At 61.8% G+C, this 57,671-nt stretch carries 46 protein-coding genes (1 of these 46 running past the window's edge); 15 read left to right on the top strand and 31 right to left on the bottom strand.

Features of this window, described 5'->3' with window-relative positions:
* A protein-coding gene (locus K8U03_24715) for a VTT domain-containing protein (GenBank protein ID MCE9608102.1) crosses the window boundary here: on the top strand, positions 1-631 show its 3' portion. 86 nt of this gene lie to the left of the window's left edge; the window shows 631 of its 717 coding nt (coding positions 87-717); its start codon lies off the left edge, out of view; the stop codon is at positions 629-631.
* Positions 632-652: 21 nt separating this feature from the next.
* Here K8U03_24715 and K8U03_24710 read toward each other — a convergent pair whose 3' ends face one another.
* Positions 653-1,897, bottom strand: coding sequence for an MFS transporter (locus K8U03_24710; GenBank protein MCE9608101.1), 1,245 nt, complete (start codon positions 1,895-1,897; stop codon positions 653-655).
* Positions 1,898-2,105: 208 nt separating this feature from the next.
* Here K8U03_24710 and K8U03_24705 point away from each other — a divergent pair, with 208 nt between their 5' ends.
* Both K8U03_24705 and K8U03_24700 read left to right on the top strand, forming a co-directional pair.
* Positions 2,106-2,843, top strand: coding sequence for a polyprenol monophosphomannose synthase (locus tag K8U03_24705; GenBank protein ID MCE9608100.1), 738 nt, complete (start codon positions 2,106-2,108; stop codon positions 2,841-2,843).
* A 40-nt stretch (positions 2,844-2,883) separates the two neighbouring features.
* Complete coding sequence (locus K8U03_24700) at positions 2,884-3,876, top strand: GDP-mannose 4,6-dehydratase (protein MCE9608099.1); 993 nt, start codon at positions 2,884-2,886, stop codon at positions 3,874-3,876.
* Between the two features lie 46 nt (positions 3,877-3,922).
* Here K8U03_24700 and K8U03_24695 read toward each other — a convergent pair whose 3' ends face one another.
* The gene (locus K8U03_24695; protein ID MCE9608098.1) at positions 3,923-4,516 is read right to left on the bottom strand and encodes a hypothetical protein; all 594 of its coding nucleotides are present in this window, start codon (positions 4,514-4,516) and stop codon (positions 3,923-3,925) included.
* 331 nt (positions 4,517-4,847) lie between these two features.
* Positions 4,848-6,716: a hypothetical protein gene (locus tag K8U03_24690; GenBank protein MCE9608097.1), complete on the bottom strand. Its 1,869-nt coding sequence runs from the start codon at positions 6,714-6,716 to the stop codon at positions 4,848-4,850.
* 419 nt (positions 6,717-7,135) lie between these two features.
* Between K8U03_24690 and argB the strand changes: the two genes are divergently transcribed.
* From argB to K8U03_24665, 5 genes are all read left to right on the top strand, one after another.
* Positions 7,136-8,017, top strand: coding sequence for an acetylglutamate kinase (gene argB, locus K8U03_24685; protein ID MCE9608096.1), 882 nt, complete (start codon positions 7,136-7,138; stop codon positions 8,015-8,017).
* Positions 8,018-8,150: 133 nt separating this feature from the next.
* Positions 8,151-9,332 carry an aspartate aminotransferase family protein gene (locus tag K8U03_24680; GenBank protein ID MCE9608095.1) on the top strand — a complete coding sequence of 394 codons (1,182 nt, stop codon included), beginning with the start codon at positions 8,151-8,153 and terminating at the stop codon, positions 9,330-9,332.
* A gap of 83 nt (positions 9,333-9,415) precedes the next feature.
* Positions 9,416-10,333, top strand: coding sequence for an ornithine carbamoyltransferase (gene argF / locus K8U03_24675; protein MCE9608094.1), 918 nt, complete (start codon positions 9,416-9,418; stop codon positions 10,331-10,333).
* 115 nt (positions 10,334-10,448) lie between these two features.
* Positions 10,449-11,171: a ribonuclease PH gene (gene rph / locus K8U03_24670; protein ID MCE9608093.1), complete on the top strand. Its 723-nt coding sequence runs from the start codon at positions 10,449-10,451 to the stop codon at positions 11,169-11,171.
* A gap of 50 nt (positions 11,172-11,221) precedes the next feature.
* Positions 11,222-11,446, top strand: a complete 225-nt coding sequence (locus tag K8U03_24665) for a hypothetical protein (protein MCE9608092.1) — start codon at positions 11,222-11,224, stop codon at positions 11,444-11,446.
* Here K8U03_24665 and K8U03_24660 read toward each other — a convergent pair.
* From K8U03_24660 to K8U03_24630, 7 genes are all read right to left on the bottom strand, one after another.
* Positions 11,417-12,565: a GNAT family N-acetyltransferase gene (locus tag K8U03_24660; protein MCE9608091.1), complete on the bottom strand. Its 1,149-nt coding sequence runs from the start codon at positions 12,563-12,565 to the stop codon at positions 11,417-11,419. The two genes, K8U03_24665 and K8U03_24660, sit on opposite strands and share 30 nt — an antisense overlap.
* Before the next feature lie 160 nt (positions 12,566-12,725).
* Complete coding sequence (locus tag K8U03_24655; GenBank protein ID MCE9608090.1) at positions 12,726-13,154, bottom strand: YraN family protein; 429 nt, start codon at positions 13,152-13,154, stop codon at positions 12,726-12,728.
* Positions 13,155-13,283: 129 nt separating this feature from the next.
* Positions 13,284-13,664, bottom strand: a complete 381-nt coding sequence (gene rplS / locus K8U03_24650) for a 50S ribosomal protein L19 (GenBank protein MCE9608089.1) — start codon at positions 13,662-13,664, stop codon at positions 13,284-13,286.
* A gap of 90 nt (positions 13,665-13,754) precedes the next feature.
* The gene (gene trmD / locus K8U03_24645; GenBank protein ID MCE9608088.1) at positions 13,755-14,510 is read right to left on the bottom strand and encodes a tRNA (guanosine(37)-N1)-methyltransferase TrmD; all 756 of its coding nucleotides are present in this window, start codon (positions 14,508-14,510) and stop codon (positions 13,755-13,757) included.
* Positions 14,511-14,569: 59 nt separating this feature from the next.
* Positions 14,570-14,962, bottom strand: a complete 393-nt coding sequence (gene rpsP / locus K8U03_24640) for a 30S ribosomal protein S16 (protein ID MCE9608087.1) — start codon at positions 14,960-14,962, stop codon at positions 14,570-14,572.
* A 108-nt stretch (positions 14,963-15,070) separates the two neighbouring features.
* Positions 15,071-16,546: a signal recognition particle protein gene (gene ffh, locus K8U03_24635; protein MCE9608086.1), complete on the bottom strand. Its 1,476-nt coding sequence runs from the start codon at positions 16,544-16,546 to the stop codon at positions 15,071-15,073.
* A 424-nt stretch (positions 16,547-16,970) separates the two neighbouring features.
* Positions 16,971-18,776 carry a hypothetical protein gene (locus K8U03_24630; protein ID MCE9608085.1) on the bottom strand — a complete coding sequence of 602 codons (1,806 nt, stop codon included), beginning with the start codon at positions 18,774-18,776 and terminating at the stop codon, positions 16,971-16,973.
* Positions 18,777-19,258: 482 nt separating this feature from the next.
* On the opposite strand from K8U03_24630, the gene K8U03_24625 reads away from it, so the two are divergent.
* Complete coding sequence (locus K8U03_24625; GenBank protein ID MCE9608084.1) at positions 19,259-20,278, top strand: DUF1573 domain-containing protein; 1,020 nt, start codon at positions 19,259-19,261, stop codon at positions 20,276-20,278.
* A 15-nt stretch (positions 20,279-20,293) separates the two neighbouring features.
* Here K8U03_24625 and K8U03_24620 read toward each other — a convergent pair whose 3' ends face one another.
* From K8U03_24620 to K8U03_24585, 8 genes are all read right to left on the bottom strand, one after another.
* Positions 20,294-22,570, bottom strand: coding sequence for a TonB-dependent receptor plug domain-containing protein (locus K8U03_24620; GenBank protein MCE9608083.1), 2,277 nt, complete (start codon positions 22,568-22,570; stop codon positions 20,294-20,296).
* Between the two features lie 78 nt (positions 22,571-22,648).
* Entirely contained in the window at positions 22,649-22,900 is a 252-nt protein-coding gene (locus K8U03_24615; protein MCE9608082.1) for a FeoB-associated Cys-rich membrane protein, read from the bottom strand.
* A gap of 35 nt (positions 22,901-22,935) precedes the next feature.
* Complete coding sequence (feoB, locus tag K8U03_24610; GenBank protein ID MCE9608081.1) at positions 22,936-25,173, bottom strand: ferrous iron transport protein B; 2,238 nt, start codon at positions 25,171-25,173, stop codon at positions 22,936-22,938.
* A 7-nt stretch (positions 25,174-25,180) separates the two neighbouring features.
* Positions 25,181-25,408: a ferrous iron transport protein A gene (locus tag K8U03_24605; GenBank protein ID MCE9608080.1), complete on the bottom strand. Its 228-nt coding sequence runs from the start codon at positions 25,406-25,408 to the stop codon at positions 25,181-25,183.
* Positions 25,405-25,641: a FeoA domain-containing protein gene (locus K8U03_24600; GenBank protein ID MCE9608079.1), complete on the bottom strand. Its 237-nt coding sequence runs from the start codon at positions 25,639-25,641 to the stop codon at positions 25,405-25,407. Before K8U03_24600 ends, K8U03_24605 begins: the two co-directional genes overlap by 4 nt.
* 266 nt (positions 25,642-25,907) lie before the next feature.
* Positions 25,908-27,539 (bottom strand): amidase, encoded by a 1,632-nt coding sequence (locus K8U03_24595; protein ID MCE9608078.1) that lies wholly within the window; start codon positions 27,537-27,539, stop codon positions 25,908-25,910.
* 60 nt (positions 27,540-27,599) lie between these two features.
* Positions 27,600-29,678, bottom strand: coding sequence for a carboxypeptidase M32 (locus tag K8U03_24590; GenBank protein ID MCE9608077.1), 2,079 nt, complete (start codon positions 29,676-29,678; stop codon positions 27,600-27,602).
* A gap of 968 nt (positions 29,679-30,646) precedes the next feature.
* On the bottom strand, positions 30,647-30,805 hold the full coding sequence (locus K8U03_24585) for a hypothetical protein (GenBank protein ID MCE9608076.1): 159 nt from the start codon (positions 30,803-30,805) through the stop codon (positions 30,647-30,649).
* 239 nt (positions 30,806-31,044) lie between these two features.
* On the opposite strand from K8U03_24585, the gene bshB1 reads away from it, so the two are divergent.
* The 4 genes from bshB1 to xerC all read left to right on the top strand — a co-directional run bounded on the left by bshB1 (position 31,045) and on the right by xerC (position 34,388).
* Positions 31,045-31,734: a bacillithiol biosynthesis deacetylase BshB1 gene (gene bshB1 / locus K8U03_24580; protein MCE9608075.1), complete on the top strand. Its 690-nt coding sequence runs from the start codon at positions 31,045-31,047 to the stop codon at positions 31,732-31,734.
* Positions 31,735-32,009: 275 nt separating this feature from the next.
* Positions 32,010-33,002 (top strand): hypothetical protein, encoded by a 993-nt coding sequence (locus K8U03_24575; GenBank protein MCE9608074.1) that lies wholly within the window; start codon positions 32,010-32,012, stop codon positions 33,000-33,002.
* A 114-nt stretch (positions 33,003-33,116) separates the two neighbouring features.
* The gene (locus tag K8U03_24570; GenBank protein ID MCE9608073.1) at positions 33,117-33,365 is read left to right on the top strand and encodes a hypothetical protein; all 249 of its coding nucleotides are present in this window, start codon (positions 33,117-33,119) and stop codon (positions 33,363-33,365) included.
* Positions 33,366-33,491: 126 nt separating this feature from the next.
* The gene (xerC, locus tag K8U03_24565) at positions 33,492-34,388 is read left to right on the top strand and encodes a tyrosine recombinase XerC (protein MCE9608072.1); all 897 of its coding nucleotides are present in this window, start codon (positions 33,492-33,494) and stop codon (positions 34,386-34,388) included.
* 140 nt (positions 34,389-34,528) lie between these two features.
* Here the strand turns inward: xerC and K8U03_24560 are convergent, their stop codons facing one another.
* Positions 34,529-35,161: a response regulator transcription factor gene (locus K8U03_24560; GenBank protein MCE9608071.1), complete on the bottom strand. Its 633-nt coding sequence runs from the start codon at positions 35,159-35,161 to the stop codon at positions 34,529-34,531.
* A 471-nt stretch (positions 35,162-35,632) separates the two neighbouring features.
* On the opposite strand from K8U03_24560, the gene K8U03_24555 reads away from it, so the two are divergent.
* A complete protein-coding gene (locus K8U03_24555; protein ID MCE9608070.1) occupies positions 35,633-37,009 on the top strand; it encodes a sigma-54 dependent transcriptional regulator in 1,377 nt (458 codons plus the stop codon).
* A gap of 187 nt (positions 37,010-37,196) precedes the next feature.
* Here the strand turns inward: K8U03_24555 and K8U03_24550 are convergent, their stop codons facing one another.
* The 12 genes from K8U03_24550 to K8U03_24495 form a co-directional block, all read right to left on the bottom strand.
* Positions 37,197-38,144 (bottom strand): sugar phosphate isomerase/epimerase, encoded by a 948-nt coding sequence (locus tag K8U03_24550; GenBank protein MCE9608069.1) that lies wholly within the window; start codon positions 38,142-38,144, stop codon positions 37,197-37,199.
* 92 nt (positions 38,145-38,236) lie between these two features.
* Entirely contained in the window at positions 38,237-39,247 is a 1,011-nt protein-coding gene (locus K8U03_24545) for a hypothetical protein (protein ID MCE9608068.1), read from the bottom strand.
* A complete protein-coding gene (locus tag K8U03_24540; GenBank protein ID MCE9608067.1) occupies positions 39,244-40,017 on the bottom strand; it encodes a hypothetical protein in 774 nt (257 codons plus the stop codon). Before K8U03_24540 ends, K8U03_24545 begins: the two co-directional genes overlap by 4 nt.
* A 1,126-nt stretch (positions 40,018-41,143) precedes the next feature.
* Positions 41,144-42,013, bottom strand: a complete 870-nt coding sequence (locus K8U03_24535; GenBank protein MCE9608066.1) for a hypothetical protein — start codon at positions 42,011-42,013, stop codon at positions 41,144-41,146.
* A gap of 288 nt (positions 42,014-42,301) precedes the next feature.
* The gene (locus tag K8U03_24530) at positions 42,302-43,798 is read right to left on the bottom strand and encodes an ATP-binding protein (protein MCE9608065.1); all 1,497 of its coding nucleotides are present in this window, start codon (positions 43,796-43,798) and stop codon (positions 42,302-42,304) included.
* A gap of 188 nt (positions 43,799-43,986) precedes the next feature.
* Positions 43,987-45,528, bottom strand: a complete 1,542-nt coding sequence (locus K8U03_24525; GenBank protein MCE9608064.1) for a putative Ig domain-containing protein — start codon at positions 45,526-45,528, stop codon at positions 43,987-43,989.
* Between the two features lie 134 nt (positions 45,529-45,662).
* A complete protein-coding gene (locus K8U03_24520; protein MCE9608063.1) occupies positions 45,663-46,226 on the bottom strand; it encodes a hypothetical protein in 564 nt (187 codons plus the stop codon).
* A 117-nt stretch (positions 46,227-46,343) separates the two neighbouring features.
* Positions 46,344-47,294, bottom strand: a complete 951-nt coding sequence (locus K8U03_24515; protein MCE9608062.1) for a hypothetical protein — start codon at positions 47,292-47,294, stop codon at positions 46,344-46,346.
* Between the two features lie 127 nt (positions 47,295-47,421).
* The gene (locus tag K8U03_24510) at positions 47,422-48,249 is read right to left on the bottom strand and encodes an ROK family protein (GenBank protein MCE9608061.1); all 828 of its coding nucleotides are present in this window, start codon (positions 48,247-48,249) and stop codon (positions 47,422-47,424) included.
* Between the two features lie 181 nt (positions 48,250-48,430).
* Positions 48,431-51,418, bottom strand: coding sequence for a hypothetical protein (locus tag K8U03_24505; GenBank protein MCE9608060.1), 2,988 nt, complete (start codon positions 51,416-51,418; stop codon positions 48,431-48,433).
* Between the two features lie 60 nt (positions 51,419-51,478).
* The gene (locus tag K8U03_24500; GenBank protein MCE9608059.1) at positions 51,479-53,920 is read right to left on the bottom strand and encodes a DUF1549 and DUF1553 domain-containing protein; all 2,442 of its coding nucleotides are present in this window, start codon (positions 53,918-53,920) and stop codon (positions 51,479-51,481) included.
* A gap of 22 nt (positions 53,921-53,942) precedes the next feature.
* Positions 53,943-56,405, bottom strand: a complete 2,463-nt coding sequence (locus K8U03_24495) for a hypothetical protein (protein MCE9608058.1) — start codon at positions 56,403-56,405, stop codon at positions 53,943-53,945.
* Positions 56,406-56,646: 241 nt separating this feature from the next.
* On the opposite strand from K8U03_24495, the gene K8U03_24490 reads away from it, so the two are divergent.
* Positions 56,647-57,671 (top strand): DUF1501 domain-containing protein (locus tag K8U03_24490; GenBank protein ID MCE9608057.1); only part of this gene is annotated, 1,025 nt, incomplete at its 3' end.

Raw genomic sequence — 57,671 nt, 5'->3', positions numbered from 1 at the left:
AGCGCTCAAGCAGCCGGGCGTGATGTGGGCCGCGTTCGTCGCGGTGAACCTGATCGTCTTCACCGAGACCGGTTTGTTGATCGGTTTCTTGTTGCCGGGCGATTCGCTACTCGTCGTGACGGGCCTCGTCGCGCGGAGCGCCGATTGGCCGATCTTGCCCCTCACGGCTTCGCTGTGCGCGTCGGCCATCATCGGCGACACGATCGGCTATGCGATCGGAGCCAAAGCCGGGCCCGCGATCTTCAACCGGCCTTCGAGCCGGTTTTTCAAACGAGACCATTTGCTGGCCGCCAAGGCCTACTACGAACGGCACGGCGGCAAGACGATTATCATCGCCCGCTTCATTCCGCTCATCCGTACGTTCGTGCCGGTCGTGGCCGGAGCGGCGAAGATGGAGTACCGCACGTTTCTCTTTTTCAACGTGCTCGGCGGCATCGGCTGGATCATGAGCATGCTGATGGTCGGATATATGCTCGACCCGCTCTTGCGGCAAATCTTCGGGCCGCAATTCGAGATCGCGAAGCACGTCGACAAGGTCGTGATCGTCGTCGTGTTTCTGTCGATCTTGCCGTTGCTCATCAAAGGCTTCAAGCATTGGCGCAGCGGACGGAGCTTGGCGATCAACGCGTAAAGTCGAATCGTGCAACCGCGGTCAAGTTCGTCGCGTCAGCTTCGCTTTCGAGAACGTAAAGTATACGAGGCCCGCCGTGGCGAGCAGCGCGCTCATCGTCGGTAGCAAAGTGCCGTAGTTCGGCCAGCCGCTGCGCGCGGCGATCGTCAGGATTCCGCCTGCCAGCGGTGCTCCGATAAGCGTGCCGACGTCGAACATCGCGAGCACCAAGGTCGTGCCTGTGCCGCGCCACCGGCCGGGAAACGCCCCGCTTCCGCCGGCGACGACGGCCGGAAAGAGGCAAGCATGCGCGAGCCCCATGAACAGCGCAGGAAGAAGCAAGTGCCATTCTCTTTGCACGATCAGCAGCGTCATCAGGCCGATCACGAGCGAGACGATTCCGATCGCCAGCATCGGGCGAATGCCGAGCCGGTCGGGCACGCGCCGCAGCAGCATCCGAGCGATGAACGCGATCGGCGGATAGGTGTTGAAGAAAAACATCAAGCCGCCGCCGAGATGAAGTTGCTCCATGTAGGGTTGCAGAAACACGGTCGGCAAGTTCAAGCCGATGCCGGTCGCCACGCTCATCACTAAGATGAGTCCCGGGTTGTACCGCCGCAGGAGCCACCACAGCGGCGGGCCGCGTCGCGTCGGTGTCTTCACCACGGTGCCGCGCGTCGCAAGTTGCGCGAAGAACAATGCCAGTCCGGAAAATGCGGCGGCCGAAAGAAAGAGGCGCTCGAACTCCAAGCGGTCGGCAAAGCCATCGCCGACGATGAACCGGCAAAGCGCCGTGCCGCACATCATGCCGATGAAACCGGAAGTGCCGAGCGTGCCGATGGCCTCGGCCATGCGCGCCACGGCGGTTCGCCCGGAGACGTAAGTGATCGATGCGCCGAAGATGCCCGCGATGCTCGATTGATACACGATGCGCAGCAGATAGATCCACGGCGTGTCGACGTTGCGCATCGCCAAATGTCCGCAGCAACTGACGATGTAGAGAAACGTCGACATCAGCCAAATGCGTCGCGGTCCGAAGCGATCGATGCCGACTCCTTGCGCGAATCTCATCACGATACTGCCGACCATGCCGATGCCGACGATCAGCCCGAGATCCCACGGGCTGCCCCCGAGCAGCGTCACGAAATCGGCGTAGACGAACAGCAGGCTCACCCCCACCATCTGTGAGAAGTTAGAGGCGTAGCTGAACCAAAACGGTCGCCCGAAAGTAGAAGATTCCGGCTCGCGACGTTCCAGCGCCGTAGAGACGTCGTCGGGCGATGGCATGGGGACCGCGGCGGGGCAAGGAGAAGGAAACCGACAGTATAGCCCTTTGCGCGAGCCCCACCAGTCGACGCTACTGGACGAGCCGCGCAGCTATCGCAAGGGCGGCAAGCCGGGTTTACGATTCACAGCGGTTCGACTAGAGTTTCGCTTTCGCCGCTCCGCCGAAATGCTGCGCAGATCGCCTTCAACTCACCCCGTACGTTTGCCGATGTCGAACGCCGATAAGACCCTGATCATCACCGCGACGTATAACGAAATCGAAAACCTGCCGACGCTGGTCGAGGAGATCTTTCGCTACGCGCCCGAGGCGCACTTGCTGGTGATCGACGACAACTCGCCGGACGGAACCGGTCGCTGGGTCGACGAACTTGCTGCCCGCGACCCACGCGTGCATGCCTTGCATCGCTCGGGCAAGTTGGGGCTGGGAACGGCCGTGATCGCGGGAATGAAATATGCGATCGAGCAGGGGTATCGCTACGTGCTCAACATGGATGCCGACTTTAGTCATCATCCGCGCTACTTGCCGGAGTTGATTCGCGCAATGGAGCCGCCGGGGGCTCCCCAAGTCGATACGGCGATCGGCTCCCGTTATATTCCGGGCGGCGGAGTCGAAAACTGGCCGCTGAAGCGGCGCTTGATGAGCCACGGGGTCAACCTTTATGCACGCTGGCTGTTGTGGCTTAAGCCTCGCGATACGAGCGGAGGATATCGTTGTTATCGGGTTTCGAAGTTGGCGCTGATCGATTTCGATCGCTTCTATTCGACCGGATATTCTTTTCAAGAAGAGATGCTCTGGCGTCTCAAGCAACTCGGGTGTCGCTTCGTCGAGACGCCGATCATGTTCGTCGATCGCGTGCGAGGTCAAAGCAAGATCCACATGGGCGAAGCCTATCGAGCCGTCTGGATCATCGCTCGCTTGTCGGTGAAAAACTGGCTCGGCATCTAATCATCTCTTCGCTCGCGACGTGCGGAAGGAGCGACTCGGCATGAACGTTCTCATCACCGGCGGTGCCGGTTTCATCGGCAGTCGGCTCATCGAACGACTGTTGCGCCGGCCGGAAGCGCGCCTGATCTGCCTCGACGACTACAACGACTACTACGAGCCGGCGCTGAAGCGCACGAACACCTTGGGCTTCGCCGCCGAGCCGCGCGTGCGGATGGTCGAGACTTCGTTTTGCGATGCCCCGAGGATGGAGCGCTTGTTCGCCGAGGAGCAGGTGGAGTTCGTCGTGCATCTCGGCGCGTATGCCGGCGTACGCTATAGCTTGGCGAATCCGTTTCCTTATCAGCAGCACAACGTCGGCGGCACGCTCGCTCTTTTGGAGGCGGCACGCAAACATCCGGTGCGGCGGTTCGTGCTCGCGTCGTCGTCGACGGTTTACGGCCGAAACGCCGTGGCGCCGTTTCAGGAAGACGCCCCGCTCGGAGTGCCGCTGAGCCCCTACGGCGCAAGCAAACGGGCCGCGGAAACGTTCGGCCTCACCTATCACGACTTGTATCAAGTGCCGGTCGTCATCGTGCGGCCGTTCAGCGTGTATGGGCCGCGCTTGCGACCCGACCTGGCGCTGTCGATCTTCACCGAGGCGATTCTGCACGATCGGCCGGTGCCGCTGTTCGGCGACGGTTCGATTCGTCGCGACTTCACCTACATCGACGATCTCTGCGACGGCCTGGAAGCGATACTCACCGCCGACGGCTGCCTTGGCGAAGCGATCAACCTCGGCCACGACGAGCCGATCGCGATGCGCGAAGTGATCGCGACGCTGGAACGAACGCTCGGCCGCGCGGCCGCGATTCATCGCCTGCCGGCGAAAGAGGGAGAAATGCCGGTCACGCACGCCGACTTATCGAAGGCCAAACGTTTGTTGAACTACGCGCCGAAGACCTCGTTCGACGACGGCGTACGTGCGTTCTGCGATTGGTATCGCAAGCATGGCTCGGCCGACTTGTCGGGCCAATGGAACGCGAGCCGCACGTAGGGCGTGTTCGGATTCGCTCTCTGTCGCGAATTAGAGCGTTCGAGAATCAGGCCGTTGCGGCCCGTCGTCGCCGTGCGGGGGCGTGCAGCTTGAGAACCCGTTGCCAAAGTTCGCGCGTGAACGGCGTGCGACGGCTGAGCAACTTGAGCGCTCGGGCCGTGCGTTGCAGCCCAGTCGACGACGCCGACGGATGAATCGGTTCGGCGGTCGAAGTTGTAGAGTTGGGGAGTGCAGAATCAGTGAGCAGATCGCGCCGCCAAGTCGGGACTTCCGAATCGCGCGGCGAAGTCGAATCGACGACGATCCATTCGCCGGCTTCGACCCCCGCGGCTCGCAATGCGGCGGCGGAAGCGTGGTCCCAGGCGATCGCGAGATCGATCACGCCGGCATCGGCTGCGTGCGTCGCATCGCCGTAAGAGACGAGTTGCAAGACGCCGACTTTCGCCGGGGTCGACGAAGCAATCGCCGTCGACGAGTGAGCGAGGTGCGTGAAGTTGCGGCGGCGAGCAACCGTGCGGTGGCTCAAGCGCGCAACGTCGGCCAGGATATCGGCGGCAATGCCGACGCCGGATCCCAGCGGTCCTGCGAAGAGGATCGTCGCAGCCGGCCACACTTTCGGCGCAAGCCGAGATGCGGGCAAACCCGATCGTACCATGAGTGCGCACCCTGATCGCAGTCGTGTCGGGCAGTGCGCGCAAGCACGCTGCCGAATCGAACTCTGCGAAGTGAAACAGTTCCCAAGCTTCTACAACCAGAACGGCAAGGCCTACCCAGCGCTCGCCGCTCTATCGCCGCAGCGCGATCCCGCCGGCTTGGTCGAATCCGACCGAGCCCACACGGCATCGCACCTGCGCCAGTCGATTTTGCGTCTACCCAACGAAAAATCGAACGACTGCGTTATTACAACCATCCGGCGGATTTACGTCAAACCGAATTCGGCCCTAGACGAGACGAAATTGCCGCGAGATACGCTAGGGGGCGACTTTTCTTTCGGCTTCTTTCGTCTGCAACCACCATTTCTTCACGTCGGCGCGGCCTTCCGGCTTGCTAAAGCGAAAACCAGGGTTCTCCAGGTCGATCAACTCGGCGAACATTTGCCGCTCTAGCCCGAATTCCGACGGGGTTCGGCCATGTCGCTGCACGAGTAAGGCGGCGGCACTCGCGCCGACATCGGCAACCGACGGCTCGCGGATGCTGATCGCGTCGGTGCGATCGAGCTGCGCGACGAGCCAATCGTCGAGGCCCGGCCAGCCGACGCGCTCGCCCAATACGAACAAGCAGATCCAATCCATCCGATAGGGTGTCGCGGTGGTCGGCTCTAAGACGCGGCGCTTCTCGATGGCCCCGATGAGTGCCGGGCCCGCCTCGGCCGTGCCGATCAGGGAGAGCTTATAGCAGAGGTTGCCATGCGCGCTGCCGTTGCCGAACGCCGTCGGCGAACCGTTTTCCAAGCGACGATCGGGCACCCCTTGCAAATAAGGGCCGACGAATCGCGAGACCTCGTCGGGATCGAGTTGCTCCAACATGTCGACCTCACGATCCGTGAGTTCGCGCTTCGCTTCGACCCAGTGGGCGCAAGTCCGTCGCGAGATTTGCTTACGTCGGGCGGTGTCGATCGTGAGTTGCTTCTCGCGCGACATGGCCGTGGGCACCTCGTATTCGTACGCCAAGCGACGGCGCGGGGTCGGCAAGTTCTTTAAGTGGAACTGCGCGTCTCCCTGCATCGCGGACGGATGCGGAAAGAAGATGCCGACGGGCCAGTCGCCGGGCGACAGCGAGTTGCCGCTGACGCAATGGGCGAATTTCTCATCGCACCGATCGAACAAGCTCGCATTGAGCGCGCCTGCCGGCTGGTTGGGGACGCCGATCAGCAAATGCTGCATCGACTTCTGTTCTCCCATCTGCCAATACTCGGCCACCATCGCCGGCCGGCTCCAATCGAAAACCCGCTGCAAACGATCGAACGCCTCGGGACCCAAACCTTGCGCCGCCGCTTGTTTCAAGCGTTGTTCCAACGCGGCGCAGACGCGCGGCGACACATCTTCGCGAGCCAGATAATACAGCAGCTCGCGCTCGGCCGCGGCAGAGGGGGCCAATAGCGGATGGGCCGTCGGCTGGTTCGGCGGCGAAGAGACGATGAGGCGATCGACCTGCTCTGTAATTTGCTTATCAGTAATCTTGTCAGCGATCTGCTTGTCCGTGATTTGCATCGGGGCGGTTCCCAGCGCCTCCCCGGCCGGCGCTTTCGCCGTCGTCTCCGTGGCAGACAGGAGCCAAGTCCCCCAGGAGTCCGACCACAAGGGCGCCAAGCGACGAACCGATTCCAAGTCCAGCGAAGGGTTGTCGAACCGTTTCTTGATTCGCAGCATGACGAGGCCGCATGTCGCCGGATGCACGGCGGCCGGCTTCAAACGTTCGGCCGCTTGCTCGCGATCGGCGAACCGATTCGATTCCAAATCTTGAAAGATCGCGTCGATCGCCTCGGGCGTGGCAAGGTCGTTTGGTTTCACAGCTTGAGCGGCTTCCGGCAGCCGGCGGCGCACGCTTTCCAACAATGCACGAGCTTCCCAATCGACCGGCTTCGCAGCCAGCCGGCCTTCGATCGCACGCCGAACTTGAGCGGACGAGGCACGGTCTGCCGCGAGGGCTTCGAGCTTGCGGAGCGCTTCGTTACGGACCGAGAAATCGTCGCTGGAAAGCTTCGCGACGAGCGCCTCGATGCGCGACTGGAGCTCAGGGCGCGGCTGCTGCTCGGGCGCTTCGGCCGCGCCGGCGATGTTCGGCGCAAGCGCCAGGACCGCCGCGAAGGCGAACGCCGAAAAGCTGCGGAAATCGCACATGAAAAAAGCCGAAGGTTTTGTGGTGGCATCGGCTCGCCGGCCCGCCGCCGATCGATCGTCCGCCACGGACATCATAAGGCAAACGCTCGGCAGCGGCCACGCTCGGCCGATCCGGAGCGCCGTCCGCTCACGCGATCATCGTGACAAGGAACCGGCTCCGCTTGCGGGGCAGAGTGCTTAATTCGCGCTCACACGGCGCTAACGTCTCGCCGGAGGGGGGCCGATCCGTGGTCGAGCCGGCGTTGACACCCCCCCGGGGCATCGTAAAATACTCGGTTTCCTTCATCGTTGCCTCGCTCGCTGAGTCGGTCTCGGTCGGGATTCGACGTCAGTCGGGTTCGCCCATTGATCCGCGGCGACTTGAGGCACGAACCGATCGAATTTCAAAGGCCTGTTTCGAAGTTTTTGGGAGCGCGCTGTTGGACACTGCCGTACAGAAGGCCGACGTCCTGATCGAAGCTTGTGAGTGGATTCGCAAGTTTCGCGATAAGGTCACCGTGATCAAGCTCGGCGGGAGCGTCATGGAAGACATCAACGCGCTGCGGCATCTGCTGCTCGATATTCTCTTCATGGAAACGGTCGGCATGCGGCCGGTCATCGTCCACGGCGGCGGCGCTTCCATCAGCCGCGAGATGGAAAAGGCCGGCCTCACCCCGCGCTGGGTGCAAGGCCGACGCTACACCGACGCAGCCGTGCTCGAGATCGTCGAGCGCTCGCTCGCGATCGATACCAGCGAGTCGATCGCCAAGCGGATGGAAGAACTCGGCGGCCGGGCAGCACCGCTCAACTTTCGCCGCGCGATGAACGTTCTCTACGGACGCAAGCTCTCATTGCCGGGGCCCGACGGCAAGCCGCTCGACCTCGGCTTCGTCGGCGAAGTGACGAGCGTCGATCGTTCGACGATCGAAAACTTCTGCGTCGGCCGAATCTTGCCCGTGATTCCGTCGATGTGCATCGACGAGCTCGGCCAGAAATACAACGTCAATGCCGACACCGCGGCGACCGCCGTCGCCGTGGCGATGGGGGCCGAAAAGCTTGTCTTTCTCAGCGATATCAACGGCGTCCGCCTAGACAAGAACGACCCGAACACGGTCATTCGCTCGCTCACGGTCGGCGAAGCGCAAAAGCTGATCGACACGGGGGTCGTCGATGCCGGCATGATTCCGAAATTGCAGGCCTGCATCGAGCCGATCGAAAAAGGGATTCGCAAGGTTCACATCATCGATGGTCGAGAGCGGCATTCGTTGCTCTTGGAAATCTTTACGAGTCGCGGAGTCGGGACCGAAATCTATCCGGGGTGAACCCGCTGAGGTGCGGGGGTATCGTAACGGTTTGCGAGTTTTTCGCCGAGCCCGTTTGCGAACCCGAGTTGGTTGCCGCGTGGGGCGCCGTTCGCATGTTTTTGCTAAGGAGAAGGCCGTGAGCACAGCCGTGATGGGGTCCGCCGAGACCGTCGAACTGTTCAAGCAATACGTGGTGCCGAACTACGGCCGCTACCCCGTCTGCCTCGTGCGCGGCGAAGGCTCCTATGTGTGGGACGCCGAAGGCAACAAGTATCTCGATCTGTTTCCGGGCTGGGGCTGCAACCTCCTCGGGCACTGCCCAGAGCCGATCGTGCGCGCCGTGCAGGAACAAGTCGCCACGCTGATCCACGTGCCTAACACTTGGTATACCGAGGCGCAAGGCCTGTGGGCCAAAGCATTGAGCGACCGGAGCTTCGGCGGACAGGCCTTCTTTTGCAACTCCGGGGCCGAAGCCAACGAGGCCGCGATCAAGCTCGCCCGGCTGCACGGCAAGGGACGCTACAAGATCATCACCTTCGAAAACGGCTTCCACGGCCGGACGATGGGTTCCGTCTCCGCGACGGCTCAGCCGAAATACCACGATGGGCTCGGCCCGATACTGGCGGGCTTCACCTACGCTCCGTTCGGCGACTTGGAAGCGGTCGCGAAGCTCGTCGACAACGAAACGATCGCGATCATGATCGAGCCGGTGCAAGGGGAAGGGGGAATCAACATTCCGCCCCCCGGCTTCTTGAAAGGCCTGCGGGAGCTTTGTAACAAACACGACCTTCTGCTCATCTTCGACGAAGTGCAGTCGGGCTGCGGACGAACCGGGCACTGGTTCGCGTATCAGCATTTCAACGTCGTGCCCGACGTGATGACGCTCGCTAAGGCCCTCTGCGGCGGGATCGCCGGCGGCGCGCTGATGACGACGAAAGAAATCGCTCCGAGCCTCCGACCGGGAATGCACGCCGCGACCTACGGCGGCAACCCGATCGCGGCCCGAGCCGGCATCGCGGCGCTGGAGATGATCGAACAAGAGAATCTTTTGGAAGCCGCGAAGAAAGTCGGCGAAGTGTTCAAGCGCCGCATGACCGCTTTGCAGGCCGAATGCGAGCTTATCAAGGAAGTGCGAGTGCTCGGCGTGATGATCGGCATCGAGTTGATGATCGAAGGAGCACCGCTCGTGAAGGCCTGCATGGAGCGAAAACTGCTCATCAACTGCACGCACGGCACGGTGATCCGCTTATTGCCGGCGATGAACTTGTCGCTCGCGCAGGCCGAGGAAGCGTGCGACGTTCTGTGCGACGTGATTAAGGAACATGCTCGCTGACGACGCGGCTGCCGCGCTTCGGCGGCGGGTGACGATGCGAGCTCTCTGAGGATTCATTTCTTTTCGTGATCGGTAATTTTGAGATGCGACATCTTTTCACCCTGCATGATTTGACGAGCGCCGAGATCGAGCGGATCTTCGCGATCACGGAAGACTTGAAAACGAAGTTCGAACGCGGCATCCGCGAGCCGCTGCTGCCGGGCCGCGTGATGGCGCTGCTGTTTCAAAAGCCGTCGTTGCGGACCCGCGTCAGTTTCGAAGCCGGCATGACGCACCTCGGCGGCGGCAGCTTGTTTCTCGGCGAAGAGGTCGGGTGGGGCTCGCGCGAATCGATCGGCGATTTCGGCCGCGTGCTCAGCGAGTTCGTCGATGTGATCGTCGTCCGGGCGAAGACGCACCAGAAGGTGCTCGATCTCGCGGCGCATAGCAGTTGCCCCGTCATCAACGGCCTCACCGACCTCTCGCATCCGTGCCAGGCCTTGGCCGATCTGTATACGGTGCGCGAGCATTTCGGCAAGCTCAAGGGGCTCAAGGTCGCTTACGTCGGCGATGCGAATAACGTGGCGAGCAGCTTGGCCGAAGGGTGCGGCAAGCTCGGCCTCACGTTCGCTTGCGCGGCACCGAAGGGGTATCAGTTCACCGAAGCGGACGTGAAGCGGTTGAAAGACGAAACCCCGACGCTCGACTTGCAGCTCACCGACGATCCCAAGGCCGCCGTGAAAGGGGCCGCCGCGGTTTATACCGATGTCTGGACGAGCATGGGCCAAGAAGCCGAACGGGAGCAGCGGAAGACGGCGTTCGCCGCCTATCAAGTAAACGGCGCGCTCATGAAGCTCGCGCCGATAGACGCCCTCTTCATGCACTGTCTCCCCGCCAATCGGGGCGAAGAAGTCACCGATGAAGTGATGGATGCGAAGTCGAGCGTCGTCGTGCAGCAGGCCGGCAACCGGATGCACGTGCAAAAGGGTGTCTTGGCCTGGTTGCTCGCCTCGCAAGCTTGACATCAGCCGGAACGCGTTAGCGTCCGGTTTCCGAATACGCACGCCTCGCAATCGATCCCGCTCTCGAACCGGGGGCTAACGCCCTCCGGCTGATTTACTGAAGGACGACAGCATCATGCGCCACGACGGTCGGAAGCCCACGCAATTGCGTGAATTGAAAATCAAGCGTCGCTACACCCGATCCGCGGCCGGCAGCGTGCTCATTATGGCCGGCCGGACGACCGTGCTCTGCACGGCGAGCGTCGAGCAATCGGTGCCGCCGTGGATGAAGGGGCAGGGGAAAGGTTGGGTCACGGCCGAATATAACATGCTGCCGGGCAGCACGACGCCGCGCAAGCAGCGTGAGCGCGGCGGCAAGGTCGACGGGCGTACGACCGAGATTCAGCGCTTGATCGGCCGCGCATTGCGGGCCGTCGTCGATATGACGGCTCTCGGCGAACGGACCATCGCGCTCGATTGCGACGTGCTCGAAGCCGACGGCGGCACGCGCACCGCAAGCATCACCGGCGCGTTCGTCGCGCTGGTCGACGCCGTGCGTAGCTTCGCCGATGCCGAAACGGTGCGGCGCGTGCTCAAGGATTCGGTCGCGGCGGCGAGCGTCGGCATCGTCGTCGGCGCGCCGGTGCTCGATCTCGATTACGTCGAAGATTCGCAAGCCGACGTGGACATGAACGTCGTCATGACCGGTGCCGGAAAGTTCGTCGAAGTACAAGGAACCGGCGAACACGCCGTGTTCGACGAACAGGAGCTTTCGGCAATGCTCAAGCTCGCCCGAACGGGAATGAAAGAACTGACGCAGTTGCAGAAAGACGCCCTAGGAAAGAGCTGGCCCTTCTAACGACAAAGCCTAAATCCTTCTCCCGACGGGAGAAGGTGGCCGAAGGCCGGATGAGGGGCGCGCCTCACGAAGCAAGCGACGACGGCGAAAAGATGATTCTTAAATGCGAATGCGGCGGCAACGTCAACTCGGAAGCGAAGCAGTGTCCGCATTGCGGTAAGCCGGGTCCGTTTACGCCGCCGCCGAAGCCTGCTCCGTCGCTGCTGCCGCAATTGATTTTGGCGATCGTGTTGTCGCTGGTCGGCTTAGCGGCGCTCGTGAAGCTGATGAATTGACGTAGCCGCGCCGGGACTCTGCAGCACATTCTTCGCGCGCCAGGCGAGCCCGCGCAACGAAAACGGATTCGCATACGGGTGCCGGTAGATCGGTTCGGTGCGCATGAGGAGCGGCCGTTTCGCTTCGAGCGAGCCCGGGCCCAAGTCGATGAGGCGATCGCCGCGGCGAATCGCATCTTCGATCAGCTGCATGTAGACGACGTACCCGACGCCGTCGGCTGCGAGCCTCGCGTCGAAGCCGGTGCGGAGGCAGAACATGCTGCCGCGGTAATGGTAGCCGTAGAGAAACGCGAGCGGTGCGGCGTCGAGGTAAAGGAGCGTGAGGTCGGCCGCGCCGGCGCGACAAGCCGTGGCGTGCATCTCGCGGAGGTACGGGCGAATCGGGGCGTGCGTGAGCGTGGTGCCGTCGGTCGAGCTTCCTTGCCAACTGCGCCGAGCGAGCTCTTCGCACGTATCGTAGAGATCCCAGCGCGGGCCGTCGTCGGCGAACGTTTCCCCTTGCGGACGATAGCGCACGCAACGGAGGTCGCCGAGTTTCGCGAGGTTGCGAAACATCCGGCGATAGTTCGCCTGCCATTTCTTCGTGCGGCCGGCGAAGTAGGTGTCGAACGAGTCCGGGAGATCGATGAACGAAGTTCGGTCGACGAGCGACGGGCTCGCGCGAAAGCCCGAGCGGGCCATCGTCGCCGAGGTGCGGGCCGGGTCGTCGCCGGCGTCGGGTGCGAAGCGCAGATCGAGCAGATCCCAATCGCGCCGAGTTCGGCCGACGTGCGCCAACGCGGCGGCGAGGCATTTTTCCGGCTGCGGCCCGATCGGCCCGTAATGCGAACCCCAATAAGCGGCCGGATAAGTCAGGATGCGCAACGGGCCGAGCTTCGAGGGCTCGGTGAGCACGGTCAGCGGCACGATGCCGATCGGCCCGGCATCGGCAGGAGTGGTGTCGTCGCGAACGACGAGCAGCCGCAAGCGTTGCCCTGCACCGAAGTGCCGCAGATAGGTTTCGAGCCAATCGTAGGAACGAAAGAAGTCCGCCCGCGGAGTCCGGCTCAGCAACTCGTTCCACACGGCGCGCAGCGACGGCATGGCCTTGAGCTCGGAGAATTCTTCGACGCGCAACATGCTTGAGCCTGCCCCTGAAACCGGAAAGCGAAGCGGCTTGGAAATCCGCTCGCAGGCAAACTTAGCTCATGCGCCGAGAGCCGCTCGCGCGAACGTAGCGATGATGCCGCTTATAGCGAGCCGCTTAAGGCAACTTCTGCCGAAGCCGAAGCCGGCCCGGCTAAGAGAACATGCCGTGCGAGCCTGCGGCGGAGAAGGCGGCCCGATAGTGCTTGATCTCCGGCTCCGCGGTATCGGCCGACCAGAGGATCGCGACGACGTCGAACCGCGTGCGACGATCGAGCAATTGCCGGCTTTTGAGATAGGTGAGCGCGGCCAGCGTCGTGCGCGACTGCTTCTTCCGGTCAATCGCGTCGGCCGGCAAGCCGCGCTGCTTCGAGCTGCGCGTCTTCACTTCGACGAACACGATCGCCTCGCCGTCGAGAGCGACGAGATCCAACTCGCCGCACGGATAGCGGAGGCTCCGTTCGAGGATCTTCCAGCCTGCCGCTCGCAAGTACTGCGCAGCGGCGTCCTCGCCGCGGCGGCCAAGCGTATGCCGCGGACGCCAAAGTCGCGTAAGCCGTTCCCACCAAGATCGCCAGAACACGGAGAGTCGCCTCCCGAATCCGTCGACCTCGTCGAATCGAGGCCGGGGATCTTTCGTCGCGGCTTGGTATCCGACGGACGTGCCTTACGACACGCCCGCCGCTTCGCTTAAGACTAGCTTGGCCGAAGACTACTTCTTCTCGCCGCCCGTGATGTCGACGAAGCGTTCGCGGAGGCGGGTCGACTTGCCGACCCGATCGCGGAGGTAGTAGAGCTTGGCGCGGCGGGTGATGCCGGAGCGCTTCACTTCGACCTTGGCGATCTTCGGCGAGTGCAAAGGAAACTTCCGTTCGACCCCTTCGCCTTGCACGATGCGGCGAACGGTGAAGTTGGCGCCTGGGCCGCGGCCGGCCGTGGCGATGACCAAACCGTTGAAGATTTGGATCCGTTCCTTATCGCCTTCGAGAATGCGCGTGTGGACGTCGACGGTGTCGCCGACCTCGAACTGCGGAATGTCTTTCGTTTCCTTGAGGCTGCTCTTTTCGACCAGCGCGATAATTTTTTGCGACATGATTCGTTTTCCTTTCAAAGCGGAGTTCGCCGGCGGTTCGTCGGCGGCGGAACTATCTAGAACAAATTGTATGTTTCGAGCGCGGACTAATTAAGGCCTTCGTAGTTCATCGTCGGCCTGATGCTCGTCGGCGTCGCGAAGCGGTTCGTCGCTTGGCGGGCGGTCGTCGAGTAAGTCGGCGCGTCGTTGTCGTGTACGTTCGAGGCTTCCTTCTCTTCGCCAGCGAGCAATCGCCTCGTGATTACCGCTGAGCAGCACCTCGGGCACCGCGAGGCCGCGAAACTCTCGCGGTCTCGTGTATTGTGCGAATTCCAGCAGTCGGTTGCCTGAGGAAAACGAGTCGTCGGCGCTGCTTCTCTCGTCTCCGAGCACTTCCGGAATCAAGCGAATACAAGCGTCGATGATCACCATCGCCGCGACTTCGCCCCCGTTGAGGACGAAGTCGCCGACCGAGATTTCATCGGGCTTGAGGACCAGCTTGATTCGTTCGTCGAACCCTTCGTAGCGACCGCAAAGCAGGATGACCCGCTTCTTCGTCGCCAATTCTTCGGCCGTTCGTTGGGTAAACTTGCGACCTTGCGGCGAAAGCATCACGAGATGGCCCGGTTCGGCATCGCCGCTCCGCACCGCCTCGACGCAGTCGACCACCGGCTTCGGCATGAGCACCATTCCGGGCCCGCCGCCGAACGGCCGATCGTCGACATGCTTATGTTTTCCTTCCGCCCACACTCGTATGTCGTGCGTTCTGACATCCACCAAGCCGCGGTCGATCGCCGCCTTCAACAAGCTCTGACCGACGTAGCCCGAGAAGATCTCGGGGAACAAAGTCAGGATGTCGAAACGCATGACGACGACTCGCTAGGCACCGGCGAACGTCCCGCCCGTATCGCTACGAGCGGTTGGAATTAACCGGCGGCTTCCGAGGCTTCGGCCGGCGCATCCGCCGAACCTTCTTCCGCCGGAGCAGCTTCGGCCTTCTTCGGGATGATGATCGCTTCGGGAGCCGGCGGGACGATCTTCGGCATGGCTAGCCGAGCGCGAGCGTCTTCCTGTTCCTTGAGGCGAATCCCCTTCGGACCGTACTTCTTGATGAACACGGCGACGTGTTCGCTCGGCTTGGCGCCGACGCCGAGCCAATACGTCAGACGCTCTTGGTTCATCACCACGCGGGCATCGACGTCCGGCACTTTCGGATCGTAGGTGCCGAGCTCTTCGATGACCTTACCGTCGCGCGGGCTGCGCGAATCGACGGCACAAATACGGAAGAAAGGACGGTGTTTGCGTCCGATCTTTTTCATGCGAATCCTAACTGCCACGAAATCGTCTCCTTCGAACTAGCGGTTCACATCACTTGGTTTCGTCTTCGAAGCGTGTCGAAACGGGAATCGGCATCCGAGTGCGGATGCTTATTTTTCCGATTCGCGTTTGCGCTTGCGGAATTCTTTCTCACGCTGTTTCTGCAACTTCTTACGTTCTTCGGCGGTCAGGCGCTTGCCCGTCCCTGCCTTTTCCTTCGCCAGGGCTGCGCCGGGGTTCATCATGCCCCCTTGTTGCAGTTGGCTGATCTTGCTCATGCGCTCGCGCATGCCCATCGACGCCATCGACGTCATGAGCTGCGCCATGCCGTCGAACTGCTTGATCAAGCCGCTGACTTCCGACGCCTCGACTCCGGCACCTGCCGCGATGCGGCGGCGACGGCTCATGTCGATCGTCTTCGTCGGGTTGCGGCGTTCGTCGGGAGTCATCGAGTTGATGATGCCGCCGATGCGGCGCATATCTCCTTCGGCGTCGGCATCGCCCATCATGTCTTTGATTTGGCCCATGCCCGGAATCATGCCGAGCAACTTGCTGAACGAGCCCATCTTCTTCGTTTGCTCGAGCATCTTGCGGAAGTCTTCGAGCGTGAACTTCCCTTGGCGCAAGCGTTCTTCTTGCTTCGCCATCTCGTCTTGGTCGACTTTTTGCTGCGCCGTTTCGATGAGCGTCAGCATGTCGCCCATGCCGAGAATGCGGCCGGCCATCCGATCGGGATGGAACTCTTCGAGCGCGTCGAGTTGCTCGCCGGTGCCCATGAACTTGAGCGGCACGCCGGTCACGGCTTTCACGGACAACGCCGCACCGCCGCGCGCGTCGCCGTCGAGCTTCGTCATGATGACGCCGTCGAGCTCGAGCGCTTCGTTAAACGCTTTCGCGCTGTTCACGGCATCTTGGCCGGTCATGCCGTCGACGACGAGATAAACCTGATCCGGCTCGCAGCGGCGATCGATCCGCTTGAGCTGCTCCATCAACTCATCGTCGATGTGCAGCCGACCGGCGGTGTCGAGAATCAGAACTTGCGCGCCGAGCTGCTTCGCTTGCTTCACGCCGTTCTGGCAAACGATCACCGGGTCTTGTTGGCCGGGCTCGCTATAGACCGGCACGCCGAGCTGCGCGCCGAGAATCTTGAGTTGCTCGATCGCGGCGGGGCGCTGAAGATCGGCGGCGACGAGCATCGGCTTCTTGCCGCGCCCGAGGAGCATCTTGGCAAGCTTGCCGCACGAAGTCGTCTTGCCGGAGCCTTGCAAGCCGCACATCATCAAGATGGTCAGGTCGCCGCGCAGATGCAGAGAGTGGTCGACCGGGCCCATCAAGTTGATGAGCTCTTGATGCACGATGCCGACCAATTGCTCGGTCGGGCGGAGCGACTCGATGACCTTCGCCCCGATGGCTTGTTCCGTCACGCGGCCGATGAAGTCGCGCACGACCGTGACGTTGACGTCGGCTTCGAGCAGCGACTGTTCGACGAGCTTAAGGCCGTCGCGCATGTTCCCCTCGGTCAACTTGGCCTTACCGGTCAAGGACTTAAAAGCCGAATTCAGGCCTTTTTGGAGCGAGTCGAACATGAAGCGAAGCGAAACTTAGGGCTAAGGGAAACTCAGGAACCGATTCGGGATGCAAGGGAAGATTCGGGATGCAAGGGAAGCCGGAACGTTGTATCTCAATACCGACAGGCGATAGCATCCCGCCGACCCAACGGAATGCTCCACGGAGCAGCCCCTCGGCCCGAAGCGCGACGATCGCAAGCGTTGTCTCCAGACTGGCTTGAGAGCCGGCCTGGGAAGAATCCGCTATTCTAGTGTTTCATGGCGGAAATTTGCAATCCGCAAGCAGCCTTCCGAGCGAGAAAACCGGAGGGTTGCCGGCAACGCGATCGCCGAACGGGGGGGCCGCAGGGCAAAGCGCCTCCCCGGCCCTTTCTGCTGGCTCTTTTATCGAGCGCCGCTAAGCGTTTCTCTACTCGAACGGGATGCCGACCCGCTTACCGGCCTACTTATCGCCCGAAGCGGAGGCCGGAGCCTTCGGTGCCGGTTTGGGAGGGACGGCAGCCGGCTTCGGCGGCGGCGTAAGTTCGGCGATCTGTAGGGTTCCGACCTTGTTGCCGTTTTTCAAGTCGATCGTGCGGATCGCGTGGTTGTTCGTATCAGCCACGTAAATGATATCGCCGGCGATCGAGATCCCGGTCGGCTCGTCGAACTGCGCCGGTGCGTCGGCTAGGCCCGGTTGGCCGTTTCCGGCGAAGGTCTTCGAAGAGCCGTTCTTCGCGTCGACCGCTTTGATCTTATTGTTGTACGTGTCGGCGACGTAGATCACGCCGTTGTGATAAGCGACTCCCAGCGGATGCTGCAGCTTCGCGACTTCGACATCGCCGTCTCGATCGCCGAACGTGAAGAGCCGGCTGTCGCGCATTTGCGATGTGCCGATCACCGTGTACACCGGCTTCTCGGTGTCGAAGGGAACTCCGCGAATCGAGCTCCCTTCGCTATCGGCGACGAAGAGGGAAACCCCGTCCGACGTCAACCCGCTCGGCTGCGCGAACGACGATGCGCCTTCGGCATACGGCACATCGGGAAGGTGCGGGCCGTCGACGATGTCTTCTCGTCCGTTGCCGGCGAACGGACCGATCTCCGTTTCGGTGAGCGGCATCTTCCAGATCTGATGCGGGCCGGCCATCGCGATGTAGAGGTCTTTGCCATGCACCCACAGATCCCAAGGGCTGTTCAGTTCGGTAAGCTTCGGCTTGCCGACGAAGCGCTTGGTCGTGCCGGTGAAATGCTTCGGGTCGGAACCGGGAAACGGATTGCGCCCTTGCACGCTATTGCCCGAGATCGTCGTGACGAGCTTCTTTTCGAGATCGACCTTGCGCAGCATGTGGTTCTCGGTGTCGGCAACGTACAGCGTCTGCCCGACGAGCGCCATCCCTTGCGGATGGTTGAAGCTGCACTTCGCGAAATCTCCTTCGGTAAAGCCGATTTCGCCGGAGCCGATCACGTCGAGCAATTTCCCTTCGAGCGACGTGACGACGATCCGATTGTGGTTGCTATCGGCAATGAACAAGCGCTTGCCGGCGGCATCGGCCAGCACTTTGCCCGGGAAGCGGAGCGGCGTGTCTTTGGCCTTGCTCGCTTCGCGTTCGAAAAGAATCGGCTTCGGGTCGATCTTGCCGGCCGCGGTGTAATGCGCGATCGCCTTCGACATGATCGGGTTGATCTGCTCGAACGTGAACTCGCCGCTGCTGCGCGCGACGAGCTTGCCATCGGGATCGATCAAGACCAGCGACGGCCAACTGCTGACGCCGAACTCATTCCAGATCGCCATCTTGTTGTCGTTGGCGACCGGATGCTCGATCTCGTAGCGCAGCACCGCGTCGGTGATGTTCTTCGAGTCCCGTTCGTTTTCGAATTTCGCCGAGTGAACGCCGATGACGACGAGCTCGTTGGGATACGCTTGCTCAAGCTTCTTCAACTCCGGCAAGATATGCATGCAGTTGATACAGCAGTAAGTCCAGAAGTCGAGCAGCACGAACTTGCCGCGCAGCTGGTCTGGCGTGAGGGGTTTGCCGGTGTTGATCCAATCGATCGTGACGCCGGGCGTCGTCTGAAACGCATTGATCTTGCGAGCCTGGCTCACATCGCCGAACGGGTTGGGTGTGGCGACCGGCTTCTTCGCCCCTGCGCCGGCGGGCTCTTGGGCCGAGGCAACTGAACCGCCGCAGAAAATTCCCCCGACGGCAACCAAGAGGGCCGTCGCTATCGAGAAACGCCCGTGGCTGAGTGCCCGTTCGATTCCAATCATGTAAGTGTCCTTTCGTGCCCGGTCGAAGCGATGCGTAGGCGCTTATGTTAGCCGATAAATGGCAGCAGTGAAACATTTCACGCAGTCAGCTTGCCTGTCTTTCGCAGAGCGCCGAAAGCGTTGAGCCATCCGTTAAGGGGTAGGGGTCTCAAAGACCTTGCTTACTAACGAAGCTGAGCCGATGAACCGGGTCGGTTTCCCTTTGTCGTTTCTAAACGTAATTGTGATAATTACCGGCGTGCCCGATGCACGGCCATCGAGGCGGCAACTTGAGTTCGAGAATTCTCATACCGATGAGAGTAGAAGAAAGCGCGCCCGTCGCCCATTGGTTTTCGATTTGCCGGCATCGCTGCCGGAGAATCGGAAACGTCGACGCACCGCTTTCTTCCCCTGTGGACGGCACCCGGGGCAAAACGAGCAGGATGCTTGAACTCGCCTGTTGTTGCGTCGTTTTGTCCTTTTGATAGTTAGTGGAGGTTTCCGTGTTTCGTCCCATTGCGCTGCTCGCGTTCTGTTGTTGGCTGGGCTTCGAGTCGCCTGTCCGTGCGGAAGACTGGGCGACGAAGATGTTCGACGAGACACGTTACGACTTCGGGAAAGTCGCGCGCAGCGCGAAGGTCGAGCACTACTTCAAGTTCAAGAACCCGTACGTGGAAGACGTGCATGTCGCGTCGGTCCGTACGAGCTGCGGTTGCACGACTCCGCGCGTCTCGCAAGAGACGGTGAAGACCTACGGCGAAGCGGCGATCATCGCGCACTTCAACACCGATCAATTCGTCGGCCAGCGGAGCGCGACGCTGACCGTGATCATCGACAAGCCGTTCTATGCCGAAGTGCAATTGAACGTCGCCGGCTACATTCGCCAAGACATTATCCTGAACCCGCCGTTCGTCGATTTCAACACGCTCGACGTCGGACAATCGGCCGAGCGGACGCTCGAGCTCAGCTATGCCGGCCGGAGTGATTGGCGCGTGCTCGGCGTGAAGAGCGGCCGCTCGTTTCTCGAAGCCGAAGCGGTCGAGGTCAGCCGCGCCAACGGTCAAGTTCGCTATCAACTCAAAGTGCAGCTCAAGCCCGGCGCTCCGAGCGGCTATCTCAACGAGCAGATCGTGCTGCAAACTTCGGACGCCGCGGCTCCGGAACTTCCGATCGGCGTCGAAGGCCGGCTGGAAACCTCGCTGACCGTGAGTCCGAGCTCGCTGTTTCTCGGCGTGTTGCAACCGGGCCAAAAGGTCACGAAGCAAATCGTCGTGCAAGGGAAGCAGCCGTTTAAGATCACGGAAGTCGTCGCTTCGGATAAGAACTTCGAGTTCAAGACCGGCGACGTCGCCAAGAAAGTGCATCTCGTGCCGATCGTCTTCACGGCCGGCTCCGAGCCGGGCAACGTGAACTATCGGATCCAGATCTCGACGGATCTCGGCTCCGACGTCGTCGGCGAGATCGCGGCCTATGCTCAGATCAACGGCCCCTCGACGACGGCCCAAGCGGCGCCGACGAAGTAGCGGGCGCGTCGGATCTTACCACGCTAAGTTCACCCAGCCACGTACGCCCGTCTTCTCGACGGGATGGAAGTGGATGTCGTTCACGCCGCCTGCCGGTTCGCCCGGCAGGCGTGAGGCGTAGTAGTAGTCGATGTCGTGGTTCGTCGTGGCGAGCAAGTTGAAGACGTCGATCCCGCACTGAAAGCGCTTCTTCTGTAGACCGACGCGGAGATCGACCAGCGACGTGCTATTCGAGCGTACGCCGTTGTCTTCCGTGAGCGGCCTGGGGCCGAAGTGCCGGAGCCGGAGCGAAGTGAACAGCCCGTTTTGCGCAGTGAAGGTCGGGCCCGTGTTGAGCGTCAGCCCGATCGCGCCGGGAATGTAGTTGCCCGCGGCGCTCGGGTCGTCGCCGACGAAGCGCGAGTGGGTGTCGGCGATGTCGAAGTCGTAGCGGAGCCAAGGGTTGATCGTATAGTAATTCGCCCATTCGACGCCGTAGCGCCGGCTCGCGCGGCTCGGCTCCGTCGTCCCCGCATCGCCGACGAAGAGCAACTCGCTGCCGAGATCGAGATACCAGACGGCGAGCGAAGTGTTGAGGTTCGTGATCTTCGAGCTGCGGAAGCCGACTTCATAGCCCTGCGAGCGCACCAGCGGCGTTACCGGATCGACCGCGGTCAGCGAAGCCGGATCGATGCGCGTCGTCGTGCCGCGGGCATCGTTCGAGTGGAAGCCACGGCCCCAGTTCACGAAATACTCGCTCTTGTCCCACGGCCCGAAGACGATCGAAGCCTTCGGGCTCCAAACGCCGGCGGCGACGAAGCCGGAATTCTCTGCGATCGTGCGGCTGTTCACATCGAAGTTGTAGAAGTCGCCGCGCGTCCCGACGATCGTACGCACGTCCTCGAACCACCAACGGGTGCGGCTGGCGTAGAGCCCGAGCGAGGCTTGGTTCACCTTGTCGTCGCGGGTCGTCGAAAGCACCTCGCGGTTCGCCGTCTTATCGAGTGCCACGCGGGGAATGTCGTCGTCGCGGAGCTGCGCGCCGATCGTCGTCGACGTGCGCGCGCCGAGCACGTCGCGCTCCCATTGATGGGAAAGCATCGTGCCGTAGATGGCCCGGCGATCGCGCTGCGCGAATTGGTCGCCGTTCACCGGATCGTCGAGATAGAACGTGAAGTCGTTGTAGAGATCGAGTTGGTAGTATTGCGCATAGGCGTTGACCTTCGTGATCGACGTGTCGCTCCAGCGGTGCCAAAGTTGCGCGTTGTTGATCGAGCGATACGTGACTCCGCCGTCGGTCGGGTTGAGCGTTCCAAAGAGCGAAAGTTGGCCCGACCGAACCGCGCGCAGCGGAATCTGGTCGGTCGAGGTCCACTGGGAGTAATAGTTTTGCGTCGAGATGCTGGCGCCGAAGTCTTCGTCGCCGAGCGTGTATTTGTAGAGCCCGTTGTATTTGCCGAATCGCTCCGGCACGACCCACGGGCCGTCGTAGTGCTGATACTCGAACGCATAGAGCGCGTGGCCGGCACCGGCGTCGGACGAGCCGGCGAAGAGCGTGCGGTAGTAGCCGAACGAACCGATCCCCGCCTTGGCGATGTTCTGCGGCAGCCGATCCATGATCCGCACTTCGGCACCGCCGGCGGAGCTGAAGTCTCCCTGCTCGGCATAGTAGGGTCCCTTCTTATATTCCATCGAGTAGATCAACTCGGGGATCAAGAAGTTGACGTCGAGATAGCCCTGGCCGTGGGCATGCGTCGGCAAGTTGATCGGCACGTTGTCGACCTTGATCGAGAAGTCGGTGCCGTGGTCGAGATTGAAGCCGCGCAAGAACCATTGGTTCGCTTTGCCCGAGCCGCTGTGCTGCGTGACGATCACGCCCGGGATCGTCTCGAACACTTCACCCGGCCGGAGCAGCGGACGATATTGCAGCTGCGCTTGTCCGACCATTCCTTCCGACGCGCTCCCCATCTCGCCGAGCAACGATTGCGCCCGGCCGATCGCATCGATCCGCTGTTGCAGAGTCGGGGCCTGGGCGACGCGCGGCACCGCGAACGCATCCGGCGGTTCGGCGACGACCTCGGTTTCAGGGAGCCGGAAGATCGGTGGTGCGGCCGGCGGTTGCTGTTCGGCAAACGGCTGCGCTGCCGAAGCGAACCGCGCATCGGTCGAACCCGGCAGCGGCACCAGCGGCAACGGTTCGAGTGAGGGTGGCTCCAGCGAAAGCGGCTCGGCTGCCGGCAATGACTGCTCCGCTACGCGCATCGTCGCGCCGCAGGCGATTAAAATCGCGATGAGGCGCAAACCGACGTGCATTTCGCAACTCCGAGACGACGCTTACCCCCGAAATAGGGCGAGCCTTTATTCGTATCGGTTGTAACGGTTACGACAGTCTTACTTTTTCGAGATCGTCGCCGGGTTCGATGTCGAGGCTCCCGGTGCCAGCGAGAGCGATACGAGGTTGACCACCTCGGGCTCCCTGCGGCCGGCCGAATCGGCGCTGGGGCAAGAACCACACGACCCGCAGCCGGCTTTAGCCCCCGGTTTCGAAGAGCCGAACCATTTGCGAAACAGCGCGCGCGCGAGATAGGCGACGGCCACGAATACAATGGCCGGGGCCGCGACAGCTTGCAGATCGAAGTTCATCGGTCGTGATTTCCGTAGATTCCCTGACGATGATTCTACGCGATGAGTCGGATCGTGACTTGATAAGTGATCAGCGCAGCTATGTATGCCAAACCGGTCATGTAGGTGAACGTGAAAATCGGCCAGCGCCAGGAGTTGGTCTCGCGCTTGATGATCGCGAGCGTCGCCGCGCATTGGGCGCAGAGGGCGAAGAAGACCATGATCGAAAGGGCCGTCGCGAGATTGAACACTTTGCGATCGGTGCCGTCCCAGGTGGCCTCGGCGAGGGCCGTCTGCAATCGTCCGCTTTGTTCTTGATCGTCGACGTCGATGTCGCCGCCGAGATCGTAGATGATGCCGAGCGTGGCGACGACCACTTCGCGCGCCGGGAACGAGGCGATCGCCGCGCAGCCGATGCGCCAGTCCCAACCGAGCGGACGGACGAGCGGCTCGATCGTGTGCCCGGCCCGACCGAGATAGCTTTGGCGTTGGTACGCGCCGTGAATATGGTTTTCGAGTGCCGCCAATTCCTCTTCGGCCGCCTTGCGCTCCTCGGAGCCCTGGGGCTGCGAGTCGATCCGGCTTTCGATTGCTTGCTTCTGCGCCTGAAAGGGGGCTTCGATCGTGGCCGCATCGTGTGGGTAGTAGAGCGCGGCCCACACGACGATCGACACCGCGAGGATGATCGTTCCGGCGTTGCTGAGGAAGGCCCAACCCCGGTCGAGCATCCGATAGACGACGGTCAGCGGCGCAGGCATCTTATAGCTTGGTAATTCCATGACGAACGGCGGAGTCGGGCCGCGCAGCATCGTCCGCTTGAGCAGCCACGCCACGGCCACGGCCGCGACGATGCCGACCAAGTACATGGCGAACATCACAAGCCCTTGCTGCCCGAGCCAGCCGCCGAGCCAGCTTCGGGCCGGGATGAACGCGGCGATCAGCAACGTATAGACCGGGATGCGCGCGCTGCAACTCATGAGCGGGGCGATCAGCATCGTGGTGAGTCGGTCGCGGCGGTTCTCGATGACGCGCGTTGCCATGACGCCGGGAATCGCACAAGCGAACGACGAGAGCAACGGAATAAACGACTTGCCGCTGAGGCCGACGCGCACCATCAGCTTATCCATCAGGTACGCGGCCCGGGCCATGTAGCCGCAGTCTTCCAAAATGCCGATGAATAAGAAGAGGATCAAGATCTGCGGTAGAAAGATAATCACGCCGCCGACGCCGCCGATGATGCCGTCGACGAGCAAGCTCCGTAGCGCTCCTTCGGCCATGCGCTGCTTGACGAAGTCAGCAACGAGGCCCACGCAAGACTCGATCAGCCCCATCAACGGGCCGGCCCACGTGAAGACCGCCTGAAACACGACGACCATCATTAGCGCAAAGAACGCGGTGCCGAAAACGCGATCGGTCAGCACACGATCGATCCGATCCGACAACGTCGTGCGGCGAACCGGGTCGCGCTTCACGACCCCTTCCAATAGCTTGCCGACCCAACCGTAGCGGGCCATCGCTTCCACGGCCGGCACCGGTTGGCCGACCTTCGCCAATCGCTCGCGGGCTTCGACGAGCGCCTGCTTCAAGCCGGCGGAATCTTCCCGTGCGATGGTGTCGGAGAGGTAGCCCGAGGTGTCGAGCAAAAGCCGTTCGAGGAGATACCGCGGCAAGGCGTCGAGCTGCGAGTGGGGGCCGCGGAAGCTTTCGAGCTTGCGGACTTCGTCGCGGAACTCCGCCGAAAACGGACTTTCGACGGTCGGCGGCGCGGCCGCGCTCGCCGCCAGCAGCGTCCCCTTCAGCCGGTCGATGCCGATCGCCCGGTTGGCTTGCAACTCGACGACCGGCACGCCGAGCCGACGCGAGAGGAGCGGCACGTCGATCGTCGTGCCGCGCTCGCGCGCGACGTCGATCATGTTCAGGGCGACGACCGTCGGCAGGCCGAGCTCGAGCGCTTGGCTGACGAGATACAGATTGCGCTCGATGTTGCCGGCGTCGACCACGCATAAGACGGCGTCCGGTCGCGCGCTCTCGGCTTGGCGACCGAGCAGAAGATCGACCGCGACCATTTCATCGGGCGAGCGCGGGGCGAGGCTGTACGTGCCGGGCAAGTCGACCAGCGTGAACGACGTTCCCTCGTGCGTCATGCGGCCGATCTTCTTCTCGACCGTTACGCCTGGATAGTTGCCGACGTGTTGCCGCACCCCTGCGAGCGCCGTGAAGAGAGTCGACTTACCGGTATTCGGATTGCCGACGAGCGCGATCGTGATGGTTTTCGTAGGAGCGATCGACGGCATGGCTTACTCAAACAAGATGGACGGAGACTCGCAGCGCTTCGCTCTTGCGAATGCTCAAGCGATAGCCGCGGAGTTCGAATTCCAAAGGATCGCCGAGCGGCGCAGCGCCGAGCAGCTTGATCTCGACCCCCGGCGTGAGCCCCATTTCGAGCAGACGGATGCTGATCTCGTCGACCCCGGCGACCGCCGCGACTCGCGCGCTCTGGCCGATTTTCAACTCCGAGAGAGGGCTCATTTCGCTTCCTCGGTGCGCACCAAAACCGAGAACAGCTCGTCGCTCCGGAAGCAAAGCCGTTGCTCGGCGAGCTTGATGATGCAGGGAGCGCCGGTTTGAATCATTTCGACCGTCGCGCCGACTCGAATGCCGAGCTCTTCCAAGCGATGGACGGAGTCGGGCAACCCGAGCACGGCCCCGATCTCTCCGCGCCGGCCGACGGCGACTTGCGACAACGGAATGAGATCGTGCATGGCGCGCTAACGATAAGGGGCTACGACGTACGTTTTGCTCGGAACCGGAACACCCGGAGACACGGGACTTCTTGAGACCCTGTCTCGCAGACGTTGCAAAAACCGACTCGAAATCAAACCAACGGGGTTTCGCCGCGACGGAGCTCGTCGGGGCAGCGACCGAATTCGGCCACACGGGAAGGTTCCGAACGGGGGCATTTTTGCAGCTATCGAGCCTAACATCCGAGGGACGCGAGGGCAACGCCCTGCCGCTCACGCGCGCGAAGCTATCGACTGTTCACGGCGAGCGGATAGTCGGGCTGTGCGGCGAAGTGCCGTTCGAGGGCTTCCATTACGGCGAGGCAGACGTCGTCGCGCCAGAGTCTCGCGGCCACTTGCACGCCGATCGGAAGACCTGCGCTGCCGAGTTCGATCCGCCGCGCGGTCGCACCGAGCGACTCCCTCGCGTCGGTTCGCGTCGATTCTTCCCCCGCACGAATGCGCGAGGCCGCCACGGTGCCGGAGGGGAGCCCCAGCAGGTTTGGGAAGTAAGCGAAAACGCCGGCCGGAATGGCCTCGGAAGTAGTGTCGTGGAGCAGGGCCGGCAAGCCGTTGGGAGGGGCGAGTACGACGTCGATCTTCCGTTGGTTCAGATCCAAGGTCGCGCGGCGCACGTATTCCTTGCGCTCTTGCACGAGATCCCAATAGTCGGAAGCGCTCCCGGCGCGGCACCAGCGCACGAGCTTCGCGCGCCAAGTCTCGCCGATGGCATCGTAGTAGCCCGACACCATTTTGCGTTGCCAGCCCGGCATTCCCCAGACACGGAGCGTGCGGGCCACGTTGGGAATCGGCCGCTCGCCGTCGAGCAAGCGCCGCACGTTGCGGTTGCCGCTGGCGGAGATGAGCGCGAGGCAAAGCCGTAAGACGTTTTCGGTTTCGGCGGGAACGAACGGCACGATTTCGGCGCCTAGGCGCGCCAAGGCCTCGGCCGCTTCGCGCACGACGCGCCGAATGCCGGGCGATGGAGTGAACACCGGATCATCGTCCCACACGCCGACGCGCAAGCCCCGGATCTCGACTTGCCGCGGATCGCGCCAAACGGCGGGAACGGCGAACGGGTCGCCCCCGTGATGGTGAACGTCGTGGTGCGTGGCGGGATCGACGTTCGACAACACTTCCAAAAAGGCGATCAGGTCGCCGACGTGGCGGCCGAGCGGGCCCGGCTGAACCATGATCGCTTCCAGACCGCCGAGCGCATTCACGCCTCCCATCATCGAGTAGCGCGGCATCGTCGGCTTGAAGCCATGTACGCCGCACGCATGCGCCGGCTGACGGATGCTGCCGAGCAGGTCGCTGCCGAGACCGAGCGCGGAGAATCGCGACGCGACGGCCGAAGCTTCGCCGCCGCTGCTGCCGCCCGGCCCGCGGTCTTCGCGAAAAGGATGCGGCGTGCGACCGTACACGCGGTTGTCGGTGTCGTTGCTCAGCATCATTTGCGGCACGTTCGTCTTGCCGACGATCACGGCGCCGGCTTCGCGCAGCTGCCGCACGACCGGGCCTTCGGAAGTCGCGAGGCGATTCTTGCGCCGCGCCATGCCGATGGTCGAAGCGGTGCCGAGGATCTCGAACGACTCTTTGATCGTGATCGGCACGCCGGCCAAAGGGCCGAGCGAAATTCCTTGCGCGCGGTCGGCATCGAGCCGGCGCGCCGTTTCGCGTGCCTCGTCGTAGAGCGGGCAGATGATCGCGTTGCGGCTGCCGTTGAACTCTTGAATACGGCTTAGATACGCGTCGAGAATTTGCTCGGCCGAGAGCCGGCCGGCGCGTTGCGCGCGGACCAGCTCGACCGCGGAAAGCGTCGTCAGATCCGATGTTTCGGTGCGTCGCGACGGTGAAGGGGGAGAGTCGTCGAGCAGCATGAGCTTGTGACGATCGGAAGCGATGTTACGAAACCGAATGCGGCAACGGAGCGAGAACCCTTATGCCTTGGGAGCTTCCGATCGGGAGCGATCGAACATCGGATTCGAGGCGCCGCTCGGCTCTTTCCATTCCGGCACGATCCACTCCGGAAGCTTGTCGCGAACCTTGAGAATGTCTCCTTGCGGGCCTTTCAAGTAAAGCAGAATCCACAAGCCGAGCGCGATTCCTAGCACGCCGCCGACTACGATGCCGCCGAGCACCATGACTGTGCCGAGCATCGAGGCTTTCTTCCGCCGCGGCATAGTCGTGGAATAACTTCCACCCATGCTTCCCGCGCCGACCGACGCACCGGAAAGCGAAGCGGTGCCGGGGCCGACGCTCATGCCGTCGAAGCCGGAATCGCGGGCGAGACCGTAGCCGCCGACATCGCCGACGTCGTCCATCGCGACCCCGCCGGCGGGCTCGTCGTCGGTCGAAGTCAGCAGGCCGCCGTCCGGAACGTCCCATTCGTCGATCGAGGGGGAAGCGGGATTGTAGAGCAAGTCGTACTTGGAGCGCAAGTGCTTCAGCAGCGGCTCATGCGAGAGCGGCTTGCCGGTGATGCGCTCGGCGAGCTCGGCGGCCGTATAACGCTGGCCGTGCGTGTGGATCTTCGTCTTGAGCCACTTGCCGAGATGTTGGAAGTCGCCGCGCTCGAACTGCGCGTCGAGTCCGCCGAGGTCTTTGTCGGCTTGTTCGTAGAATTGCGCCGCGTAGAGATTGCCGAGCGAGTAGGTCGGGAAGTAGCCGAACAGCCCTGCGCTCCAATGGATGTCTTGCAGCACGCCGTCAGCGTTCGACGGGACTTGGATGCCGAGATAGTCGCGATATTTTTCGTTCCAAGCGCTCGGCAAGTCGACGACTTGAAGATCGCCGGAGATGAGCGCTTGCTCGAGCTCGAAGCGAATCAAGATGTGCAAGTTGTACGTGAACTCATCGGCCTCGACTCGAATGAGTGAAGGGCGAACGTCGTTGATCGCGCCGTAGAAGCGACCGAGCGGCACGCCGGCCAAGGCGGTCTTGAAGGTTTGTCGCGCGGAGCCGTAAAGGTATTTCCAGAACGGCAAGCCCCGGCCGACCATGATCTCCCACATGCGAGACTGCGACTCATGGATGCCCATCGAAACCGCTTCGCCGAGCGGGAGGCCGTATTGATCGGCGCGCAGGCCTTGGTCGTAGATTCCGTGGCCGGCTTCATGCAGAATACCGAAGAAGCCGCCGTTGAAGAAGTTTTCGTCGTAGCGGGTCGTGATGCGGCAATCGTTCGGGCCGAGGCCCGTGCAGAACGGGTGCGCGGTAACGTCGAGCCGGCCGCGATGGAAATCGAAGCCGACTTTCTGCGCGGCGCTCCGGCCGAACGAGCGTTGGAGATCGACGGGATAGCTCCGTTCGAGCAGGCCGATATCGGGAGCCCGACCGCTCTCGCGCACCTGGGCCACGAGCGGCACCAATTCGTCGCGCAGCGCGCCGAGGATCTTCGTCAACCGTGAGGTCAGCTCGCCTTGCTCGAACTCGTCGAGCAGCGCGTCGTATGGAACTTCGGCATAGCCGAGCGCTTCGGCTTGTTGGCGCTTCAGATGCACCATCTTTTCCAAGAGGGGCGCAAACGAAGCGAAGTCGTCGTTCTTACGTGCCTCTTGCCAAGTATGCTGGCCCACGACCGCGGTGTGCGCGAGTTCTTCGACGAGCGTCTTCGGCAGCTTCGTCCGCTTTTCATATTGGCGACGGATCTGACGGAGCGTCGCGCCGGCTTCGCTATACGGATCGGCCCCTAAAGGGCTGTCTTTCAGTTGCTCGAGCCAGTCGCCGACGCGCGGATCGGTGAGCCGCTCGTGAATAATGCCGGAGAGGAGCGTGATTTGTTCGGCCCGTTGGTCGGTACCGGCCGCGGGCATCATGCAGCGTTCGTCCCAGCCGAGCACCGCTTCGATCGAGCCAAGGAGGGACGTTTGCCGAACGTGGCGCGTGAGCTCTTCATAAGCGGGGAAGGCGGCATCGGTCGTGTCGGGCGCTGCAGGGAGCGGCTCTTCTTCGATCTCGGGAACCGGCGGCGGCTCGGTTGCGGTCGGAGTCGCAGGGCTTAAGAGCGACACGCCCATCGCTCCGCCGAGCATCGCCGCGATGAGTTGAGGATCGGTGCCGGGGGGAGGAGAGATGTCGATCTCGTCGTCCGACTTCGGTTCGTCGGCATTATTGTTTTCATCGAGCGTGTTCCACTCTTCGCTTTCGAGGCCGTTCTTCGCAGGCGCGTCGGAAGCCGAAGTTTCGGCCGTGCTCCACGGCACGCTTTCGGCGTCGGTCGGCGAAGGAGCATCGGGTACGTCGTCGCTCAGTGCGCCGGTGGTGTCGGTCGACATATCCGGCAGCGCATCGAACATCGCAGCCGGAGCCGCTTCCGCACCCATCTCGGTGAGCGCGTCGGCCAAGGGATCGTCGGCGGGCGTTTCCGCTTTCGCGTCGGCGGCAAAATCAAACGGCATTTCCGCATCGGCCGGAGGTTCCGAGGTCGGGCCGTTGCCGGTGATCAGTTCCGGATCGCCGGCGCCGGCTTCTTCGGAGCCGAAAGCGAGCGTGAAGTCTTGCGTGGCGCCGTTGCTTTCGACGACTTCCGTGGTCGCGGGCGCCGACGACTTCGCTGCTTGCGCGCTCGTGTCGAGGTTCCCGAAGTCGAACGCAGGCTCTTGCTCTGCGGCGGCGATCGGCTGCTTGCCGGAGGCTTCTTCAGGCTTGGAAGACTTAGGTTCGGCGGCCTGCTTTAAGAAGTCGAAGTCGGGCATGCGGGCGCTCGCGAGACAAAATAAGTATTAAGAAATGACCAGCCGAAATTGCCGAGGCGGCAACTGCTTCCCAGACTAATTATTTGTAACTACCGCTCTTGATGGGTGAAAGAGTCGACCCGACTTTTTCGACCTAAATGCGGCGGGAATCGACGCTCTTACGCCGACTTATGCCGGTTGTGGCGTCGGCAGCGAATAGGCCGACCGCCGGCCGCTCGAAAAGCGCTGCGGAACATGAACCCTCGCGGAATCGCAAGGTTCTCGCTTAGGGGAGGCGCTATGGAAGCGTATTAGCGAACGCCGAAGTCGCGCTCGATCTCTTGCGCCTTGGTCGAAAAGCCGTAAGGTTTCGACGATTTCTCGTCCGGGCGTTTGTAGCCCGCCGATTGCTCGAAGGAATCGTTGAAGCCGTCGCCGCGCAGTTTGTTGAAGCTCGAACAACCACCCATGGCGCAGAGCGATAAGATCGCCGCCGCCGGGAGGAAGCATCGTCGTCGAAGGTGTCGTGGGTTCGCGTTAGACACGGAAACTTCGGGTGTGGGTCGGTGCTCGAGGGTCTGCCGAAGAATCGGCGGCGGGAATCTCGCAAAAACCGCGCAACGCGTCTAGGGCAGTTGATGAATGGTCGGTCGCCGGCAATGATGTTAGAGTCCGCTGTTCGTTTGCCTGCCAATTAGGGAGACTTCTCGTGCTCGACGCTCTCGTCATCGCCCCTCATCCGGACGACGCCGAACTCGGCATGGCCGGCACCATTTTGAAGTTCAAAGCCGAAGGCCGGAGCATCGGCATTCTCGACCTGACCGACGGCGAACCGACCCCTCACGGCAGCCCGGAAATCCGAGCACGCGAAACGGCGGCCGCGACCGCGATCTTAGGGGTCGATTGGCGCGGCAACCTCGGGCTGCCGAATCGGAAGCTCGAAGCCACGCTGGAAGCGCGCGGAAAACTTGCCGGCGTGATCCGCGAACTCAAGCCCCGTTGGCTCTTCGCCCCGTATTGGGTCGATGCCCATCCGGATCATGTTGCTGCGCTCGACTTAATCGAAGCGGCCCGATTTTGGGCGAAGCTCTCGAAGACCGATTTGCCCGGTACGCCGCATCATCCGGAGCGGATCTTCCATTACAACTGCGTCCATCTGCGCGTCGTCGAGAAGCCGGCGTTCGTCGTCGATATCTCGGAGTTTTGGGAGCAAAAGCTCGCCGCGATTCGTTGCTTCGAGAGCCAGTTCATCACCGGTCGCTCGACCGAGCCGCCGACGATGATCGACCGCTTGCGCGACCAAGCCGCGTATTGGGGTTGGTCGATCAACGTGAAATACGGCGAGCCGTTTACTTGCCGCGAGACGGTCGGCCTGACGAGCTTTCGCGACGTCATCTAGCCGCCGGCAGAGAGTCGTCGAACCGACCTTATTGCGACTCTATCGCTGCCGGCAAACGCTTCGACCGGAATGGTTGGAGAAACCTTGCCGGTTCTGACGATAAAGCAGTCCGTAACGATTCACATCGCGGCGGATTGCGCATGCTTGCATTGAGTTGGCGAAACTTATTGATCGCGGTTTGCTTGCTGATTCTCGGCGGGTGCGGTGCCCTGCCCGAGATTTCGCGCCAGCCGACCGTGTTCAACCCGTTTCCGCAGCTCACGAAGATCGCGGTCATGCCGTTCTTCAATTTGAGCCCGGAGCGCACGGCCGACGGCCGTCAGTTCGCGGTCGCCTACGCAGCCGAATTGCAAACCGTGCCCGGCTTCGAAGTGCTGCCGGTCGGCGTCGTCGAGGCGAAGATCCAGCAATATCAAGTTCATTTCACGGGCAAAAGCGGAGCGGAAGCGGCCCGCAAGCTTGCGCAATTGCTCGAGGTCGATGCCGTCGTTATCGGTGCCATCACCGACTTCTCGCCGTACTATCCACCGCGCGTCGGCTTGAGCATCGAATGGTATGCGGCGAACCCGGGCTTCCATCCGATTCCAGCCGGCTACGGGCTCCCTTGGGGGACGACCGGTGAGGAAGAAATTCCCGATGCGTTGATCTTCGAGGCCGAGCGCTCGCTAGCCATCGAACAACTGAAAACACAAACGCCGCCGTATGAAGTGCCCGAGCTGCTGCCGCCTCCGGAAGCCCAGCCGCCGGCCGACCCACGCGATGCGGAGCAGCCGGATTCGGGACAGCCGCGAGAACAACAATCGCGCCGCGGCCGAAGCGACGTCCGCTTGATCGCGCACGAAGAAATCACGCAAAACACGGCAGCTAAAAAGATCTCGCAACAGCCCGCCGTGGGTGAGTCGATCGCGGCGGGGCAGGAAGTCGATGCCGCCGGCAACCCAGCGACGGCATTGCCGCCGGACTGGCCCGATCCGCGCGGCTTCTCGCCGCCGACGCCGAGCAGTTGTCGGCCGCCGCTGCGCGAGACGAACCTGCCGGTGTTGAAGCACGTGCGGCTCTATAACGGCACTGATGCGCAAGTAACGACGGCGCTGCAATCGTATGTGTATTTTCGCGATGACGCAAGATTTGGCGGTTGGCAGTCTTATCTGCAACGTAGCGATGATTTCATTCGTTTCTGTTGTCACATGCACATCGCAGAGATGTTGACCGCTCGCGGCGGTGCAGGCCAAACGCGAGTAGTGTGGCGCTGGCCGACCGGCCGATAAACCATCGGAAGGATGTAGATGGTCACGCCGATCCGATACCGCTTGCCTCGTAACGTTTGCCTATCGCCGTCGGCTCTATTTGATCACGGAGGAACCCCGCTCGTGTCGCAAGACATTAACGTGTTAGCTTTGGTTAAGGGTGAAGAGCGGTATGTATTCCTCTTCGACGACGCGCACAAAGCCGAAGTGTTGCGAACGCTCGGGCGTTTCGCATCGAATCCGGAATTGAGTTTCACCTGGTACGACGCCGCCGTGCTTAGCCAAAAGGTGCGGCAAGAACCGGCCAAGACGAAGCATTCGCAAGGGACGCATCGTTTCAAAGACGTGCCGATCATCACGGACTCGAGCGACGATCTCGCATAATGCCGGCGACGACGATGCCGGCAACGGCGCGTCGCGATAGAATCAAGGCAGGCAGGTGCGGCCTCCTTGGATCGACGACCGGCAGCGCGTGCTACGAGAGTTGCCGGTCGCGAGGTGCGAGAACGTATGCAAAAGCAGGTCGACCGCTTTCTCACCTACTTGCAAGTCGAGCGCAACGCTTCCGACCATACGGTGAAGAGCTATCGCGAAGACCTTCGCGCGCTCGAGCTCGATCTTGCCGAGAACGGCGGTTGCCCCGACCCCGGCGACATGACGACCTTGCATTTGCGGGGCTATGTCTCCCGCTTGCACGAAGCGGGGCTCGCCAAGACGACGATCGCCAGGCGCTTAGCTTCGCTCCGGAGTTTCTTTCGCTTCGGGCGGCGCGATGGCTGGGCCGAGTCGAACCCGGCGAAGCCGCTGCGCAATCCGCGGAAGAGCCGGACGCTGCCGCACTTCTTGTCGTCCGACGAGCTCGATCGGTTGCTAAACGCTCCGAAAGGGAAAGATTGGCAATCGAAGCGCGACCGCGCGATGCTCGAGACTCTCTACTCCGCGGGCTTGCGCGTCAGCGAACTTGTCGGCCTGAACGACGGCGACATCGATCTGCCGGCTGGGCTGATTCGCGTGCGCGGTAAAGGGAAAAAGGAACGCTTCGCTCCACTCGGTTCGTTCGCGGCGGAAGCGGTCGGCATTTATCTACAGTCGCGGCTCGCGAAGTGGCCGGATAAGAAGGGGCGAGAAGCCGAAACGTTTCTGAATCGTTTCGGCGGACGGATTACGGTACGCAGCGCCGCGCGGATGTTGGAGAAGTATCTCAAGATTGCGGATCTCGATCGGCGCACTTCTCCCCACACGTTGCGGCATAGCTTCGCCACGCATCTGCTCGATCGGGGCGCCGATATCCGGAGCGTTCAAGAACTGCTCGGCCACAAGAGCCTGATCACGACGCAGATCTACACCCATGTGAGCACTGCGAATCTCAAGGCGGCTTACGAGCGGGCTCATCCTCGGGCCCGTTAAGCCCCGTTATCAAGAGCCCTAAACGAGCGCCTCTAGAAACGACGACACCGGCGAGCGGATGATTCCGATCGCCGGTGTAAGAAGTCTCTGTTCGGGAGTCGTCGGCTGCGAGAGCGGACGAGTTGTGTTATCGGCGTGGCTTAGACCAAGCCTTTGCGAACGGCCCAGACGGCCGCTTGGGTCCGATCGTTGACCCCCATCTTGCGCAGCAAGTGCTGCACGTGTTCCTTCACGGTCTCAATGCTGATCTCCAGCGATTGCGCGATTTCCTTGTTGCTCAAGCCGAGCGCCAAGTGACGCAGAACTTGCGTCTCGCGTTGCGTAAGCGGAATCTCGCTGTCGGGCTGCTTGTTGCGCGTCGCCATTTGTCCGGCGATGCGCGACATGTGCCCTTGCTTCGGCGAATCTTTTCCGGCCGCGACGGCGCGGATCGCCTCGACCAGTTGGTCGCGCGAGGAGCCCTTGAGCACATACTCTTTCGCGCCCAATGCATGCGCGCGAGCGACGTAGGTCGGGTTGTCGAACGTCGAGAGGATCATCACCTTCGAGTCCGGCATCGCTTCACGGATCTGTTCGAGGGCGGTGAGGCCGTCGCCGTTTTCCATGCGAATGTCGAGCGAAATGACATCCGGCTTCAATTCTCGGGCCTTCGTGACCGTTTCTTCGCCGCTTCCTGCTTCACCCACGATCTCGATATCGGTCCCTTCCAGCATGCTTGCCATGCCCGAACGGATAACTTCGTGATCGTCGGCCACCAACATTCGGATTGCCATTAAGAACTCCTCTAGTCGTTGCACCGGGTTGGGCGTTCTTCCCTGCGAAGAAACGTCTGCGAACCGGATGCTCTACCTCCCATTGCGTGTTTTGCGGAAAACGTCCGCAAAAATCTCAAAGTTGCTACGCTCGCAGACGTACTCGCCGACAGGCGCATCGGTGCCGGAAACGGCCACCGACTGTTATACGCGTCGACTAACCCCTTTGTTCTCAAAATAAAGGTTAGTACCGGCCGGCGAAATCGGCAACCGTGAAAGGATTAAACTTGACATAGTTTTAATGACATATCCGATCGTGTCGATCTTAGCGATTCCGCAACCGTGGTTTCCGCACCTGGAGATGAATTCAGTCTGCGGCTTTTTGACGTTTTTCGGAGATGACGTAGATATTGAGCGACAAGTGATGTCGACATTCCGCGACATCGGCGAGTTAAGCTCGCGCTCACCGAACGCTCACATAAGACGATATCCATGAAACGCGCCTCCTTGCTCTTGGTCGACGACGATAAACATATTCTCGATTCGATGGCCGGTTGGCTTCGCGAACAGGGATATGCCGTCGAAACCGCAGGGTCTTGCAAGGCCGTTCATGCGATCTTGGAAAAGAAGACGTTCGAGATCGTCCTCTGCGATATCCAACTCGGCGACGGCGACGGCTTCGAGATTCTCGCTTGGTGCCGTAAGCATCGCCCCGATACGAGCGTGATTTTGCTGACGGGCTACGGCACGGTCGAAACCGCCGTGGAAGCGATACGCGCTGGAGCTTTCGATCTGCTGACGAAGCCGCTCCTCGACGAAGAATTGCAACTCTCGCTCGAACGGGCTTTGAACCAGCGCCACGTGCTCGAAGAAAACCAAACGCTCAAGCAGCAACTCGACCTCCGGTTCGGGCTCGAGAACATCGTCGGCCGCGATCCGCAGATGCGGAAGATTTTCGATGTCGTCGAAAGCATCGCCGACACGAAAGCCACGATATTGATCACGGGCGAAAGCGGCACCGGTAAGTCGTTGCTGGCCCGGGCGATGCACCGCCGTAGCTCGCGCCGCGATAAGGCGTTCGTGGAAGTGGCGTGCGGAGCGTTGCCCGAGACGTTGCTGGAAAGCGAATTGTTCGGGCACGTCGCCGGATCGTTTACCGGGGCGACGGTCGATAAAATCGGCAAGTTCAAGCAAGCCGACGGCGGCACTATATTTCTCGACGAAATCGGTACGGCAACGCCCGGTTTGCAGGTCAAGCTGTTGCGGGTGTTGCAAGAGTTCGAGTTCGAGCAAGTCGGCGGATCGAAGACGTTCAAAGTCGATTCGCGCGTCATCCTGGCGACGAACGAGCGGCTCGAGCAACTCGTGGCCGCCGGGAAGTTTCGCCAAGATCTGTACTACCGCGTGAACGTGATCAACATCGAGTTGCCGCCGCTACGCGAACGACTCTCGGATATTCCGATGCTCGCCGGGCACTTCCTGCAACGCGTGTGTAACGATTCCGGCAAGAAAGTCTCCGGCTTCACCGACGACGCGATGTCGGCCTTGCAAAGCTACCGCTGGCCGGGCAACGTACGCGAGTTGCAGAACATCATCGAACGCGCCGTGTTGCTTGGCAAAAGCGATCGGGTACGGGTCGAAGACCTGCCGAAGAACGTCCTCGCACCGGGGCATGTCGATAGCGATGCGCTCGCCGCAGCCCATTCTCTGAAAGACGCGATGGCCTCGCCCGAGCGGCAGATCATCATGCGCACGCTCGAAGAGAACAACTGGAACCGCAACGCCACGGCCGATGCCTTGGGCATCAACCGAACGACGCTCTACAAGAAGATGAAGAAGCTCGGCCTGGAAGTGGTCGCCCGGCGGTAACGTAGCAGGCACGTTCCACGTGCCGTCCGCCACACGCGCCGCAGCAGCGACAAGCAGGAACGCATCCAAGAATTGGGCGAGCTTGCCATCAGGCCATTTCACCAACTGCTCGCCATGAGTGCGGCTCGATCCGGCGGTGTGCATCGACGAACGCTTGTGGCTACGGCACGTGGAACGTGCCTGCTACTTAGGCGAACGTCGAGCGAAGTTGTTCGAGAAACTTCGGGCACTCCGTGCGCGGGTCGCCCGGCTCTTCGTATTCCAGCACGATGTAGCCGCGATACTTGGCTTCGCGCAGCATCTTCGCCAGGCGTGAGAAGTCCGACTCTTCCTTCTTCGCGGTTTTCTTGTCGCCGCGCGAGATCACGACTTTCACCTGGGCGTTGATCGCATACGGCGCGATCTTCTCCAAGTCGGCATACGGGTCGGCCGTGTGGAAGTTGCCGCTGTCGAAGTTGATGCCGAGCCAAGGGTTCTTGGCGTCTTCCATGAGTTTCAGTAGGCCATCGGGCGTGGCCGTCAGCCCGCCGTGGTTTTCCAAGGCGAGGAAGATGCCGTGCTTCCCGGCATACTCGCAGCATTCCTTCACCCCCTCGACGACCAGCGCATGGGCCTCGGCTTCGGTTTGGCCCGGCTTCACGCTGCCTGCGAAGATGCGAATCTGCGGCGCGCCGAGGATCTCGGCGTTATCGACCCAGCGCTTGACCATCGCGATCTGCTCGTCGCGCTTCTCCCCTTTGGGATGTGTGAAGTCGTTGCCGACAGCCGTGCCGGTGATGTCGATCCCGAGTTTGAAGCAATGGGCTTTGATCGAGCGGAGATATTCGGGAGTCGCGTCTTTCGGGAAGTAGTAGGAGGTCAGTTCCGCGCCATCGAAGCCGGCCCGTGCGCAATCGGTGACGAAGTCTTCGAGCGTCATCGCCGCTTTCGCGCCTTGCAACAAGCCGCGATAGCTATAGGCCGCGAGGCTGAACTTATAGCGCGCCGGCGGGAGCGCGCCGGATGTCGACGGCGAAGCGGCCGCTTCCGCAGCGAACAGCGTTTCGGAAGGGAACGTCGGAGCGGAGCAAGTTGCGAACGCCGCGGCTGCGAGGCCCGACTTCGAGAGGAAGTCGCGCCGGGTGGGCATCGTCATCGTCGTTTCTCCGCGCTAGGTCGTCGGGCCGGGTCGCGGGCTCTTCGTAAGCCCGCGCAAGGTCGACATTATGGACCGCGAAGAATCGCCGCTCAAGCACCTTTCGCAGGTGCGGGCCCACTTGCCGAGCGCGCGGCGGAGGCAGAGCAGCCGCAGAGGCTCAGCCATTGTTCGGCACTGACGAATGCCAAGCCCCCGACGAACATCGCCCAGCAAAACGGAACGACGCCCGAAATGAGAGCGATGCCGAGCCAGAAGGGGGCGCTCAGCACGACGAGCAGCGGGCGGGCCGTCCGGTTCCAGATCAGCACGGCGAAGAGCAGATAGAACGTGACGATCGTCGTTGTCCAGAGATTGATGACATACGGGTAGTTGCTGAGCCAACGCAGATCGAGCAACGCCGACTCGGGACGGGCGATGAGCCACCAAACGGCCGTGCCGTTCCACCAGATGATGTTGTCTTGCATCGTGGCGCAGAACATCAAGAAGTAGATCAAAGCCAGATGCGTCTGAATCAAACGGACGACGATCCCCGCCGCGAAGCTTCGTTCGCCGAGCGCCGAGCGGCTCGCGACCGGTTGGGCCGGCGTTTTAGCTTGTCGCCGGCGGCGAAGCAGGGCATCGACGGATAGTCTCGCCCCGGCGGGGCCGAAGCAAAGATAAAACATCAACATCGCGATGACCGGCTCACCGACCGAGGTCAGCATCGGCGCGCGATGGAAGTACGCCAGAAAGACGATCAGCGATAAGATCGAGGTGAAGCGCGTCCACAGGCCGACGGTATAAGCCGCTAAAATCGCGAGCCCCAGATAGTGCAGGGCTTGCAAGGTCGCGACGTCGGGAGGGCCGGCGGAATCGAGATACGAAAACCGCCAAGCCGCCGGATAGATCGCCTTGATCGCCTCGGTCGGCAGGATGCCCCCGGGACCGAAGAACTGGATCAGATCGAAGCTGAACAGAGCGATCAGATAAAACGCGATCGCACCGACGCCGATCCGCAGCACCGCGAGCGGAAGCGGATCGATCGGCGTGAACCAAAAACGATTCCAGCCGTCGCCGAAGCGTTTGCAGGCGTCGTTGAAGTATTGAAAGACGGCATTCATGGCTTCACCGCTCCCGGGATCGCTTGGCCGGCGTTCGTGTTGCCCGTGCTCGAACTCCCCGAGGCTGCCGGGCGGCGCGGCGCGGCGGTATTCGAGGCCGCCTTCAAGGCGGCGACTTCGACCTTATTATCCGAGGTCAAATACGCATTGGCTTCATAAGCGGCGGGGAAGTTCGCTGGATCGTCGAGGCCGCGCGCTTTTTCGGCCGCCAACTCCAGCGACCCTTCGGGAAGCATGAGGTTTTGCAGAATCCGGCGGCGGAAGTGGAGGGTCAACGAGCGGCATTGGTTTTCCGCCATCAACCGCCGAGCGATGCCTTGCGCGATCAAGCTCGCGGGGGTTTCGTTGTCGACCTCGCCTTCGACCGCGGCCGTGTGTACCAAGCGTTCGAAACGGTGATAGCGGGAGCTGGGGCGAACATCGAGCGACGGCCAGCGGACCTTCTTGACCTCGCCCGAAGGCTGAGGAATATCGGCTTCGACGAAAAAGTCGGTATCGGAGGGGCGGAAGTTCGCCGGCTCCGACAACGTGGGATCGTAATACGTGAGATGGAACATATAGGAAAGATCCATCCCGAGCAGCTGCACGTAGGGGGTGAGGCCTGGTGCGCGTTCGCGCAGATCTTGCTCGAGGCCCGACGAGACGGTCTTCGACTTAATGCTGACGAGCAAAAAGAAGAAGTGGATGAAGATGAGATAGCTCACGACGTTGCGAAAGCCGGTCGAAGGGAGCGGCGGCGATTCGGCGTCGGGGGGTTGCGGGGAGGCCATGCGAGAGTCTGATTCCAGCAAAGGTGCCGGCACCCAGTCGGTTGCCGTGGGACCGGTAAGTTTACCACCTTAATTACGACCGGCCGGCGATGCGAAGGGAAAGATCGAGCCGGCCCGGCGTGTCGGCGAACGCATCGTGTGGGTTAGGTAAAAAAGAAAAGGCCGGGCCTCATAAAGAGGCCCGGCCTTTTTGCGGGAACTACTTGAATTTCGCCGTACAGGGCTCGGCGAAGCTCAGTATTTCACATTAAAAACTACTTGGCTGGAACAACGGCCGGAGCCGGAGCAACCGGAGCAGCTGGGGCAACCGGAGCGGCGCCGGCGCAGCTCGGGGCAACCGGAGCAGCACAAGCCGGAGCAGCGCAGCAGGTCGGAGCAGCACCGCAGCAGCGGTTCTTCAAGCGGTGGAACAAGCCTTTGCGACCGCAGCAAGGTTCGTCGCAGCAGGTCGGGGCCGGAGCTGGGGCCGGACCGCAGCACGGGGTGCCACAGCAACGGCTCTTCAAACGGCTGAACAAGCCACCGCGGCAGCTGCAATCGCAACCGCCACAATCACCACCATCGCAACCACCGTCGCAACCGCTGCAACCATGGCAACCGTGACCGGCGACGGCCACATTCTTCTCACCGCCCACGAGGGCGATGCCGACCACCGCGAAGAAAATCGCGATGCCAAAAACTAGAGCACGATTCATCAAAAATCCTCCAACAAGAAAACTGGTACGTACCATTCAGGGACTCACGCGTTTGCCGTCTTCTTCCCGCATCCCGCTTTGCGACGGCAAAACATTCGGGAGCGTAATCGTCTAACTCTCGCACAATCAAAGTTTCTAGGCGCCCTGATGTAAGCCTTTACCGATTGCACATTCTGCACGTGAGTGCATAGGCTAGGATGGATAAGGTAGCATTGAGGGTTCTGTTGTCAAGAATCAAAAAGTCGTTTGGAACCAATGCGTGGTTCGCACACTCTGGGGGCAATGAGATAAATGACGCAGTAGTTCTAGCACATTATAGTTGGCTTGGGTGGCAGACGCGCGCAAAAAAAGGCCCACGATTACTCGTGGGCCTTCTCTTTTGGTCGATTCTGTAACTTATTACCGTTCTGATGCTTAGAACGATTGTTTCGCTATCGCGGAACGGCATTTCCCGGCGCAGGTTGCTGAGCTTGGAGCGGCAAGTTCGAGGAATTGCCGCTCGCGTTGAAGGTGCCCGGCTGAGCCGCTTCGGCGGTCGTCCCGTGGCCAACGGAAGAATTATTTTGTGCCGGCGATGCCGGCAAACCTCCGGCCGGCTGGATTGCGCCGTTCGAGTTCAGTCCGGCCGGCGTTCCGTTTTGGTTGAATGAAGCTTGTACGCCGGTGTTCGCCGAGACCGGTGCGGCACCGCCGACCGCCGTCGTACCCTGCGTCGTCGTACCCGGCGCTTGGGCTGCACCCGCTACTGTGCCGTCGCCGGTCGGTGTGCTGAGCTTGAGCTGACGTTGATATTCCTGCTCGGCCAGTTGGGTTTGCTTCAACATCTCTTCCGGGTTCTCGAAGTCGAGTTGAAGGAACGGCATGTTCGGGTAGGGCTGCGTCGCAACGCCGCCGATTCGCCAGTTGCCGTTATCCATCCGCATCGCCCAGACGAACTCGTTCACTTCCGGCTTGCCGTCGGCACCGACGTCGGTCCAGCGACTTTCGACATAGGCCAACTGCCCTTGTTCGACGACTTCCACGCCGCCGACCTCGAACTTCGCCGTCGGACTTCCCGGCGGTGCGACCATGAGATCCATCTTGCGAGTCTTTTCGCGAGCGAGGTCGGTCAGCTTCGACTCCGCCACTTTGTCGTTGCCGATCCGAACGGCCTCGAGGAATTCCCCGACGACTGTTTGCGGCGAGGCCTGCACGACGGCAGGTTGCGCGGCCGGGGCAGCCGCTTGTTCTTCCGATTTACTACAGCCGGTCAGGGCGGCCAAGCACGAGCTCAACACGCCAGTCATCATGATCCGTCGCATGGGTCCGTCTCCTACGGCAGGTGCGGGACGCGGCATCGTTGCCGGCCATTCATCCTTGAATTACGCCAAAAACACGCTCTGCACGCGACTTTTCGCATGCCGAACCAGTCCACCATGCGCGATTGCGCTCGAGGTCGACGGGGCGGAAGTGTGCCAGGAAGCGCCGAATGGGTCAAGATGGAAAGGAAGAAGGGGTCAGGGGTCGGAGGTCAGGGATCAGAGACAGAGATCTAACAAGACATCTTCATCTTACTGACCCCTGACCTCCGACCCCTGATCCCTTTTCTCTCACCCTGCTCCCGCGCCGCGATCGAAGGCGTCTTGCTCGCGGCGGTAGACTGCTAGCGTCGCCTCGAACTCCGAGGCCGAGACGCGCCATACCGGGTTCTCGTCGGTATGCGAGTTACAATGCGCGGAGATGGCGCGATAGAGAAACTTAAAGAGATGCCGCGGCACGCGCAACGTTCGGATGCCGTCGATCAACCGGCGGTCGCCGAGCGATTCATCGAAGAGATCCTTCAACGACGGCGTCCGGCCGTTGACTGCGCAGGCCCGCATCCGCGCGTTGGCGACGTCGTAGAGCGCCTCGCCGGTCCATTCGAGCGACGGCACTACGTTTTGCTTGTCGAGTCGCGAGCGTTGGTAGAAATCGCGGTCTTCCCGTTCGACGAAGTACGACATTTCGATCGGCAGCAACAGTTTGAAGCCGATGCCGGGATGCTTAAGGAACTTATTGTCGAGCATCGGCCACAGCAAAGCCCGCATCTTATCGGGCGAGCCGTTGACCAAGTGCGGCTCGTCGAGCCGATCGACCAGAACGACGATGCCGTGGTAGCCGATCGATTGCAGAAAGTTCTGAAACTTGTGCAACATCTCGAACCGATCGTCGGTACGCTGCTTGTTCGGCAACGGCTGGCCGAGCAACTCGTCGTTCGTCAGGTGCATCAAAACCTTGCGTAACAGCCCGGGATCGCGCTTCAGAACCCGTAAATTCCGCGAAATTCCGCGCGCAGTCCACATCCGCTTGGAAAAACGAAGCAGCCACGGTATCCACCCGACGGCGGCAAAAATATACGGCCAAATACTCGACAGCCAGTCCGCCGTTTTCCCGAGGCCGACCATCAGGCCGAACACCAACGTCGTCACGCCGACGCCGATGGCGAGCGGCTGCCACGACTTCCAAGTGCGGAATTTCAATGCGCGCCGCAGCCGATGCCAGCGAACCCGATATGGTTCGGCCGACGATTGGTCGTAGCAGGCGGCCAGCAGCAGCAAGTCGCGCGCTTGATGTCGCGAGAGCCGGCCGAGATCGATTTTGACATCGTCCCCCTCTTCGGCTGCGCCGTTCGTGCCGGGCGTTTGCACGATTCGATCGATCAACTTCGTCACGCCGAGCGCGAGAATGGCGTCCATGTGGTCCCAGAGCATCCACTGCTGCAGGACCTGCTCCGGTGCTTTGTTCCCCCAAAGACCGTCGCGAAAGCGATCGAGGAACGGGTTGAAGTCGTCGTATTGAATGACGAAGACCCGGCGTAGCGGGTTGCGCCGGTTGTGTTCGGCCAGATGCCGGGCGATCTGGAGCCGCAGCGCGGTCTTGCCCGATCCCTTTTCGCCGAACACGACGGAAGTCGCCGGCTCGCCGGGATCGCCGTAGATTTTGTCCCAACTCGGATGATGCGTGCTGGAGATGCAGTGTTCCTTGAACACCGGATCGGTCTGAGCATCTTCCTCGGCGAAAGGATTCTTTCCGATACCGTGGTGCTCAAGAAACTGTTGAAGCTTCATCGTGCCATCTGCCGGGTTGGAAAATCTCAATCGGAACGATCATCGGCGGCGTGCCCGGGCTTCAGAGCAACTCGCTCGCCCGACACATGGCTTTGTAGGCAGTTCGGCGAGTTTGGTAAAGCCCCCGCGGCTTTCCGTTCGGGAATCTGCTCCGTTGGGGAATCTGCCGCTCGTCAATCGGCTATTCGTCAATCGCGAGCTTTCGGCAACTGGTGCCCGCGCTTTCCGACGAACGATCGGTAAGTGCCGATCAGATCTCCTTCCGCGTCGACGATCCCATCGCCGGGCCCGCCGGCAAGGTTCTCCGAGAACACGATTCGACTCGGGTCGCTCACTGCTTCGAAGCGGACACGATCGGCACCCGAGCCGACGTTGACGATCACGTTGCGGCTGAAATGAAACGGCCCGTCCGCGGAGTCGGTGTTCCGCACGTTCACTACTCCTAAGAGCGTGTTACGATAGATATGGATCGTGTTCGCCAAGCCGTCTTGGTTGACCTCGAGCGCGATCATCGTCGGCGAACCACCGCAGAGCATCCGATTGAAACGAATCTCGCCGGTGATTTCTCCGCCGCGCGCGGGATGCATGTTGCCGAACAGTCCGGCCAAATCTTGGCGGTTGTTCTGGAACGTGCAGCCACGGACCTCGAACCTCACGACGTCCGATTTTAGATCCGGCCCGATGCCCGAATCGCGGAAGCGGCAATTCTCCCAGAGCAGCTTCTTCTGCGAGTATTGTTTGATGCCGCCGGGAGCGTTGTGATGGAAATCGTTGTCTTGATAGGCCGCATACCAAGAGGGATCCCCTTGGCTGGTCAGGGTCATAATGCCGGCCGAATTGGCGCCTTCGATTCCTTCGGCGATGTCGCGAATCGCAAGTCGGCGAAACACGGCGAAGTCGCAAGATCCGGAACCGTATTGCAGGCCGATGTGCCGTGAGTTCGTGATTTCAAGTCCGTCGAGATACACCGGGCTCTCGCTCGAGCCGGTGAGCCGAATGAAGCGTCCTTGGTCGCCGGTCGGCGAATAGTCGTTGTCGATGACCGGCTTCTCGCCCGGATAGGCGAGCCATTGGACCGGATGGTAGCGGCCGTTGTATTCGACGCGCACCCAAGTGTCGCCGCCGCCGGCTTGCATGCCGGTCGTCTTATAGGTTCCGGTGCGAAAGTAGACCGCAGCCCCGACGGCTTCGCTCGCCTTGATCTTGGCGAGCGACTTCCAAGGAGCGTCGAGCGTGCCTGGGTTCGAGTCGTCGCCGCGCACGGCATCGACGAAGCGGAACCCGTCGGCTGCGACGTTGATGGTCCAGGTCGAGGTGCGGCTTGTCCCTTCGGCATCCGTTACGGTAATCGTCGGCGTGGCCCGATCCCCCTTCGGTTTCGGCCAACGGATCTCACCGGTTTGCGCTTCGATCGTCATTCCCGAGGGAGCGTTCGTCAGGGCATAGTGAAAAGGGTAGGAGCCGCCGATCACGACCGCGCGAATTTCGTAGGCGAGCTCCGGATAGGCTTTGAAGATCCGGTGGCCGGCGGGAATCGGCGGCGATTGATCTTCGGGCGACGGCGATGTTCCCGCTTCACGCGGCGAGACGAGCTCCAGCGTATAGCGCGCCGGTTCCGCGGCGACATTGCGAGCCGTAGCGCTCGGCTTTTTCGGAGCCGGCCGCTGAGCCTCGGCGATGGAACTCGCCGCGATCGCGAAGCCGCAAAACATCAGAGCTCGTAGGTTCATCGCTTCGCGCCTTTACTTACCGGATGACTGTTGAACGACTGTGGTCCGCTTAGGAAACAAAAAAGCCGACCGTCGCATGAACCGGAGTTCGTACGACGGTCGGCAATATATGCATGCTTTTGCGAAACGCCAAACTATTTCGCTTTCAGCCCTTCGACCATCTTTTGAAAGCCGGGCAGGGCTTTTTCCATCGTCTTTTCAGGGCCGTAGGCCTTTACGAAGTATTGGCCGCCGTCGGTCGCGATGATCGCGCCGATCATGCGGTACTTCGGGCGATCGATGCCCGGCGTCGGAGCCATCGGGGCCGGCTTGTCGATGTACGTTCCCTTGATGTCGACCACGTAGACATCTTGCTCGGCGACCTTGCTCTTCTTCGTCTCCGCCTTCACTTCGTCCCCTTCGGTAGGCTTGAATTGTCCCTTCCAACGTTCGACGTTGGCTTCGACGCCGCCGCCGGCACCCATCACCGTGACGCGCCCAGGAAATTCATCTCCCTCGACCTTCGGGATCTCGAATTCATATTCCACGATTCGCGAGCGCGGCTCTTTCTTCAACCAATCGGCCGGAGCGGTCAACGTGTATTTCGAGCCGATATCGAACGCGGTGCCTTCCGCGGCGTCGGCCCGATTGCCGAAGCAGCCGAGCGCAAGCAGACAAGCGATCATCCAAACCGAACGACGAGCAAGCGAAGTCGACATAAGAAACTCCGTGAGGTGAAACAAAGCGGTGTGAAAAAGAGCGGATAGTTAGCGGCGGAAAACTCAACTTTTCAATACGGTTGTTCAATGCGGTTGTTCAATGCTGCGATCTACGAGTCAGCGGCCCGTGACTGCCCGCGGGGTCGTGGTGGGAGCTGCCGCGCCCTTCTTCGGAGGCGCAGGAGGTGGAGTTCGCAGCAATACCCAGATCATCACTCCGCCGAGCGCCAGCACCAACAACACCAAAACCACGACCGTCGTCACGTACGCACGGTTCGACGGACGGCGGTAGTATACTCCGGCGCCAGGGGCTGCGGAACTAAGGGGCGCAGATGCCGGGGCGGAAGCTACGGCGGTCGGCTGAGCGGTCGGCTTGGCGGGCTGTTTGGCGGCCGGTTTAGACGGCGCTCCGAGCGTGGGCGCGACCGGTGTCGCCAAACCTCGCGCTGCCGAACCCGTTCCCCGACTCGTAATTACCGGCGGCCTAGCGACCACGGATTCCGCCTTCACGGCCTTCAGCGGGTATGACGAACCATCGGCCGGTGGTTCGATCACCGGCTCCCCGGCGGGCTCGGAACCCGTCGGCGACCAATTCGGCCAAACCGCGGCGACCTCTCGCCATTCCGGCCAATCTTGCCGCCAGACCATCGAGTCGACCGACAGCCGCCCTTCGTAGAACCATTGCGCCAGCCCCAGGCCATCGATCGGGCCATAGGGTTTCGGAGCACCGGGAGGAAGCGCATACCACAGCGCCGTCGGCAACTCATACAGCGGGTCGATCGTCGCCGTTTCGGGAGTCGCTGTTCCGGAAGCTGTCATTCCGGAAGCCGCCGCTCTCGATGTCTCTGGGCTGTGCCGCATCGCCCATTGAGAGGCTTCCCCTTCGTTGCCCGATCCGGCACGCCCAGGCTCCGATGCGCCGGCCGCGGCGCCGCGAGAAGGCAATGTGCTTTCGAGCGGCACATCGATTCCCGCGCCGCACTTCGGACAGAACCCGCGCAGCCCCGCTTGCTGTTCTTTGACGTTGACCCGTTTGCCGCACGTCGGGCAAAGAAAGCGAATACCCATGGCGACGCAGCACGGCGGAAAAAGACTAGGGCGATCCGAGGCGAAAACGACTCAGGCCCGATTATAGCCGCCCGTTCGCCGGATGTCGCTCTCGCCTTTCGCAGCGGCGATTGACGTCGGTGTTCCGCTAGGCCAGCAATCGCGGGATCGTCGGGATGCTTAGCGCTTGCGGTCGGTCGGCGGCAAATGGGTCGTTGCCGGGTTCCGTCGCCGCAGCATCGGCCGCGGCCTTTTGCTTTTCTTCGTGCTTCGGGTCGGGCACGGGGTTCTCCATCTTCGGCGCGAGCACTCCCTCTTGCAGCGCTACGTCTTCCCACATTCTCAGGCCGCCGAAGTAGGCGTTGTGGTTCCCGCCGCGGCGGCAGTCGGGCGGAAGCTCTTCCATCTTCTTCGAGTTGCCCCCGCCGAGCACGACGTAGTCGGCGAAGAACACGTTTTTCAATTGCGCCGCCGCGTCGACTACCGCATTCCGCCAACCTTTCACGCCGTAGCGCTCGAGCCCCTTGCGGCTGAGGTAGTGGTCGAACGTCTCGCCTCGATGAAACTTCAAGTCGCCGACCGCGAGCGGCACCACCTTGCCGTCGATAATGAACGCCGAGCCGACTCCCGTCCCTAGGCCGAGATAAAACATCCGGCCTCCTTCGTAGCTCCCGAGCGCCTGCATACAGGCATCGTTCATAATGCGAACGGGGCAGCCGAACGCTTCATGGTATTCGAACTCGACCCAGCCGGGCCCGAGGTTATAGGGGTCGAGCGTAGGTCGACCATGAAGCACGTTGCCGGGATATCCGATCGAAATCCGATCATACTTTCGATCTTTGTTGAGCTTCTTAAACTCCTCGACCATCTTGGCCGGAGTCATTTCCTTGCCGGAAGGAAACTTTTCCTTATCGGCTTCGCCCGACGACCAGACTTTAACGTTCGTGCCGCCGACGTCGAGAACGAGAATGTCCATGATGCTGGCTCCAAGAGGGGGCTCGTAGCGATGCGCACCAAGAGAGAAGCAAAGCTTGCGCCGAAAATCGGAGGTGAATGGAATTACGCCGGAGAGCGCAAAGAACCTCCGAGGCGAGCGGCCGGTGTGAACCGGCCGTTGGGCCCGCCGGAAGATGTCGAACTCAAGAATCGAGAGAGCGCTACTTCGCCGGCTCGACGATCTCGGCCGCGATGTTCATCATAACTTTCATCTGCGCTTCGAAGCGAGCTTCATCCGCCACGGTCGAAGGAACGCGCCCGCTCGGCAATGCCGCGGCAGGGCTCCAACCGAGATAGATCATCCGCCCCTTGCCGACCGGAACACGGCCGAGCAGCGCACGATTCGACGACGTGCCGATGATTGCGCTTCCCTTGCTCCAGCCCGGCGCGGTTCCACCGGCAGCGACGAAACCGAGGTCGACGCTCGGCTCCGCCAGATGCTCGACCCACGGATGCTTCGGCAGTCGAACGGAAAAGTCTTTCGAGTTGTCGCGCAGTTGCGGCCCGATCAACTCTTCGAGCAGCTTACGGCCCGCGTCGGAAGCGAACAGATCGGTTCGCTCGCGGCAGAGCCAAAGCGTGCCGCCGTCATCGAGAAATTGTCGCACGATCGGCAACTCGTCGTCGGCATATTGCGTCGTCTTCAATCCGGCCCGAACGAAGCTCCCGTCGACGACCACGACCGAATACTTATGATACTCGCGCGGATCAAGCCAAGCCTTTTCGAATTCCTCGACCTGTAAGCCGTAGCGGCGCAACGCATACGCGGCAAGCGGAGCATCGAACGCCGGGTAGCCCGTCACGATCGCGGCCGGCTTGGCGATCGTCGGATCGATCTCGCTCTGAGCCGGTCCGAAACCGATGCGAATGTTTTGCTCTTCGGGAAGCGGAAACTCCGTCGCTCGCTCGATCTTGTTGCCGCAAATATCGATCCGTCCGCGGCATCCTACGGCCTGGACTTTTTGGCCGTATTGCAGCGCCCCCATGTCGATGCGGCTGGAACTGAGCGGCGCGACATCGCGCATACCCGTGTAAGTAGATACCACGTCGATCGACGACTTATCTTTCGGCGAGAGTCCCGCATTGATCGCCGGACTTCCCTTCTTAAGTCGAAGATCGACCGGCGTGCGCCAATCGGCCGTGATGCTCTCGAACATCGGATCGACGAATAAATCTCCCGTCGTCCAATGTGGATGCTTCGGTTGCTCCGGAGAGTTGCGAAACTTTTCGCACCAATCCTTTGTCGTATACAGCGCTCCCTCGTCAGCACTCCAAAAGAGATTGTAGCGGCACTCGAACGTCGGAGTGCCCGAGGGGAGCGTTTGGCCCGGCATGCCGTTCAGTTGATAGATCAAGTTGTGGACGACGCGCCGCTTCGTGCGCGAGGCCATCCCTTTGCTGAAACCATCGGTGCCGTATTCGTAGCGCGGCGGATCGCCGGCGATGATCGTGTTGTTGAAGATGTCCATCTTCTCCCAGCCGGGAGAACCGTGGTCGCCTGCGAAACGTCCGAGCGAAGTGATCTCTTGCGGAGCGTCGGGTCCGGTCGGCCAGTAGTAATGCACCGGCCGACGGAAGTCGAAAATGTTTTCATGAATCATGGCCCCCACGCCGAGTTGCTTATTGCCCCATTTCTCCGGAGGCACGGCGTCTTGGATGATCTTCTGTCGCCCGTGGCCGACGCCGAAGGCGAAAGTAGTGAGAATTCGCGCGAAACGATTCCGCAAGATGAAATGCGGCCCGCCGGGCGTCTTGCCGTCGTAGCCGGTCGTGGCGGTCAGAAAGACGCCGTCGTCGCTGATGTTCTCGAACAAGTTATGTTGCAAAAAGACTTCATTTACGTTGCCGATAAAAACGCCGTCGACGGAGTCGGTGAATTCGGAGTAGCTGATGTCGAAGCTACGGCCGTCGGCGCCGCTCGGAGACCAGCCGCCGGTGGTAAACAGCCGCGACTCGATCGAGCGATACTTAAGGCTTCCCCGAAAGGTCCACGGAGCGGCAAGCCCGCGACAGGCGCAATGCGACATGTGAAAGATCTCGACCCCCTCGACCTTGATCGGCGATTGCCCGCCGTAGAGATGGAGGCCGTCTATGCTGAGATCGTTGCCGCCGTCGAGCCACAAGACCGGTTGCCGCGCGCCGCGCATGACGAGGTCCTGCAGCAGCACATGCCGAGAGCGTGAGAGTTTCATCGTCGAGCCGCTCGACCACGGCGCGATGATGAGCGGCGTCTTGCGTGGGTCGGTTTCGCCGCGGTAGTTGTCGTCGCCGAGGCCGGAGAGCTTCGTGTGCGCGAGGCGGCAATGGATGCGGCCGGTCGCCGCGTCGTACCAAATGCCCGGCCCGCAATAGACGTGCTTCTCCTTATCGGTTTTGCCGGGCACCTGCTTCGCTTTCGCCGGCGGAAGTGCGTCCTTAGGGAATCCCTTGTCGGGCATCACGGCGGCCGGAGCGCTCTTCGGTTTCGCGGCTGGTTGAGTAGCGTCCGCGTCTTCGTTCAAGTTGAAGTACGGGTTGTCGCTCTGCAAGTCGCCCCGATTCCAATAGCCGTGCAGCGGCGTCATTGAGTCGGCGAAGTTGGCGAGCAGGCTGACGTGCAGATCCCCTTCGAGTTGCTCCAAGCCTGCATACGACTTCGTCGAGCGATACTCTCCCTCAACTCCTCCCGCGCTCGCCGGGCACGGCTCCCAAGCGGTCGCATGCTCGTAAAGAAACTCCTTCATCCCGCCGTCGATCACGGCCAACTCGTCCGGCGCGCTGCGGATCGTGATCGGCTTTTCCTTCGTTCCTTGGAGCGTGGCTCGAATGTGCTCATGATAGGTTCCGCCGCGGACGACGAGCGTGTCGCCGGGCCGAAGCTTCGCGACTCCGCAGGCGATCGTGCGCCACGGCCGCTCTTTCGAGCCGGCTGCGGCATCGTCTCCGCTCGCACCGTCGACGTAGTACGCCGGACCTTCCGCAAGCAGGCGAGCGAACGGTTGCGGAAGCGGACGCGCAGGGGCGTGTGATTGCCACTTCTCCGCCGCCGGAGTCGAGCGGCTGCCGATGAGCCCGAGCGATACGGTCGTCGTTACTGCCGCAACGAGGAACGTTCGACACGCATGATTCAACGCGAAGCGGCCCAACGTGGAACTGATCGGCGCGCACATACAGCGTTCCTCGGCGAAGGCGTGCAAGGAATGGCGAACGCAAACGATGCGAAGCGGAGCTTAGTGTCGCAGCAGGAATTCGTCGGAGTTCAATAGCGCATGTTGCAGGTCTTGCAGCGCCGCGTTCTTGTCGCCGACTGTGGCGATGTGTTTCGACGCGAGTTCGCGCTCGCCGGCCGAGGGCTTCCGGCTGAGCGTAGCGAGATAGATTCGTTCGACGACTTCGTCGGTCGTCAGACCTGCGGCAAGCCATCGACCGAGATGGCTTTGCGCCGAGCCGATCTTCGTCAGCAAGCTCGAGTTGTTCAGCAAGTGAATCACTTGGTTCAGCGACGGCTCTTCTTCGCGTGCGCAATCGCACTGCACGTCGCGAATCGGTTTCGAGAACGCGGCCAGGAAGTGATGATCGGCGGCCCCTTCGGCGAGTTCGATCGCCTTCGTTCCTTTCGGATAGCCGGTATACATCTCGGGCAAGCCGGTCGCGGTGCTGATGCCGTCGACGACTTGTTCGGCCGTGAGCATGCGGATCTTCGCCTTGGTGAAGTAGCGGTCGCCTTGCGCGGCGTTCGGAGACTGCTTCACGTCCGACTGAGCGCTCAGCTGATAAGCGCGCGAGTTGAGAATGGCCCGAATCACCGGCTTGAAGCGATAGCCGCTCTTGGCGAACTCGTCGGCCAAGGCTTGCAGCAACTCCGGGTGCGAGGCGGGGTTCGAGTCGCGGAAATCGTCGACAGGCTCGACGAGTCCGGTGCCGAGCAGATGAAACCATACGCGGTTGACCGTCGAAGCGGCGAAGAAGCGATTGCTCGGCTCGGTGAGCCACGCGGCCAAGTGCGTGCGGCGGTCGTCGTCCGGAGTGGTCGGGCCGGCGGACGTGCCGAATGCGATCGGGTCGATGTTCTTCTTCGTGAGCGGGTGCTGCACTTCGCCATTGCGGGCCAGATAGACGACCGCATCGTCCAGCATGAACTGCTTCCCCTTGTTCTTCACGCGAGCGAAGTAAGCGGCTAGGCCGTAGTAGTCGGTCTGCGTGATCGCTTCGAACGGATGATTGTGGCAGCGAGCGCATTGCATCCGCACGCCGAGGAACAATTGCGCCATGCTCTCGGCGGCATCCTCGGGCGTTTGCGCGATGCGATAGAAGTTGGCCTCGGGCCGATAGAGGGTGTTCCCCGTTCCCGTAACGATCTCGCGCGCGGTATCGGCGAACGAACGATCGTCGGCGAAGCGACGAACCAAGTAGCGATGGAAACTATGCACGCCGCGCTCGGAGATCGTTTCGCGGCTGCCGCGCATGACGTCGGCCCATTTGAGCGCCCAGAACTGCGCGTATTCATCGCGCTCGAGCAGGCGATCGATCAGCTGGGCTCGTTTGTCCGCGGCTTTGGAATCGAGAAACTCGCGGGCCTCTTCGGCCGTCGGCAAGGTGCCGATGAGGTCGAGATGTACGCGGCGCATGAATGCGGCATCTTCGACTTCGGCAGCCGGCTGCAATTGCAGCAGCTTCTGTTTCGCCGAGACGAATTCATCGACGAAGTTCGCCGGCTTCGGGCCGCGATAAACATATTGCGAATCGATCTTCACGTACGTCAGGCGAACGCTGCTGACCTTTTCGAGATAGCGCACCAGCACGACCGCTTCGGCCGTGCCGCTGAACTTCACTAAGCCCTCGCCGCCGACCTCGAACGCCGAGTTCGGGTTCGACGTGAAGACCGCGAGCGGCGTGACGTCGCGAATCGAGCCGTCGTCGAAGTGGGCGAGCGCGACGAGTTGTTGGCGCGGATGGTCGGTATGCAGCCGCCGCGCGCCTGGCACGACTTCGAGCTTCACGAGCTTGCGCACGACACCGGCATCGGGTGCGCCGTCGGCGACCCATTGTCGCAATGTTTGATAGGCCGCGTCTTCTTTGCGGAAGCGAACTCCGCCGACGTGCGCGATCTGCGCCGAGCCCTTCTTGAGGATCAGGCTGTCGTCGGGCATCATCCGGTCGATTCGTCGGCCGCCGGCTTCGCGCACCAGCGTAAGAATATCGACGTCCGGATCGTAGCCGCGAAGGCTCATGCGGAAGCCCCCTTTGCCTTGCGGCGAACCGTGGCAAGCTCCTTGGCTACAGCCCGCGCGGCTCAGCGCGGCGATCGCTTCGAGGCGGAAGTCGACAGGATCGGGAACGTCGAGCCCCTCGACCGTGACGTCGACATGTGTTTCTTGCGTGCCGTTCTTGATCGTGATCTGCGTGGTGCCGGCCGAGCGCGGCACGATGAGCCCTTGCGAGTCGACCGCGGCGATCGCCGCCGATTTCGATTCGTAGCGCGCCGTGGCGGTGAGATCGGCCGTTTCGCCGGTTGCGAACTTGCCGACGACGACGACTTGCTGACGAGCCCGCGAGCCGCTGAGCTTGACCGCCGGCGGAAACGCTTCGATCGCGGTGAACTCGGCGGCGCGCGCAGGACTTTCGCTTGCGCAAACGGCAACGATCGCGAGCAACGTTCCTAAGAACTTCATAAGACCGATCCTATCGCTAGAGCTACTTCTTCACCGCGGGCTTCGCTTCCGGTTTTATATCCGGCTTCTTTGCATCCGGTTTCTCAGCCGGCTTCGCTTCGGGCTTCTTCGGCGGTTCCGGCTTCTTCACGTCGATTTCCACATCCTTCGGGCGTCCGTCTTCGACGAACTTGCCGACGAGCGCTTGGCCCGGCAGACGGATGCGAACTTTACGCGGCACATAGTCGGCGGCGACTTTCAGATCGACTTCGATGCTCGGCTTCCCTTCGGGGATCGTAAACGTGGTCGGGAAGTCGAGGCCGAAGGTGTCGAGCACTTCGACCGTGATCGGCCCCGTGAACGGCGGCAAGCGATTGGCAAGGAGCTTCACTTTCGCCGACTCGCCCGGCAGCAACGACACGGTGGGAGATTCGGGCGTCACGTCGAATGCCGCTTTCAATTCCAGATCGAACGTGCGAATCAGTTGTACGCGCCGGCCGTTGAACTCGCCGATCGCAGAGAGATCGATGCGGTCTTTCTGCTCGTTCGGCAAATTGCGGGAATAGAAGGTTCCCTGCGTCGCGGGCTTCGCGGCCGTCGCCGGAACGAAGCGGGTATAAACCTGTCGACGAATTTCCGACTCTTCGCCGATATGTCCGCCGACCGCTTTGAAATGGATCGGCGCTTGGAACTCGGGGCGGCGCGTCGTCGTGATCGGAAGGTCGGCCGAGAGGAATCGGACCAGCGTGATCGAAGTCTCGGGCAGCTCCATCGTGAACGGCGACGGCGGCGTGATCTGGAGCGGAATCCGATCGCTCATCGAGGGAGGCAACCGGCGCTGATTCGCGCGCAACGCGTATTTGATCAGGTCGACGTTCAACAGTTGCCGATCGATCAGCGGGCGGACGCGCGCGATCGCCGAGAACGATGCCCCTTCGAGCTCGCCGGTCGCTACGATCTGGATCGTGCTCAAGCCGAGCGGCGTGGAAGCGGCGGCACGGACACGCGCCCAAATCGAGAGCTTCCCTTCTTCGATCACGGTCGGCTCGATGCTTACGCCGGCCGGAGCGCCGACGAGCGCGAGCCGAATCGGGCCCGGATAAGAAGAACGCGTAATCAGCAGCGGCATCGACTGCGTTTCGCCCTGCGGAATCGTGAGTTCGGCGATCTCGGCGGTGAGCTCGATTTGCGGTTTGACGGGACGTACATCGACGCGATACGTGAAACCGGAGCCGCCGCCGCGCGTCACGTCGTGTACCAAGAGCCGGTATTTGCCGTCCTTGCCGGCCGACGTGAGGAACGACGCTTCTTCGAGCAGCACGTCGTCGATGCGCTGCATCTCTTTGCCGTCGGCATCGAACATCGCGAGCTCGACATCGGCTGCGGAGTCGAGCCCCATCGTCTCGGCTTTGATGGCGAGGCGGTCCCCTTTCTTCAGGTCGAACTCGAAGTAGTCGACGTCGTTGGCAACGCCGAGCACACCGCACACCGCGACCGGCACCTTCGCGACTTTCGTCGCTTGTTCGAGCGTGTCGTTCGGTTCCGCTTCCGCGGCCACATCCGAGTCGACGGCTTGCGCCGCGATCCATGCGCCGGCGTTGTCGCCCGGTCGACGGACTTCGTGGTAGAAGCTTTCCGTAGCGACGCGGCCTGCGGCCGTGGCACGGGAGACGAGGCCCGGCAGTTCGGGAAACTTAAACTCCGCGGCAGTCTCCAGCTTCACGGCCGAAGGAACGGCCACGCGCGCCGCGGGGAAGCGGCCGATGCGGAGAATGTAGTTCCACTCCGGATGACCGTGATAGCGCGCATCGGCAAGTTCGATCGTGTAGGTGCCGGCCGCTTTGAATTTGTGCGCGAAGCGAAAGTCGAAAAACAGGCCGGGATCGTTGTCGTATTCGACGACGAGATGTCCGCGCGCGTCGAGGATGCGAATCAGCGGGTCGGCGTCTTTCCCGAAGCGACTCGCCACGCACTCGAAGCTGAGCTCTTCGTTGGTCGAAGCATCGAACTGAAAACGATCGACGCCGGTTCGACGAAACGTACCGGCGAGCGCGGTCGGGAGCGTGATGTGCAGCGGCGATCCGTTGGCGTCCGGCGGGGCAACCGGTTGCGGCTTGAGATCGTCGACTAAGAGGATCGCGCCGTTCGAGAGGCCGTCGATCGTCGCGGCGCGAACGCCGAAGAGCCCGAGCGGGCAATCGGAGGCGACGGTTACGTCGAAGATCGGCGCGGCCGCGCCGGGCGGCGAGACCTGCTTCGCTTGAATCTTCCCTTTCGGCGTCGACGTCCAGAGGTCGAACGCTTGCTCCAGATCGGTTCCGGCAAGGGTAACGCGGGTCGTCGCACCGCGCACGACCGAAGCCGGCGAGAGGGCTCCGACGAACGCTTGGCCGCCAAGCACTTTCTCTACGGCAGCCTCCGCGCGACAAGCATCGGAGCCGAAAGCAGCCGGCAGCGCCAAACATAGCGCAACGGCGACGGAAGGCGAAAGCCTAGGACGGATCATGGCCGAACCGGCGTGTTTGGGGAGGGATCGGGACGGTGGCAGGGGCGGGAAATCAGGCGGGGACCGACAAGGCTCCATTTTCTCTTGTTGCGGCCTAGTAGTATAGTCGAAAACTACCGATGCATCTGCATTGCCGAATGCCTTCGCAAAGATTACGCTTAAGGTTGCGAATGCCGGCACGGTGCTTATCCGTCCGCCGTTCGCTCCCGCCTTCCGACGTTTCCCCCCGCAGGAACCTGCCATGCTACGCCTCCTCGCGCCCGGTTCGGATGCCGCCGACGTGCTTTCGCGTCGTGAAATGCTTCGGATCGGTGGTTTAGGGATGACCGGCCTTTCCCTTTCGACGTTGCTCGGGCAAGTCGCTGCGGCGGCCAACGGCTCGAAAGCCAAACCGGCCGTCGGGGAAAAGTCGGCCAGTTTCGGCAAGGCGAAGAACTGCATTATTCTCTATCTGTCGGGCGGACCGCCGCAGCACGACATGTGGGATCCGAAGCCGGAGACCCCTGCGGAAATCCGCGGCGAGTTCGGCACGATCGCCACGTCGCTCCCCGGAATTCGTTTCGGCGAGCACCTGCCGCTCACTTCGCAGTTGATGCACAAGATGTCGCTGGTTCGCTCGATGAACCACCTGCACAACGACCACGGTCGCGGCAGCTATTGGATGTTCACCGGCTATCCCTATCCCGGCAGCGTCCCCGACGTGAACAACATGAACCGGCAAGACATGCCGCACATGGGTTCGTGCATGTCGAAGATCGCGCCGGGCGAAGGCCCGATGTTCCCGTTCATTACGGTCCCGCACCGGATGGACGTCGCCGGCGGTCGCCGCGCCGGACAGTTCGCCGGCATGCTCGGGCCGAAGTACGACCCGATGCTTACGGGCGGCAATCCGAACGACGACGACTTCCGCTTGGAGCATCTGCCCCTCGCGCCGAACGTGCCGGAAGCGACGATCCAGCGCCGGCTCAAGCTCGTCGACCAATTGAACGCGCAAACGAAGTATCTGCATTCCGAAGCGATCGCCCAGACGCTCGACCAAAGCCGGCAGAAGGCCGTCGACGTCGTGGCATCGGAAGCGGTGCGCAAGGCGGTCGATTTGTCGACCGTCGACAAGGCCGACCGCGAGCGTTACGGCCGGAACTTGTTCGGTCAATCGGTGCTGTTGGGCCGTCGCTTGCTGCAAGCCGGCACGCGTTTGGTGCAATGCAATTGGCAGCGGACGCAAGGCCGCAACGGCTTCGCTTGGGACACGCACTGGAACAACTT

Source organism: Planctomycetia bacterium (assembly GCA_021413845.1).
Lineage (GTDB): Bacteria > Planctomycetota > Planctomycetia > Pirellulales > PNKZ01 > PNKZ01.
This window is presented reverse-complemented; position numbering and strand designations above follow the sequence as displayed.

Coding starts and splice junctions, on each gene's coding strand:
- K8U03_24710 (MCE9608101.1), bottom strand. CDS start 1,897: ATGCCATCGCCCGACGACGTCTCTACGGCGCTGGAACGTCGCGAGCCG.
- K8U03_24705 (MCE9608100.1), top strand. CDS start 2,106: ATGTCGAACGCCGATAAGACCCTGATCATCACCGCGACGTATAACGAA.
- K8U03_24700 (MCE9608099.1), top strand. CDS start 2,884: ATGAACGTTCTCATCACCGGCGGTGCCGGTTTCATCGGCAGTCGGCTC.
- K8U03_24690 (MCE9608097.1), bottom strand. CDS start 6,716: ATGTGCGATTTCCGCAGCTTTTCGGCGTTCGCCTTCGCGGCGGTCCTG.
- K8U03_24680 (MCE9608095.1), top strand. CDS start 8,151: ATGGGGTCCGCCGAGACCGTCGAACTGTTCAAGCAATACGTGGTGCCG.
- argF (MCE9608094.1), top strand. CDS start 9,416: ATGCGACATCTTTTCACCCTGCATGATTTGACGAGCGCCGAGATCGAG.
- rph (MCE9608093.1), top strand. CDS start 10,449: ATGCGCCACGACGGTCGGAAGCCCACGCAATTGCGTGAATTGAAAATC.
- K8U03_24665 (MCE9608092.1), top strand. CDS start 11,222: ATGAGGGGCGCGCCTCACGAAGCAAGCGACGACGGCGAAAAGATGATT.
- K8U03_24660 (MCE9608091.1), bottom strand. CDS start 12,565: ATGTTGCGCGTCGAAGAATTCTCCGAGCTCAAGGCCATGCCGTCGCTG.
- rplS (MCE9608089.1), bottom strand. CDS start 13,664: ATGTCGCAAAAAATTATCGCGCTGGTCGAAAAGAGCAGCCTCAAGGAA.
- trmD (MCE9608088.1), bottom strand. CDS start 14,510: ATGCGTTTCGACATCCTGACTTTGTTCCCCGAGATCTTCTCGGGCTAC.
- rpsP (MCE9608087.1), bottom strand. CDS start 14,962: ATGAAAAAGATCGGACGCAAACACCGTCCTTTCTTCCGTATTTGTGCC.
- ffh (MCE9608086.1), bottom strand. CDS start 16,546: ATGTTCGACTCGCTCCAAAAAGGCCTGAATTCGGCTTTTAAGTCCTTG.
- K8U03_24630 (MCE9608085.1), bottom strand. CDS start 18,776: ATGATTGGAATCGAACGGGCACTCAGCCACGGGCGTTTCTCGATAGCG.
- K8U03_24620 (MCE9608083.1), bottom strand. CDS start 22,570: ATGCACGTCGGTTTGCGCCTCATCGCGATTTTAATCGCCTGCGGCGCG.
- K8U03_24615 (MCE9608082.1), bottom strand. CDS start 22,900: ATGAACTTCGATCTGCAAGCTGTCGCGGCCCCGGCCATTGTATTCGTG.
- feoB (MCE9608081.1), bottom strand. CDS start 25,173: ATGCCGTCGATCGCTCCTACGAAAACCATCACGATCGCGCTCGTCGGC.
- K8U03_24605 (MCE9608080.1), bottom strand. CDS start 25,408: ATGAGCCCTCTCTCGGAGTTGAAAATCGGCCAGAGCGCGCGAGTCGCG.
- K8U03_24600 (MCE9608079.1), bottom strand. CDS start 25,641: ATGCACGATCTCATTCCGTTGTCGCAAGTCGCCGTCGGCCGGCGCGGA.
- K8U03_24595 (MCE9608078.1), bottom strand. CDS start 27,539: ATGCTGCTCGACGACTCTCCCCCTTCACCGTCGCGACGCACCGAAACA.
- K8U03_24590 (MCE9608077.1), bottom strand. CDS start 29,678: ATGGGCGTGTCGCTCTTAAGCCCTGCGACTCCGACCGCAACCGAGCCG.
- K8U03_24585 (MCE9608076.1), bottom strand. CDS start 30,805: ATGGGTGGTTGTTCGAGCTTCAACAAACTGCGCGGCGACGGCTTCAAC.
- K8U03_24575 (MCE9608074.1), top strand. CDS start 32,010: ATGCCGTTCTTCAATTTGAGCCCGGAGCGCACGGCCGACGGCCGTCAG.
- xerC (MCE9608072.1), top strand. CDS start 33,492: ATGCAAAAGCAGGTCGACCGCTTTCTCACCTACTTGCAAGTCGAGCGC.
- K8U03_24560 (MCE9608071.1), bottom strand. CDS start 35,161: ATGGCAATCCGAATGTTGGTGGCCGACGATCACGAAGTTATCCGTTCG.
- K8U03_24555 (MCE9608070.1), top strand. CDS start 35,633: ATGAAACGCGCCTCCTTGCTCTTGGTCGACGACGATAAACATATTCTC.
- K8U03_24550 (MCE9608069.1), bottom strand. CDS start 38,144: ATGACGATGCCCACCCGGCGCGACTTCCTCTCGAAGTCGGGCCTCGCA.
- K8U03_24545 (MCE9608068.1), bottom strand. CDS start 39,247: ATGAATGCCGTCTTTCAATACTTCAACGACGCCTGCAAACGCTTCGGC.
- K8U03_24540 (MCE9608067.1), bottom strand. CDS start 40,017: ATGGCCTCCCCGCAACCCCCCGACGCCGAATCGCCGCCGCTCCCTTCG.
- K8U03_24535 (MCE9608066.1), bottom strand. CDS start 42,013: ATGCGACGGATCATGATGACTGGCGTGTTGAGCTCGTGCTTGGCCGCC.
- K8U03_24530 (MCE9608065.1), bottom strand. CDS start 43,798: ATGAAGCTTCAACAGTTTCTTGAGCACCACGGTATCGGAAAGAATCCT.
- K8U03_24525 (MCE9608064.1), bottom strand. CDS start 45,528: ATGAACCTACGAGCTCTGATGTTTTGCGGCTTCGCGATCGCGGCGAGT.
- K8U03_24520 (MCE9608063.1), bottom strand. CDS start 46,226: ATGTCGACTTCGCTTGCTCGTCGTTCGGTTTGGATGATCGCTTGTCTG.
- K8U03_24515 (MCE9608062.1), bottom strand. CDS start 47,294: ATGGGTATTCGCTTTCTTTGCCCGACGTGCGGCAAACGGGTCAACGTC.
- K8U03_24510 (MCE9608061.1), bottom strand. CDS start 48,249: ATGGACATTCTCGTTCTCGACGTCGGCGGCACGAACGTTAAAGTCTGG.
- K8U03_24505 (MCE9608060.1), bottom strand. CDS start 51,418: ATGTGCGCGCCGATCAGTTCCACGTTGGGCCGCTTCGCGTTGAATCAT.
- K8U03_24500 (MCE9608059.1), bottom strand. CDS start 53,920: ATGAAGTTCTTAGGAACGTTGCTCGCGATCGTTGCCGTTTGCGCAAGC.
- K8U03_24495 (MCE9608058.1), bottom strand. CDS start 56,405: ATGATCCGTCCTAGGCTTTCGCCTTCCGTCGCCGTTGCGCTATGTTTG.